This window comes from Adlercreutzia sp. St.1H8, from assembly GCF_059728655.1.
Map to the genome: position 1 here is coordinate 1 of NZ_AP039376.1, position 57,671 is coordinate 57,671.

A 57,671-nucleotide genomic window follows, 5' to 3' on the forward strand; every position below is an offset into this window, starting at 1 on the left:
TTATGAGCTCGGCGAGCCTTACTTATATACAATGGTACCCGCTCGCGGGTGAACCAGGCAGGAACAAGCGCCGCGGCGCTGCGCAGGAAGAGGAAGACCTATGGACAGCGTGAAACTCAACGAGAACTGGAATGAGGTCTGCAACCTCGTCTGCAGCTACGAGGGAGTGGAGCCCTCCCAGTTCAAGGCCTTCTTCTACCGCCTCCAGCCCCAGGCCCTGAGCGAGGGATTCCTCATGCTCACCTCAGATAACGACTTCATCAAATCCTGGGTTGAGCGCCATTACCTCGATGCCATCCGCCGCGCGCTCTCCCAGCTGCATGGCGGCATACCCTTCACCGTCATCATCGAAGTCGACCCGGGTTCTGCGGCCAGCGCCGCGGCCACCGGTCCCTCCGGCGTCTCCACGGCAGGCGCCGTCCAGACCGTGGCCAGCTCCTCGGCCACGCCGGGTCCCTCGGCCGCGCCAGTCATCGAGGCGCGCCCGGCCGATCCCCTTCCCACGCAGGCCTCCCCCGCGATCGTTCCTGGCATGGGCGCCTCCCTGCCCGACCAGGCTGCCACCTACTATCCACCCGCCGAGCGCGGCGAGGATGCGCGCGCCCTGCCGCCGCTCGACTTTCCCGCTCCCGGAGCCGCCCCCTGCGCGAACGCTGCGGGCGGCGCGGCCGAGGGACCCTCTTCCACCCTCACCTTCGAGAACTTCGTCATCGGTGACTCCAACCGCATGGCGTACTCTATGGCGCTCAACGTGGCTGAGCAGCCGGGACACGGCCCCCTTAACCCGCTGTTCATCTACGGTAAGAGCGGCTTGGGCAAGACCCACCTCATGTTCGCCATCCAAAACTACATCCGCGAGACCCAGCCGCAGCTGCGCACGGTCTACGTAGACTCGTCCGATATGCTCACCGACTACATGGAAGCCGGCGCGGCGCACGACAAGGAGAAATCGAGCTACAAGAACTTCAAGGCCCGTTACGAAGAGGCCGACGTACTCCTCATCGACGATATCCAGTACCTCCAGGGCAAGAAGCAGACGCTCGACATCGTGTTCCAGATCTTCAACAGCCTCATCAACCAGCGTAAGCAGATTATCCTCTCCGCCGATCGCGCGCCTAAGAACATCGACATCGACGAGCGCTATCACTCGCGCTTCAGCCAGGGGGGCACGGTCGACATCCAGCCGCCGGAGATCGAGACCAAGCTCGGCATCGTCAAATCGTTCATCGACGAGTACTGCCGCACCGAGGGCCTTGAGCACTTCTCCATCCCCCAAGATGTCCAGATGTACATCGCGGAGAACTCGAGCTCCAACATCCGCGAGCTCAAGGGCGCCGTCACCAAGGTCATCTACCAGATGACCGTCCTCCAGCAGCCCAACTTCTCCGTGGCCGATGTGCGCTCGCTCCTCGAGAACCACTTCTCAGGCGGCGCCTCCCGTAACCTCTCTATCGAGGATATTCAGAAGGAAGTCGAGGCCTTCTTCAAGGTCAAGCACTCCGACCTCGTGGGAAAGAGCCGCGCGCGCCAAATCACCTACCCGCGTCAGATTGCCATGTACCTGTGCCGCCAGATACTCGACGTGCCGTTCAACGCCATCGGGGAGAAGTTCAACCGCGACCACAGCACCGTCCTGCACGCGGTGAAGCAGGTCGAGGAAATGATGAAGCAGCGCGAGGTCCAGGAGGAGATCGAGACCCTCACCCAGATCATCCGCGAGATCTAGCCTCCTGTTATGAGCCGGATAACCTGAGGATATCCGGCTCATAAACCCCTTCCTTTTCCACAGCGCACGTTCACTGATAATCAAAGCGATAAATACCTGTGGAAAGCACCTACGTTTCCTCAACCGCCAAAACTAACCGTTTCTCTTCCCCCACCAGGCATTTCTTTGGTTTTCAACCATTCAACCGCCGTTATTATTATTGTTATTCCTCACCCTTCTCTTATTCTTGCTGCCATGATGAGGGCGGGAGCATTTCTTCCATCCCCACCGTCCCCCCTCCTCACAGCTCTCCCGATTTTTAGGCATTGAGAAGAAAGCGCCGTTGACAGCCTATTTCACCCGGTGTATAGTCTTGAGGCTATTCTTTTGAATATGAAAGGGAAAAGACGATGAAACGCACCTACCAGCCCAATACCCGTAAGCGCGCCAAGTGCCATGGCTTCCGTGCCCGTATGTCCACCAAGGCCGGCCGTGCCGTTCTCTCTGCTCGTCGCGCGAAGGGCCGCAAGCGCCTCTGCGTCTAGTCGGAGGAGTCCGTTGGATACCATCAAATCCAGCGCAGACATATCACACCTCTTCTCCACGGGGAGGCGCCTGAAGACTCCCTACCTCACGCTCATCATTGGCAAGGAGGGGGAATCCTCGAGGGCATCGCGACACGACCTCCAGGGTCGTGTCGCTTTTATTGCGGGGAAGAAGCTGGGCAACGCCGTGTGGCGCAACTCTTCCAAACGCCGTATGAGGGAAGTCTGTCGAGCGCTCGGCGGCCCGTGGCCCGGCTACGATGTGATATTTCTCGCGAAGTCATCACTTACCGATGCGTCTTATAGTAAAGTGCTAAAGGCGTGTGACAAGGCGGTTGCTCACTCATGCCTGGGTGCCGTGGAGGAGAAGCGTGGATAAGGTGCGCAGGGCGCTTGTGCAGGTGCCCTCGATGATCGCCATTGGTCTCATCTTGTTCTACCGGGCGGCCATATCGCCCCTCTTTCCCTCCTGCTGCCGCTTCGTTCCCACGTGCTCGGAGTACGGGTTGACGGCCTTCCGGCGCTACGGGTTCCGCAAGGGATTCGTGTTGACGGCCAAGAGGCTGCTGAGATGTCGTCCGGGAGGGCCGCATGGCTACGATCCCGTTCCCTAGGAGGGGACGGGGCCAGGGCACTCCTTCGTGCGCTATAGAAGGGAATGTTCATGTGGGAAGTATTTAAGGACTGGATATTCAACGTTATCGAGTTCTTCTTCAACTTCTGCGGTGACTGGGGCCTTGCCATCATCATCGTTACCGTCATCTTCCGTATCATCCTTGCTCCGCTCATGCACAAGCAGGCGAAGTCTAACTACCAGATGCAGAAGATCCAGCCGAAGATCGCGGCTATCCAGCAGAAGTACGCTGACGACCAGGTTCGCCAGTCTCAGGAGATGCAGAAGCTCTACGCCGACGCCAAGTTCAATCCCCTGGCTGGCTGCGTGCCCATGCTGCTGCAGATGCCTATCTTCATCGCGCTGTTCCAGACCCTGCGTGAGATGGGCGGACGCGCTGAGGTGGCGGGCAACTTCACCTTCTACAACATCGTTCCGAACCTCACTATGACGCCTTCTGATGCGTTTGCTTCGGGTTTTGGAACATTTGTTCCCTATCTGGTGTTGATGATTGTCTTTGCTGGAGCTACCTTCCTGCCCATGGTTCTCATGCAGATGAAGAGCGAGAACACCCAGCAGAAGAACCAGACCCTCATCATGGCGGGCGTTATGAGCCTGTTCATGCTGTGGATCTCTTGGACGTCCCCCGCAGGCGTGCTCTTGTTCTGGGGCACCTCGTCGCTCATCGGCATCGGCCAGCAGCAGGTGAGCCTGGCTATCTGCCGCCGTGCTGATCAGCGTGCCGCCGAGGAAGAGGTCATCGAGGTCAAGCCAGTTGAGGTTAACGTCACCCGCAAGGCCAAGAAGCCGCGCCCCACTAAGAAGCGCTAGATCAATCTTTTGTAGGACGGAGGAGTGTTTCACGTGAAACACTCCTTTTGTTTTATATGAAAGGAGACGCCATGGAAGAAGAGAACGTGGTTGCCGAGGTGACCGAGGAGAGCCAGGAACCGGAGATCACGGACGAGGTACTCGATAACATCGCCGACACGGCGATTGCCGCGCTTCAGGACATTCTGAAGTACTTTAACGTCGGCGAGGTCACCATTGACGAGTATGAGGGTGACGAGGGCGAGCTCATTCTGGACATCACCGGCGATGATCTGGCGGTGCTCATTGGTCGTCATGGTAAGACCCTTGATGCGCTGCAGTTCCTGGTGTCCGCCATTACCGTGCGCACCATTGGCTTCCGTTATCCGGTAGTCATCGATGTTGAGGGCTATAAGAGTCGTCAGCGCCAGAAGCTTGAGTCCATCGCCCGCACGAGCGCCAATCGCGCTGCCAGTCAGGGTCGCAGTATTAAGCTGCGCCCCATGACTCCCTATGAGCGACGCATCGTTCACATTGCTCTTCGCGACGACGATCGTGTCGAGACCGCCTCTGAGGGAGAGGGCAGCGCTCGTCATGTGGTAGTTATTCCTGTTTAGTTTGCTTTAGATGATCAGGAAAGGCCCGGGGAGATTGCTCCCCGGGCCTTTTTGTTTAGTAGAATGTTTCACGTGAAACATTCTCAAGCCAGGAAGTCAAAATGTTTCACGTGAAACATTTTGATTGAAGGAGTTGCTCGATGGGTGAAGCTGAACTCATAGATCGCTATCTCGATCTTATTCTTGAAGCGAATAAGACGACCAATCTCACGCGTATTGACTCAAAGGAGAAAGCCCAGCTTCTCCATGTGGAGGATTCACTCGTTGCCCTGCCAGAGATAAACGAAGCCCCTGAGGGGCTCTATGGTGACCTTGGCACTGGCGGGGGGTTTCCCGGAGTCCCCGTTGCCATCATGACGGGCCGAGAAGCTGTTCTCGTTGATTCAGTGAAAAAGAAGGTGGCCATTGTCGATAAAGCTGTTGAAAGTTTGGGGCTTAGTGATCAGATTTCCACTTTTAGTGGACGAATAGAGGATTTAGCCTGTGAACGCCCTCGTCAATTCTCGGTTCTAACCGCCCGCGCCCTCTCACAGCTCCCCTCACTCCTTGAACTTGCTTCCCCCTTACTCAAAGAGGGCGGAGCGCTCGTCTGCTATAAGGGTGAGGCAACGGCAGAGGAGCAGAAAAATGCGGAAAAGGTTGCACGGAAGGTGGGAATGGTCTTTGTGTCGAAGAGATCTCTAACGCTCAGCGATGGGGAAACTCATCGAGAGGTGTTTCTCTATCGGCGTGAGGGAAAGCCAAAGGTAAAGCTTCCGCGACGTATCGGACTCGCTCAGCATAAACCACTCATAGACTGAATACCTGCCCCCGCATCGCGGGGGCAAATTGTTTCACGTGAAACACTGCAGAAGGGCTGTCGACGTAAATGGAATGTTTCACGTGAAACAATTTGATGAGGCAGCGTTGTAGAGAGAATGTTTCACGTGAAACAATTTGAAGGGGCGTCGACTTGGTAGGAATGTTTCACGTGAAACACTCTGACAGGGCGTCGACGTGACCAGAATGTTTCACGTGAAACAATTTGCTGGGAACAGATGAGGAAATGTTTCACGTGAAACATTTCGTCGCGGGGCAGCGGCTCCCAGGGGGATGAGAGCAGACGCCCCTCCGTCCAAACGCTGCTCTGGCGTCGCCGGGGGCATTACTATCTCTCTTATCGTTACGATGAGAGGAGAGAAGCCATGGAAAAGACCCACAGACAAATTATGTCCGAACGGGCAAAGCGACTGCGAAAAGAAATGACTCGCCAGGAGCGGAAGCTGTGGTATCAGTTTCTCTGTTCCTATGAGTTTCCCTTTGTGACGCAGAAAGTCATGGGGAACTATATCCTTGACTTCTATTGCAGAAGACTTCACCTAAGCATTGAACTCGATGGCTCTCAGCATTACGAGCCTCACGGTCTAGCCTATGATCGTGTTCGTACTACCTATCTAGAGTGTCAGGGAATCAAGGAGTTGCGTTTCTCTAATCGTGAGGTTGACCAGGAATTTGAGGGAGTTTGCGAGGTCATCCACCGAGAGGCCCAAAGTCGTCGCCCTGATGTGATGCAATTCCAGCTAGACTTCAGTAAACTCATCAACAGGAGCTAGAAATGTTTCACGTGAAACATTTCTAGTCAGCTACTTCGCATTCCCAACTTCTAATAGGCACCCCAAAATGTTTCACGTGAAACATTTTGCTATACTCTGAGCGACTTGAGAAAGGGGTTAGACGTGGGCTTGTTAGACGGTCTAAAACGAGACAAGCCAGAGGAGGAAAAGTCCCCACTAAGTGAGGACTCTACTTCTGATGGCATCGATGTGGAGAATGCCGAGGTTGTAGTAAGAGAACCTGCTCCTACGGTTGTCGATCAGTCGGATAAGAAGCAGATCAAGTCCTATAAGGATAAGGCGCCAGTGCGTCATGTGGTGGGCCAAACTAAAATCGCCGCTATCATTAACCAGAAGGGCGGCGTGGGGAAGTCTACGACAGCCATCAACCTCTCTGCAGCCCTCGGTGAGATGGGAAAGCAGGTTCTGCTGGTTGATCTCGACCCTCAGGGTAACTCCTCAAGTGGCTTGGGCATTGAGAAGGCAAACCTGGAAAACTGCATCTACGACGTGCTTCTTAACGACGTGCCGCTTGAGGATGTCATCATTCCCGATGTGTGTCCTGGACTGGATGTTGCTCCCGCTACCATCAACTTGGCTGGCGCTGAGGTCGAGCTGGTATCCGAAATGGCTCGTGAGAACCGCCTGAAAGATGCTGTTGGCAGCATGCGGGGCAAGTATGACTTCATTTTTATCGATTGTCCCCCCTCTCTGGGTCTTCTGACGGTGAATGCCCTCGTGGCTGCCGACAAGCTGCTCATTCCCATTCAGTGCGAGTTTTATGCGCTGGAGGGTGTGACAAAACTTCTTGAATCAATGAAACGTGTCAAAACGCGCCTTAATCCAAGCCTGGATATCTACGGCGTGCTGCTGACTATGTTTGATAGCCGCACAAAGCTGTCGGTGGAGGTGGCGGACGAAGTTCGCGGTTATTTTGGTCGCGCGGTATTTGATACGCCTATTCCCCGCACCGTGAAGCTGTCTGAGGCTCCTAGCTTTGGGCAGCCCATTACACAGTACGAACCTCGGGGTAAGGGTTCTATCGCCTATATTGAGCTTGCGAAGGAAGTGATAAGCCGTGGCTAAAGCAACGAAAAGCGGCCTGGGACGTGGTTTGAATTCCCTGCTAGGGGATCCTTTTGAGGAGAGTTCCTCCACTCCTGCCCCCGTACCGTCTAATCCCGCTCGCCAGCGTGTCATGGTTGAGCCTGGCGAAATCCCTTCCTATGATCCTATTCTCGAGCCTCGAGATGTTTCACGTGAAACAATTGTGGCTCGTGATGAGGAAGTCGAGCAGCCTGCCCTGATGGAGGTCGAGGAAACGGCGCCTGAGCATATCACTATCAAGGGTATCGCGACGCGTAATGTAGATGAGGTGCCCATTGAATGGGTCACCCCCAATCCTGATCAGCCTCGTACTCATTTTAAGAGGGAAGAAATCGAGGAGCTTGCGGCCTCTATTGAGAAAGACGGTCTCCTTCAGCCTATTCTCGTGCGTACTCTTGGTCGCAACCGATATCAGATCATCGCCGGCGAACGTCGCTGGCAGGCATGCAGTCTCTTGAAGCTTGAGAAGATCCCCGTCCGCATCAAGGATGTGGATGACGATCGTGCCCTTGAGCTGGCTCTGGTTGAGAACGTGCAGCGTTCTGACCTCAATCCCATTGAAGAGGCCTACGGCTACCGGCGACTCATGGAGCGCAAGAACATGACCCAGTCGGATGTCGCCCAGGCTATGTCGAAGGGTCGTTCCACGGTCGCCAATGCGCTTCGCCTTCTCGATCTCCCTCAAGATGCCCAGCAGCTGCTGTTTGAGGAGAAGATTACGGCGGGTCATGCGCGCGCTATTCTCTCTATTCCCAATCAGGAGGGTCGTGAGAAGCTGACCAGCAAGCTTCTGGAGGAACGCCTCAACGTTCGTGAGACAGAGGCGCTTGCCCGCCTTCTTTCAGGACGTCCTAAAGGTGAGGAAATGCCAGTTCGCCAGCCTTTGCCTCCGACGTACAAGAAGGTGGCTAAAGCGCTCCGCGATGTGCTTAAGACCAACGTGCGCGTGAAATCCTCTAAGGGGCGGAATAAGATTGAGATTGAGTTCAAGGACGAGGAGGAGCTGAGCCGCTTGTTCGAGGAGTTGCTCGCGTCTATCTCATAAAAAATGTTTCACGTGAAACATTTTGAAACGCCTCGGAGCAATTCGGGGCGTTTTTTGTTTCACGTGAAACATTCTGGGAGTGATGAAAATGTTTCACGTGAAACATTTTCTAAAGGGAGTTCTTTAGTTGTCCGCAAGCCCCTGCGATGTCTGAACCACGAGAGCGCCTTAAAGTAGCCTCGATATGGTGTCGGCTCAGCGTATCGATCCAATGGTTGACCGTATTAAGAGGTGCTGGCTGGAATGGGGATCCTGCGATGTTATTCATCGGCAGCAGATTCACATGACACAGCAGGCCCTCACAGAAGTGAAGGAGCGCCTCAAGGTCTTCTTCCCTGTCATTTGCGTCTTTAATGAGCAGGTATTCAAGGGTAACGCGGCGATTAGTCTTCTCCACGTAGTTCATGAGGGCGGTTTTGAGGTCAGGGAGCCTTTGGGCGCTAACGCGTGGCATGAGCTTATCGCGCTTCGCCTGAATCGCTGAATGAAGAGAGATGGCGAGGGTGAATTGTTCAGGTTCGTTGGCCAACGCATCGATTCCCGTAATGATTCCGCAGGTAGAGACAGTGATGTGGCGTGCGCCGATGTTGAAGGAGTCGACGCTGTTCATCTTGCGAAACGCTTCAATCACGGCATCGTAGTTGAGGAAGGGTTCTCCTTGGCCCATGGCAACGATGTTGGTCACACGCCGGCCGAAGTCCTTCTCAACAAGGGAGACCTGGTCGATCATCTCCTCTGGCGAGAGGTTGCGGTGAAATCCCTCCCTACCTGTTGCGCAGAAAGCGCAGGCCATCGCGCATCCGACCTGCGTTGAGAGACAGACGGTGAGTCGCTCCCCCTGAGGCCCCGAGGGCATCCCCACAGCTTCGACCATCTGACCGTCGGCGAACTGGATGACATACTTTCGCGTTCCGTCTTTGGACTGCTGTCGATTGATCAGTCGTGCGCTCTTGAGAGGGTAAGCGCTCGCAAGCTGAGCGCGAAAGGCTTTGGGAAGGTTGGTCATCTCATCGAATGACGTGGCGTGGTGTAGGTGGAGCCATTCGTAGAGTTGCTTCGCCCGAAACCCTGGTTGGCCAAATTCTTTCGCAAGCTGCTCAAGGCGGTCGAGCGGGTATGTTCTGATGTCGTTTTCCATTGGGTCATTATACGAAATGTTTCACGTGAAACACTCAGTGCTATACTTTCGGCCACTGAATGCGGCAATTTGAGAGGTGTGGAACGAATGTTCGAATCACTTGATCCTATGAATTGCAAGGTCGCGCTTCTCGCTGGCGGGAAGAGCGGCGAACGTGAGATATCCCTATCCTCGGGAAAAGGCGCTCAATCAGCGCTTGAGGAGGCTGGCTTTGCTGTTACCGTTCTTGATCCAGCGAACAAGGCCGATCTGGAGCGCCTGATAGCGGAGGATTTTGACGTGGCCTTTCTCTGTCTGCACGGAAAAGGCGGGGAAGATGGCTCTATCCAGGGTTTTCTCGAGACCATTGGGCTTCCCTACACGGGTTCTGGTGTGTGGGCGAGTGCGCTCGCCATTGATAAGGAAAAGGCGAAGAAGTTCTATCGCGAAGCGGGGATTCCCACGCCGGAGTCCCTTTCCATCACGCGAGGTGAAGAATATTCCCTAGACGAGATAGCTCGGAAGATGGGCGGGAGCTGCGTCGTTAAGCCCAATAAGGAGGGAAGTTCTCTCGGAGTATTCATCGTGAAGTCAGGCGATGACCTGGGAGAAAGCATTGACCAGGCGTTCAAGGTGGGAGAGAGGCTCCTGATTGAGCGTTATGTCGAGGGTATGGAGCTGACGGTAGCTGTTGTGGGAGACAAAGAACCTGAGGCGCTCCCCATCATCGAGATTGTTCCTCAAAGTGATTCATATGACTTCGAGTCCAAGTACGCTCCGGGAGGATCGCAGCATATCTGCCCTGCGCGTCTGGACGAGGAGATTGCGCGCCGCGTAGGGGATCTGGCTGTCCGTGCGCACCAGGCTCTGGGATGCTCGGGTGTGTCGCGCTCTGATTTTCTGCTCGATGCCCATGGTGAGCCGTGGATTCTGGAGACCAATACCATTCCTGGTATGACAGAGACCTCGTTGCTACCTGATGCAGCCCGAGCTGCAGGAATCTCGTTCCCAGAGTTGTGCACCAGACTCGTGGGGTACGCTCTAGGGGGAGGGAAATAAAACCCCGGAATGTTTCACGTGAAACATTCCGGGGCATCTTCAGGGAACTAGAACAGCCCGCAGGACTTCATTGTGAATAAGGCGCCGGCCACTAAGGCCAAGAGGAACGCCCAGCTGACGAGGTAGCACCCCTTGTTCCCCTTCCGGCCCTGCTCGATGGCCCTTTCGCTTAGGGAGCGGCGGCTCTTCATGATGACCGTTCCCTTTTCTTTTTGAGGCAGGGGGATCGTCTTCTCGGGAATCCAGGTGCCGCGGCTCTCGACGATGCGGTTGACGCCGTCAGGCTCAAACGAGACGTTCGTTCGGATTCCATCCTGCATGCGCATGGCTACGTTCTGCACGAAAGTCTCGAAGTCGTCTGCCTGGGCGGGCTCGTACGCCACGACTGCCACCTCCCCCCAGTAATGCCCTGGTTCAGGGCTTTCCGTGAAGGCGATGAAGGACAGCACCGCCACGAGCGTGAGATCTCGGGCAGCCAAGATGCTGAGATCGCGGGAGAAGTCCTCGTCGAAGTAGCCGATGCGCTGGTCAAAGCGGCTGACGAGCCATGCCTTATGGGCGGTTCCCTCCATGGTGCAGTCGATATGATAGAGGTCGCCGACGAGGTTGTCGGCCCCGAGGAGCCGGCCAGCCTCCTTCTTAGAAGCCGTCTCGAAGCGATGATATGTACCGAAATACTGGTTCATGGGCCTCTCCGTTCCATGGACTCCGGCAGGGTTGATACAATAGCGGGACGCATAATCGCCGGAAGGCGCCCGTTGCCTTTGTCGGGCCATTTTCCCCTGTTTCGTCGCTTTTCGAAAGTCCTTTGCTGTGAAAGGAAGCATGAGAGCAGGGGAGTGCGCCCGTTCTGCTGATTGGGGAGAACAGATGAGTGATGAGCTCGTAGAGAAGAGGTCTGAGAAATCCGACGACAAGAATGTTTCACGTGAAACATTCTGCGTCGCGCGGGCTGATCGCGAAGAGGCGAGGCTCCCCGGCGAGCTAACGCGCTTTATCACCGACGGCACGCTTCCCGAGGTGGTGGAACGATATGCTCAGCTTCCGGCGCAGGCTGCGGCGGCGGACTATGGTGAACTAGATCGCAATATCGTCGTCATCGATACGGAGACTACGGGTTTTTCCCTCAGCCACGATGAGTTGACCCAGATTGCCGCAGCACGCATGGATCAGGGAGAGATAGTCGATTGGTTTATCACATTTGTTAACCCTGGTAAACCAATTCCCGATGAGGTGGCTCATCTGACGAATATCCACGATGAGGATGTGGCCGACGCGCCGTCCCCGGCGGAGGCTCTCGCCCAGCTGGTTGAATTCGTAGGCGATGCGAAGATCGTGGCTCATAACGCCGAGTTCGATCGTAACTTCACGACTAAGCACCCTGCAGGCTATCCTCTGCTGGAGAACCAGTGGCTGGATTCCCTCGATTTGGCGCGCATTGCCCTGCCGCGGCTGAAGTCGCATCGCCTGATAGATCTGGTACGCGCGTTCGGTGCGCCGCTTTCCACCCATCGTGCGGACGACGACGTGGCGTCTACCTGCGCACTCTTCCGCATCCTGCTGGCTGGGGTGGACGCGATGCCGGAGCCTCTCGTTCGCGAGATAGCGCGCATGGCGCCGGCTGAGAGTTGGCCGACCGTGGTGGTGTTCGACTATTTCGCGCGCCGCAAAGCACAGCGGGCGCTTGATAACGTGTTCGGGGATGAGGGGGACTCAGAAGGCGGTCAGAATGTTTCACGTGAAACATCTCCGGACAAAGCTGGTGCGATGGCGGGCGAAACCGGCACCGCACCTGCGGGGGAGGCCGCGTCGGTGCAGCTCTCCGCGTTTGGCGACGCGCCCCAGCGGTTCTCCATCCGCGCGTTGCGTCGTGATCGCCTGCGCGGGGACGAGCGCCGGCCTAAGGCAGATGCGGACGCCATCGCGCAGGACTCCTTCCGCGAGCTGGTTTTCCCCAGCCAGGACGAGGTGTCTGCCGCCTTCACTGCGGCGGGTTTGGTGGGCTCGCTCTACGATGATTACGAGCCGCGCGATGAGCAGCGCATCATGTCCGAGGCCGTGCGACAGGCATTCGCGTCGTCGCGCAATCTCATGGTGGAGGCGGGTACGGGCGTCGGCAAGTCGATGGCCTACCTCGTTCCCGCATCGATGACCTCGCTCATCAACGATGTGACGGTGGGCGTGGCCACTAAGACCAACGCCCTGCTTGACCAGCTTGTTCACCATGAGCTGCCCGCTCTGGCCGCAGCCCTCGAGAAACAGGGCAAGACGCTCACGTTCGCCTCGCTCAAGGGCTTCTCGCACTATCCGTGCCTACGTCGGATCGAGCGCATCGTGGAAGAGGGCCCGCGCCTGCGCGCCGTGGGAGGACAGGAAAAACCCCAGGCCCCCGCGCTCGCGGCCCTTCTCTCGTTCATCGAGCAGACCGACTACGACGACCTCGACGGCCTCAAGATCGACTACCGCGTGCTGCCGCGCCGAATCATCACCAACACGAGCCATGACTGCCTGCGTCGCAAGTGCCCGTTCTACGGCACGTCGTGCTTCGTACACGGGTCGCGCCGCCGTGCGGAGACGGCCAACGTGGTGGTGACCAACCACAGCCTGCTCTTCTGCGATCTAGCCGCCGATAACGGTCTGCTCCCGCCTATTCGCTATTGGGTGGTGGATGAGGCCCACGGGGCCGAGAACGAGGCCCGCCGCGCCTTCTCCCTTGAGCTGCCGGCCGACGAGATCCGCTTTCTCGCGCGCCGCGTGGCGGGTGATGAATCCGCGCGCAACGTGTTCTCTCGTGCTGAGCGCGTTGCCGTCATACCAGGCAAGGAGGAGGGTGCCACCCTCTTCTACGCGCTCACCAACAAGGCGCGCACGGCCGGCCGCTCGTTTGCCGAGGCCGCCGACGCATTCTGCGAATCGATGCGCGGCCTGCTGTTCTTCGACACCAACCATCGCGGTAAGGGCTACGAGATTGTCGAGCTGTGGGTGAACGGGGACATCCGCTCGTCAGCTACCTTCACGGACGTGGTGGAGAAGGGCCGCGCGATGGCGGATTGCGCCGAGAAGCTGGTCACGGCCTGCCAGGAGATAGTCGCGTACCTCGAGGACGCGGATGGGGCGGCGGTGATCCAGCGTGAGATAGCATCCATCGCCCTGGAGCTGAAGGATATCCTGAAAGCCGCCGAGGTCATCCTGTTCTCCGCGCCGGAATCCTACGTCTACGCCGCGACGCTCAGCCGCAAGGGCGACCGCCCGGTGGACAAGCTGGAGGCGCTGCTGTACAACGTGGGGGCCGCGCTCGACGAGACGCTCTACGCCAACACCCACGCGGTGGTATACGCGTCAGCCACGTTGACGGTGGGCGAGTCCTTCTCCTCCTTCGAGACGGCGCTGGGGTTGAACACGAGCGAGGCCTCGGCATGCGATACGCTGCTGCTCGCGTCGAGCTACGACTTTGACGGCCATATGCGCGTGTTCGTGGCCAGCGACATGCCCGAGCCGAACGACCCGCGCTACCTCGCCGAGCTCGAGCGCCTGCTCATCGGCACGCATCGCGCGCAGAGGGGGTCGATGCTCACCCTGTTCACCAACCGGCGGGAGATGGAGAAGAGCTTCGAGGCCGTCCAGCCGGCCCTCAAGGAAGATGATCTGCGACTCGTGTGCCAGAAGTGGGGCGTGTCGGTCAAGGGGCTGCGTGATGACTTCCTGGCCGACGAGCATCTGTCTCTCTTTGCGCTCAAGAGCTTCTGGGAGGGATTCGATGCCCCCGGTGCCACGCTTCGCGGCGTCATCATCCCCAAGCTTCCCTTTGCCAAGCCGACCGACCCGCTTTCCTGCGAGCGCGGCGCGCGCGATGACGCGGCATGGCGCCGCTATGTGCTGCCCGCCGCGGTCATGGAAACGAAGCAGGCAGCTGGCCGCCTCATCCGCAAGGCCGACGATCGTGGAGTGCTCATCCTGGCTGACAAGCGCCTGGTGACGAAGGGATATGGGAAGTCGTTCCTCAAATCCCTGCCCAGCCGCAACATCACGGTGTGCACCGTCGATGAGATTATCGCCGCGCTGGATGCGGCGGAGTAGGGGCGCAGGAGCCGGGGGATGGCAAGGCACGGTCGGAAGATAACGCACGCAGCGCATGTGAAGCGCTCGACGCAGGGAACCTCCAACGAGCTTTCCTTCAGCGTGCTCGACGCTGCGCGGGAGTCGCTCGAAGATGGCGGCCGGCGTGACGCCGGGCGGGGGCGGTCCCGCGGACGAACGCGCGTCAGCTCGGCTGGCCGTGGAGGAGGCGCTCTCTCCAAACTCGGGGCCATCCCGCTGTTCACGTTAGGCCGCCACCGCAAGACGATGGCGACCCCTGAGCGCGAGCGCGGACTCATGCTGCCGGGCGGCACGTTCGTCTCCACCGAGGGAGATCGGGACACGGCGCTCACCTCAGCACCGGTGCACTCCTCGGCGCGGGCGGCCCTCGGTCGCGCCACGGCGACGGGCCTTCCTGCATCTCGCACCGCCCGCGAGTCCTCGTGGCAGGCGCCGGCTGAGGAGGTCGCGCGTCGCAAGACGCTGCGCAAGCGTCGCCGACTCGCTGTGGTAGCGGCCGGAACGGCGGCCGTGCTGGCGGCTGCTGCCTTCCTGGGCACCATGGGATACTCGCTCATCCAAGCGCAGAAGGCCCTTCGGGGCGACCTTTCGGCGGCCCTCGGCGACATCCAGCGAGCCGACGAGGCCATTATTCCCATGGATGAGCTCATCGCCGCCCGCATCAACGATGGCGTGGACAAGGGGGACGCAGAAGCTATCGCGACGGACTGGGAAGCACTCCAGCCTCAGATAGACCAGGCCCTCGTCGATCTCGATGCGGCGCGCAGGGACGTGGAGGCAGTGCAGTCGAAGCTCGTGGACGCGCGCGACAAGGAAGCCGCCAACCGCGCGCTCGTGGCCGCGAACGCCCGCGTGAACATGATCGGAGCCGGACGAGAGCTCATGGCCGAGGCCGTCCCCGCGCGGCGCGCCCAGCAGGCGGCGCAGACCGCCTGGGAGAAGACGCTTGAGGGGGATGGCTTGGCGCGTGATGCCGCTGCCGCGCTCTCCTCCATGACGAAGGACACGGTCAACCAGTCCATGGCCTTGAGCGAGCAGGCCCTCGCGGCATTTACCGCGGCGCGAGACGGCTTGGAATCGGCTGCCGAAGTCTATCAGAACGCCGACTACACCGCCTTTGTCAGCTACCTCAATCTGCGCATAGACGCCCAATACGCGGCCATCGCCTCGGATAAGGCGTATCTCGCGCGCGACAAGACGGCCATGACGGAGCAGAACACGCGCTACAACGAGCTGGACGCCCAGGCAGCGGAGGCCGCCCGGGCCCTGGAGGGAGATCCGACGGGCATTGTGGGCCCGCTCTACGCCGCCGCGGCGAAGGGCAAGGCGGCTGCCTACTCCTCCGAGCGGCTCCAGGCGGGCGATGCGGATGCATTTCTGCGGGATTACTTGGGCAGCCTGGGCAAATAGCTTATACTGACGGTAATTATGCCTTGGCATTAGGAATGTAAACCGAAAGGCTCCCTACATGGCCGATATACACGAGCACGTCGCGTACCTCTCGCAGAGCATCGGCCCGCGTCCGGCGGGTACTGAGGAAGAGCAGCAGGCGGCGCTGTACATCACCGAGCAGCTTCAGACCGATGCTGGTCTGCCGGCTTCTATCGAGGACTTCAACTGCAACCCCGACGCCGATCTTCCCCGCGCCATCTGCAGCGCGCTCGTGATACTCGCCGGTGTGCTCGCTATCTTCGTCTCGATGGCCGTGATTCCCGCCCTTATCGTGGCGCTGCTGGCCACGGCCCTGTTTGCTGCCGAATCGCTCGGCAAGCCCGTGATCTCGCGCTTCTTCAATCGCGGCGTCAGCCAGAACGTCATCGCCAAGTACGAGCCCGATTTCTCGCCGGAGGCAGGCGGCGCGCGCCGCCGCAAGATAGTGCTGGTGTCCCATTACGACAGCGGCAAGGTTCAGCCGGAAACGAGTCAGCCCCTGCTCCGCGCGCTGCCCCTTCTGGCTTGGGCGTCTCTGGGCGGCATGGCCGTGAGCATTATCGTCCTGGTCATTCGCGTCATGGCGACCTTGGAGGGCCCGGCGGCCATCGCCCTGAACGTGGTGACCGTCCTCGCCCTTCTGTGTGCAGCCTGGCCGCTGCTGCTCGCCATCCTGCATCGCACCTCTTCTTATAACGAGGGCGCGAACTGCAACGCCGCCGGCGTGGCTGTGCTCTTGGACGTGGCGTCTCGCGTGGGTCGTGGCCGGGTGTCGGCGGCTGAGCTCGAGCGGATGCAGGAGGCCACCGTTCACGGCGAGGAGGCTGCCCGCGCCGCAGGTCTGGCGCCTGCCGGCGGCGAGCTCGTCTACGAGGCGGCCATGCCCCAGCAGGAGGAGTCCGCCGCAGACCGCCTGCTCTCTGCCAAGGCCGCCGTTGCCGCGCTCACGGGCATGCCGGTGAGTGAGACGATCAACATCGAGCTGCCGGAAGAGGAGCCCGCGCCCGCGCCGACGCCCGCTGATCCGCTTGCTGGCCTTGCCGTCGAGGGGGAGTCCGCCGTTTCTGTCGCGGGCGAGCCGCACGAGGTCGCTCCGTCGAGCGCTTCGGCCGAAGGACTCGCTTCAGAGGAGGCCTCCGAGGCCGACGCCATCGAGATCGAGCCAGAGGAGAAGGAGTCGTCGGTTCCGGATTGGTTCCGCTCCGCGCAGCAGAAGGCGAAGAAGGCTGAGGATCGCGAGGTGGCCGTGCAGCGCTCGCGCTACGCCGAGGCCCTAGACGCCGCCCAGCTCGAGCAGCGTCCCAACCGCTTCAGTGCGCCAGCCGAGACGGCTATCTCCGAGACGGAGCAGCGCCTTCAGCAGATGCGTGAGAGCATCATGGAGGTGAAGGCTCCCGGCTTCCGCCGCGCCGACGAGGCATCGGCTCCCGAGGGTGCTTCCGACTCCGCCCCCTCAGAGCCCACCGAGCCCAGCGTCGCCGGGGAATCCGAAGTTGCCGATGCCGCCGCGGGTGGCTCAACGGTGGCCTTTCGGCCCGTGCCGCTTGATATCCCCGCGGTCGCTGACGTGCTGGGCGCCGCCCCTAAGGAGACGCCGGCTGCCATCTTCGGTGACGCGGTGGAGGATCTTCGCGCTCAGGAGGGCGTGACGCTGCGCGAGCCGCGTCCGCTGACCGGCGCTCAGCCCGCTTCTGACTCGGCGCCCAATCGCGCGGCCATGGCCGAGTCGCTTGCCGCTGCCATCCCCTCCATCCAGACTCCTGCAGCTGCCTTGGCTGACAAGGTTCCCGCCGTAGCTGCCTCAGGCAAGAAGCCCACGCGTCGTAAGCAGCGCGCCATAACGCTGCCCTCCATCGGAGAGGCTGCGGATGGGCTCGCTCCCCTCGACGAGCTGAGCAAGCAGCCGGCGCCCCTGGCAGAGGAGCGCCCGGCGGCGACGGGCCGCGTGCGCGACCTGCGTGCCGTGCTGCCCTCCATCGGCGGCGCTGCGGCGGCAGGCGCTCGTCCTGTCCAGGCTGACGCCCTGCCCTCGCTTTCCGGGACGCTGGTGGCAGAGGAGGCGCCCGAGGAGCCTTCCGAGACGAGCGTCAGCGTCGCAGGGGCGTTTTCCGTGGCGGGTTCCACCGGAGCCTTCGCCCCAGTGGGCGACGAGCTGCTGGAGAACGTCGATCCTGACGACAGGTATGTCGAAGATGCCGATGACTCTGACTACGATGAGGTCATCACCGAGACGGGCGCGTTCTCTGGCCCCGGCTACGTGGACATGCCCAAGTCGCGCGCGTCGCGCCTCTTCGGAAAGTTCGGCTTCGGCCGCAAGAAGCGGCAGGAGGAGACGACGCCTCAGGAATGGCTCGACGTCGATGATGAGTTTGAGGCGCAGGCTGCCGGCGCGGCGCGCGGCGGTTGGGAGAGCTTCCGCGAGGATGACGACTACGATGACGCCGATGCCTACTATGACGATTACGAGGACGATGAGGAGGGCGAGGTTTACGAAGCCCTCTACGAGGAGGACGATTCCGCTCCTCGCGGCGCCCACGGCGCTCCTTCCCGCTGGAACGGCGGCAGCTTCTCCCGCGAGCAGCTCGGTCGTGTCTCCACGCTGTCCGAAGACGTGCGGCCTGAGCAACCGGCCGACCTTGAGCCCGACGCTGACGACCTCGATGGCATCTACCGCTTCCGCAACCCTGAGATCAACACGGAGGTCTGGTTCGTCGCCCTTGGCGCCGAGCTTGCCGGCAATGGTGGCATGAACGCCTTCCTCGACGAGCATGCGCAGGAACTGCGCGGCGCCATTTTCATCGACCTCGACGCCCTCGGCGCCGGTGAGCTCACCCTCATCGAACGCGAGGGAACCTATCTGCCGCGCCAGGCCTCATCGCGTATGCGCCGCCTGGTGAAGAAGGCTTCGTCGGCGGTGGGCTTGTCGGTGGGCACGGGCACCATGCTCTGGACGGACAGCGCGGCTGCCTGCGCCATGCGTCGAGGCTGTCAGACCATGCACCTGGCTGGCATGGAGAATGGCAAGCCGGCTCACTACGGCCAGAGCGATGATGTGGTGGAAAACGTCTCCGGCGAGATCATGCACGACAACGCGGACTTCATCATGGAGCTGCTCAAGAGCATCTAGCGAACCGTGACCCTATGACGAAGGACGCCCTCCGGCTGACGACGGAGGGCGTCCTTTTCCTTTTCGAGCGGTTTCCGGCGGCTCGGCTACTCCAAGTACGTGCGCAGGTTGCGCTCAAGCTCGGCCAGGTTGATGGGCTTTGCCATGAAGCCGTCCATGCCTGCTTCCAGCGCGCGCCGGCGATCCTCGTTGAAGGCGTTGGCCGTCATGGCGACGATGGGAACATGGGCGCGGCCCATCTGCTGCTCGTAGGCGATGATGGCGCGAGTCGCCTCAATGCCGTCAAGGCGCGGCATCTGCCAGTCCATGAAGATCAGCTGGTAGCGCCCCTCCTCCGCGTCGCGTGTCATGCTCACGGCCTCCTCGCCGTCGCAGGCGCACTCGACTTCCGCGCCCAGCTGCTCGATGAGCTCGGTGGTTATCTCGCGGTTGAGCTCGTTGTCCTCCACGAGCAGCACGCGACCTGAGAGAGGATGCTTGGACAGGCTGCCATGTGCGGCCTCTTCCACACCCCCGTCTACGCACACGGCGCGCAGCACATGGTAGAGCCGCGAGCGGAACAAGGGCTTCGAGACGAAGGCCGAGACGCCGGCTTGGGACGCCTCTTCCTCTATCTCAGTCCAGTCATAGGCGCTCACCAGCACGATAGGCGTGGCGTCTCCGACCTTGTCGCGTATCTGGCGGATGGTTTCCAGGCCGTCCATTCCCGGCATGATCCAGTCGACGATGATGGCCTCGTAGCCATCCCCGTTCTCAAAGGCCTGGGCGGTGAGGGACACGGCCTCGTTGCCTGTCGCGGAGCAGTCGCCGCGCATGCCGAATCCGTCGAGCACGTTCTTCGTGTTTTCCAGCACGTCACGGTCGTCATCCACCACCAGCACGCGGATTCCCTCAAGGCAGCTGACGTCCAGCTCCTCGGCGGCCTCGTCGTAGGGACGGAGCGGGATGACCACGGTGAAGGTGGAGCCTACGCCAGGCTGGCTTTCCACCGTGATGGTTCCCCCCATGAGATCGACGATGTTCTTCGTGATGGACATGCCGAGCCCCGTGCCCTCGATGAAGGGCGTCTTGTCGTTGCCCTCGCGCTCGAAGGGGTCGAAGATGCGCTCGAGGAACTCCGCGTCCATGCCGATGCCGGTGTCATGGACAACAAAGCGGTAGTTGTTGAAGCCGGGTTGCAGCGAGGGCTCCTCAGAAACGGAGATGCGCACGACGTCGCCTTCCTCGGTGTACTTCACCGCATTGCCCGCCAGGTTCATGAGCACCTGGTTGATGCGCATGGTATCGCCGATGACCATCTCGCGCTCGATATTGCCGATGACCACGTCGAAGCGCAGCTTCTTCGCGCGGGCCTGCGGCTGCACGATGGTGACAAACTCGCCGATGAGGTCGGGGAAGGAGAATGGCTCCTCGTTGAGCGACATCTTCCCGCTTTCGATCTTTCCCATATCGAGCACGTCGTTGATGAGCCCAAGCAGGTGCTTTGACGACGTGGTGATGCGCGAGAGGCACTCCTTCACGCGGATGGGGTCATCGAGGTGGGAGTGCGCGATGGCGGTAAGGCCTACGATCGCGTTCATGGGCGTGCGGATGTCGTGCGACATGTTGGAGAGGAACGTGGATTTGGCGGCGTTAGCGCTTTGGGCCAGGATGAGCGCCTCCTCAAGGCTTGCGCGCAACTGGTTCTCGCGGTCGGATTTACGGCGCAGGATGGTGAGGTACACGCTGAGGGAGAACACGACGGCGGCCATGAGCACGCAGGACACGATGAGCGTCTGGTGGCCGGCGGTGGTGACCGTGGTGTACATGGTGTCGGCCACCTCGGTGGATTCATCGAGGATCTCGATGTCTATGGAAAGCAGGTCGTCGATGAGGGGGTAGATGCTGCTTTCGGCGTATTCGCGAACGGCGGTGTCGGAGATGGCGGGGTTGGTGACCATGCCTATGTAGTAGCGCACGTTGGACGCCAGCTGGTCATAACCTGAGGCCAGCGATGCGGCGGCCTCAGGATCGCTGCTGTGGTTCTCGGCGATGAACGAGAGCTGGGTGGAGAGGCCCGCGTCGATTCCCTGGAACGAGGCGCGCAGGCTCTGGGACGCTTCCGGCGTGCGCACGTAGGCGGGTCGCTCGGAGATGGTGCGCAGCTGCACGAGCAGCGTCTCGACGCGCCCGGCGGCTACCGATACGGGGTACGCTCCCTCGCGCACCGCCTGAACCTGCCCGTTGATGGCGACGGTGTTGTTGAGCGTGACGCCGAAGAAGGCCAGCAAGAAGAGCGCGAGCACGATGGCCGTGAGGCGAGAGAGCAGGTCGGAGCGCGCGCTCGACCGGCGATTCAGGTCGTCAGAATGTGACATGGTAACCACTTCCCCCAATACTGCGTGTTGGAACAGGATACCGTTTCGCGAGGCCGTGCTGCGATGCGTCTCGGGAAATACCGCATCCGCGGGTAACGGTTTGGATACAAGAAAGTTAACCATAGGGAACTTTGCGCGCATGCGTGCTCACTGCATGGGGTGGGTGAGGGGTGGGGGGGAGTTGGTGGTTGGTGCGCGAGTGGGTGGTGGGGCGGCGAGGTTGTGGGGGAGGATGGCAGCTGGTGGGCTGGCGGAGCTGTGGCTTGCGTTCGGCAGTTGGTGGCGAGTCGGTGGGGCTGTGGCTGGCGGCTGACGGGGAGAGGACGACGGCGGGCGCTTGGCAGAGGGTAGGTGGAGGATGCCGAATGGCGGCTGGTGGGCGGCGGCAGCAGGGTTGTGGCTGGCGACTTGCGCCAGAGAGAGGGCTCAGGTGAGGGGGGGCGGGGTCGGGGGTGGAGTACGCGAAAGGTTGGCTCTGAGTCGGCGGGGCTGTGGAGAGTGGACGGCTGCGAGTGAGGGGGGCGTGTTGCGGGCGCGAGTGTTTCACGTGAAACATTCGTAAGCGGTTTTCGGGAGAAGGCGGCACCCAGGATGACTGCGAGGGGAGGTGGCTTGTGCCCGACGGCTCGCGGAGCTAGTTTCGCGAGCCGTCGGGAGCCTGCGTAGAGAGCGGGCGGCAGGGGTCAGTTGGCGAGACATTCAGTGACGGTGGGATTCTTCGCGATGATCTCTCGCAAGGCGGCAAGGTAGCGGACGAGAAGGTCGCTCGGCTTGCGCTCGTCATGCATGAGGTAGCCCACCTCCATCGATGCGTCGGTGTCGAGGGGAATGGAGGCGATTCCCGAGAGCATCTCCTCGGAGAGCACGCCGGTGGAAAGCGTGAATCCGTTGTGGTGCGTGAGCAGGTTAGTGAGCGTTCCGCGGTCGGATATGCGGATGATCTTCTTGTGAGGCAGGTAGCTGAACGGCTCCTCGGCGTAATAGAACGAGTTGGCCGTGCCCTGCTCGAAGGAGTAACGGGGGTAAGGCGCCAGGTCGTCGGGCGTCAACACGTCGCGGTCGGCCAGGGGGTGACGCTCGCTCACGAACACGTGGACGCCCGCACGGAAGAGCGGGTAGAACGACACGCTCGCCTCGGCGAAGGCTCGCTCCAGCACGCGCCGATTGAAGTCGTCGACATAGAGGATGCCGGCTTCGCTGCGGAAGGAACGCACGTCGTCGATGATCTGCCCGGTGGCGCACTCGCGGAGGATGAAGTCGTACTCGTCGCCTTGGAACTCGTCGGCCACTTGCATGAAGGCCTGGACGCTGAAGTAGTAGTGCTGCGTGGAGATGGCCAGCCGTGCCAGCTGAGCGTCGCCGCCAGCATAGCGGGCTTCAAGCATGTCGGCCTGCTCGACCACCTGGCGCGCATAGCCGAGCAGCTCGGTGCCGTCATTGGTGAGCGTGACGCCGCGATTGCTGCGCGTGAAGATGGTGATGCCCAGCTCGCGCTCCAGCTCCTTGACAGCCGTCGACAGATTCGATTGCGATGCGTACAGCTGCGTTGCCGCCGCATTGATTGATCCCTGCTCCGCAATGGCGATCAGGTAGCGAAGTTGCTGAAGAGTCATAGGTTCGTCCTTCCGTATTCACGCTATACCACGCGAGCGGCGGCCAGTGTTTGCCGCCCCGCCAGCGTCCCGCTACGTCTGCGTACTGCTACACCAGTCGCCTCGTCCCGCCAGCTGCCCGCGCCCGCGCCCAGCGCCAGCCGCCCGCATCCCGCCGCGCCCTCTGTCGGCGCCGTCTGCCCGGCGTGGCGGACAAATGTTTCACGTGAAACAGTATCCTTTTTCTATTCGAGATAATCCTAAACTAGGTTATCTGTTTTATCTATATCGTTCGATCAGAACATTGAATCATCGAATCGCTTGTACGCTTATGCGATCAGTGGTTTCATACAGCTTACTGTTTTCGAAGCATCAACGTGAAGGAGCCACCATGGCCAAGGACATCCCCTACGATCAGAAGTACTACGATCCGGAGATCGAGTGCATGCCGCGCCCGGAGCTGGAGGCGATGCAGCTCGAGCGCCTCAAGGACATGGTCTCCTATGCCTATGAGAACACCGTCTACTACAAGCGCAGCTTCGATGAGGCCGGCGTGCGTCCGGAGGACATCCAGACCCTCGCCGACATAGAGAAGTTTCCCTTCATCGACAAGAAGACCGAGCGCGATACCCAGCACGTCGGCAGCTTCTTCGGCGAGATGTGCTCCGTACCTGAGGAGGAGGTCGTCTTCATGGCCACCTCATCCGGATCGACCGGCGTCCCCACGGTGAGTCCGTTCACCCAGGAGGACTTCGACCTGTGGCAGGATACCGAGGCGCGTCTGTTCTGGCAGGCTGGCATGCGTCCGAACGACCGCTACGTCCACGGCCTCAACTTCGCGCTCTACGTGGGAGGCCCTGATGTCATCGGCGCGCAGCGCCTGGGTGCGCTGGCCATCTGGGTGGGCGCTGTCCCCTCCGATCGCCTGCTGTTCGTGCTCAAGCAGTACCAGCCCACCGTTATCTGGACGAGCCCGTCTTACGCGTGGCAGCTGGGCGAGAAAGCGAAGGAGAAGGGATTCGACCCGCGTACCGACTTCTCCATCCACACCATCATCGTGGCTGGCGAGCCGGGCGGCTCCATCAAGTCCACGCGCGAGGCCATCGAGAACCTGTGGGGCGCGAAGGTGGTCGACTTCTTCGGACTGTCTGACATCTACGGCGCCTGCGCGGCCATGTGCGAGGCGAAGGACGGCCTGCACATCGTGGAGGACCAGATCCTCGTGGAAACGGTCGATCCCAACACCGGCGAGGTGCTCGAGCCCGGCCAGCAGGGCGAGCTCGTGTACACGACGCTCATGAAGAAGGCACGCCCGATGATCCGCTTCCGCACGGGTGACATCGGCTACGTCTCCACCGAGAAGTGCGAGTGCGGTCGCACGCTGGCGCGCATTCACGTCACCGGCCGCAAGGACGAGATGTTCATCGTCGGCGCCGTTAACGTGTTCCCCACCGACATCGAGTACGTCGTCCGCGCGGAGAAGGGACTCACCGGCGAGTACTCCATTCGCGTCTACGACCAGGACTTCACCACCAAGTACGAGGTGTCCGTCGAGCGCGCCCAGGGTTCTGAGGAGCCCTATGACGAGGTGGCGCGCCGCGTTGAGAACGCGCTCAAGACGCACACCGGCGTGCGCCCGGCCAAGGTCATCGTGTATGATGCCGGCAGGCTCGGAACTTCGTCGGAGCACAAGGCATCGCGCTTCGTCGACGAGCGCACCTCCTCCAAGTAGTCGCGTCCGGCCGAAGGCGAGCGGCCCGCATCGCCTGAGCGAGCGCTCCCTCGGCCGGCTTTCGCCCGCAACGACCCGATCCCATGAAAGGGGCTCCCGTGAGCAAGACGTTCTCCATCTCCGGCCAGCACTACCTCTTTGATGTGCAGACCTTCGCCCAGGTGGTGCTCGCCGCTGGTGGCGATGAATTCCACTACGCGCTGTACGACCGCACGACCCAGGGTGTTATCGATGATGTGACCTCGGGAAAGAGCGACCTGGGCGTCATCTTCCAGACTTCTGAGACGGCTGAGGGCCTTGGCGCGGCGCTCGATGCCGCGGGTCTTGAGTTCCACGAGCTTATCCGCAGCACTCCGCGCGTGGCGCTGCCGGCGAGCCATCCTATGGTGAACGCCGACAAGCTGACGTTGGAGGCCATGGCGGATTATCCCTACCTCTACTTCGACCAGGGCGACGACGCGCCGGCCTTCTTCTTCGAGGAGGCCCTGGCCACAGTCCCGCGCGCTAAGACCATCGCCTGCACCGACCGCGCGTCGCTCTCCGAGCTGATTGTCGCGCTCAACGGCTATACGGTGACGAGCGGTATTCTGGTGGGCATCTCTGACGGCGCGTCGCTCAAGACCGTGCCGCTCGACACCGACGTGCAGCTGCGCCTGGGCTACGTCACCCGCAAGGACGCCGAGCTCTCCGACCTGGAGCAGCGCTTCGTCGAGAAGCTGGAGAAGAACCTGGAGAAGTACGCGCGCTTCTAGCATCGCCACATCTTCGGCGACCGTCGCGCTTTCCGCATCCCTCGCGCTTGCGGACGCCCGGCGCCGAGATGAGAGAACCTTTCGCAGGGCCTGTGTTTCACGGGAAACACAGGCCCTTCCTTTTGCGGGGGGGGGCGGGACGGCGGAGCGGTGAAGTTTACGCCGCGGCGATAGGCGATGGCGGCTGATGGCGCCGCGTGTGCTGGATGAGACTCGCGTTCGGAACCTGTGGGCGCCGGAGGAGGTTGCCGCGGCCAGGGCGCACGGGGGGGGGCGCCGTCTCCTGGTAGCAAGGGGAGGTGGCGCCCCCCTCCCGGCAGACAGGGCGTGCGCGGCAGCTGCTGTCCTCCGGCGAGCTAGGGCGGGGGCACTTGAATGTTTCACGTGAAACATTCAGCCGTGGCTAACTTTTGGTGGATTGATTCTCGGGGGGGGGGAGGGGTGTGTTTCACGTGAAACATCGGCTGTTTCCCTATACTGGATGGGAAAAGAGAAGGGACAGCCTATGATCGAAGTTCTGTGGCATGGTCGCGGCGGCCAGGGCGCGTTTACGGCGGCACGGCTGCTCGGTGCGGCGGCGTCGATGGCCGAAGGCACCTCTGCGCTGGCGTTTCCGTCGTTTGGGCCGGAGCGGCGCGGTGCTCCGATGCGCGCGTTCACCAAGGTGAGCGACCGCCCCATCGGCGACCGTAGCGCCATCACACGTGCCGACTACGTGATATACCTTGACGACACGCTGCTCGCCCCCGGCTGGGAATCCGAGCTAAAGCCTGGCGGCATTGCGCTCGTGAACAGCGTGAAGACGCCGGAGTCCCTTCTGAGTGCCATCGGCGCGCCGCTAGCTGCCGCTGTTGATGGATCTTCCGGAGGCGATCGGCTGCTGACCCTTGATGCCAACGGCATCTCGTCTGAGCTGCTGGGTCGTGCTATTCCCAACACGGTGTTCCTCGGCGCGCTCTCGCTGCTCTGCGACCAGGTTCCCTTCGACGCGGTGGGCGAGGCCGTGCGCCAGTACATGCCGCCCAAGCTGCATGAGAAGAACCTGGCCATCGTCGCCGAGGCGCGGCATGCGATGGCCCAGGCGCTGGCGGCTCGCGCTGTTTCGCGGCAGGCCCGGGATGAGGCTGCGGAAGGCGCGCCGGCCGATGTTTCACGTGAAACAGGGTTCTCTGCCATGCAGCCGCGCTCGGCCGAAGGCGCCGCGCCTGGCGAGCGCCGTATGCCAGAACCGTTGCCTGCGTCGGTCCTGCGCTCCCCCGCGATTGTCATTCCGCGCCTTCGCGACCACCTGACTGCCCCGCTTCCCAGCTTGGAGCCGCGCGACTTCGCTCAGTCTACCTGCTATCAGGCGGGTCACCTGGTCACCCGCAATGCCGGCTGGCGCAACGTGCGCCCCGTGCTGGCCGCGGATCTGTGCACGGGCTGCCTCCAGTGCTACCTGTACTGTCCCGATGGCACCATCGTGCGCACCTACGCGACCAAGGACCAGTTGTCTGCGGGGGATGCGTCCCTCGCGGCCGTCGCCATCGACTATGACTTCTGCAAGGGCTGTGGCATCTGCGCGAAGGCGTGTCGCTTCGATGCCATCGCCATGATCTCGGAGGAGGACGCCCTCGCCGCAGAGCGCCAGATCGCGGAAGATGACGCGGTCGCATCTGTCGGCGTCTCCGCTTCGGACGCCTCAGCGTCCCACGCCACGCGTTCGGGCGTCTCGGACGATGCCGCCTCCGGCGACTCGCTCGCCGACGCGTTCCTTTCCGATTACGAGAGCGAGGGTGGTGCCCGATGAAGCGCTTTCTTTCCGGCGACGAGGCATTGGCCGAGGGCGTGCGCCTCGCGCGGCCGCAGGTCATAGCGGCCTATCCCATCACGCCGCAGACCGTGGTGGTCGAGCGCCTCTCCGAGATGGTCGAGTCCGGCCAGCTCGCCGCTGAGTACGTGCACGTGGAATCCGAGCACTCGGCGCTTTCCTGCGCCATGGGCGCGTCGGCCACCGGCGCGCGGACCTTCACGGCCACGTCGAGCCAGGGGCTTCTCTATATGGCCGAGGTGCTGACCTACGCCGCAGGCGGGCGCTTTCCCATCGTCATGATGAACGCGAACCGCTCAACCGCGCTGCCGTGGAACATCTACGGCGATCAGCGCGATTCGCTGGCGCTGCTCGACCACGGCTGGATCCAGTCCTACGCCGAGAGCAACCAGGAGGCGCTTGATCTGGCGCTCATGGCCTACGCGGTGGCCGAGGATCCGCGCGTCAGCACGCCGTTCATGGTGAACCTCGACGGCTTCGCGCTCACGCACACCTACGAGAACGTGGACATTCCCGAGCCGGCGCAGGCCGATGCGTTCCTGCCGCCCTACCAGACGACGAATCGCTTCGACTTCGAGCATCCCGTGAACATGGGGTACTCGGCTGGCCCCGAGTTCAACCGCTACTTCAAGTACTGGGAGCACCGCGCCCTGGCCGGCGCCGCGGCGGTGATCGCTGAGGTGGAGGAGCGCTTTGCCCAGGTGATGGGTCGGCGCTACCCAGGGCTTATCGATGCCTATCGCATGGACGATGCCGATGTGGCGATGGTGACGCTCGGCTCGGTGTCGGGTCTGGTGCGGCAGGTGGTCGACCAGCTGCGTGCCGTCGGCCTGCGGGTCGGGCTCGTGCGCATCCGCTACGTGCGGCCGTTCCCCGCTGGCGATCTGGCGCGGGCTCTGAGTAGCGTCCGCGCTGCGGGTGTGCTGGAAAAGGACGTCTCCTTCGGGGCGGAAGGCACGGTGTTCACCAATGTGAACTCCGCTTTGCAGCAGGCGGGGACGGGTGTTCCCACGATGAACTTCATCGGCGGCCTGGGCGGCGATGACATAACGGAGCAGCAGGTAGAGGACGCGTTCTTCGACCTCATGGCGCTTGCTGAGCTGGCTGCGGAGAGCCCACGCGCCGCCAGCGCCGTGGATCGCGTGCGGTTTCTCGGGATAGACGAAGACGGCGTCGGCGCGTGTGGCGCGGACGGCCCTGCGGAAGGCGGTGAGTAGGATGGCTCAGGTGGAACGCTGGTCGGAGGTGCTGTTCGGCGCGGGGGTGGAGGCTCCCGAGGAGCCGCCCGCCGGTGCGCCTGGGGTGTCAGGCCGCCTGGCCGCCTCGGGTGCGTCGGCTGCTGGCGGGGATGGCGCGGCAGACCCGGGCGCGGGCTCGGGTGCCGTCGGGAGCGCTTCCGCTGTCCGGCTAGAGGGAGACCCCGATGATAGCGTGAGGCGCGCTGGGCGTGTTTCTCCCCGTCAGGCGTCCGGGACCTCGCGTCCGAGCGCGCGCACGCTTCCCGACGACGAGCTCTTCTTCGGCCATAAGGCCTGTGCTGGCTGCGGTGGCAGCCTAGCCGTCCGCGCGGCGCTCAAGGTGCTGGCCCCCCATGCCGTCTGCGCGCTGCCGGCCGGCTGCATGAGTGCCGTCGGCTTCAACTTTCCGCAGCTGTGCTTCGCCAACAATGCCATGATCACGCCCTTCGCGGCGACGGCTGCCGTGCTCACGGGAATAGAAGCCGGTCTGCGCGCGCAGGGTAAGAAGCCCGAGGACTGCACGGTGGTGGGCTTCGCCGGCGACGGCGGCACGGCCGACATCGGGCTCCAAGCGCTCTCAGGCGCCATCGACCGCAACGACGACATCCTCTACATCTGCTACGACAACGAGGCGTACATGAACACGGGCATCCAGAAGAGCTCGCTCACCCCGTTTGGCGCCAAGACCACCACCACGCCGGCAGGGCGCAACGCGCACGGTTGCCTGACGCAGAAGAAGAGCCTCTTCGAGGTGGTTGCCGCCCATGGCATCCCCTACGCGGCTACGGCATCCATCGGGTACTTGCCCGACTTCATGGCTAAGGTGCAGAAGGCGGCGTCCCTTCGCGGCACCAAGTACATCCACGTCATCGCCCCGTGCCCGACGGGTTGGGGCTGCGGTGTGGATGAGACGGTGGAGCTGGCAAAGGAAGTGGTTGACTGCGGGCTGTGGTACCTGGCGGAATACGAGGGGCCGGCGGTCAGCGGGCGGCCCGGCGGGGCGTTCGCGCTTACGCGGCATCCGCACGGCTTCTCCAGCGTTGAGGACTACCTGCGCCGCCAAGGGCGTTTCCGTGCGCTCACGGATGACGAGGTGGCCGCTGTGGTAGCTGGCCGTGACCAGAAATGGGAGGCCATCCGCCGCGACTGGGCGTAGGGCTTCCCTCGCGATAAGTGAGGAACGGGAGGACGAGGGCGACTGCCTCGAGGGGTCGCCCTCGTCCTCTTCTTCTGTCTGGGCGAGGTGAACGGTTGCTAATCATGGTTTAACGGTAAAATAGTTGACAAATACTCTGCAACTACTATTCATTCTTTATTCTGTCAGATAATCATTCATTTCATTCAAAATGGATATTTTCGCAGTTCAGCGCGGTGTTTTTTCATTCGCTGATTTTGAGGGAAAAGTGCGCTGAATCGTTCGTGAAGTAGAACGAGCGCGAAAAAAGACGTAAAAAGGCCGGAAAAGCTCAATTCTCAATACAGAAAAATCAATTAACCTGTACTAAGTAGTTAAAAAATGTAATGAACAAAGAATAGTGGGAATTTCATCCGGCGACGTTATTGAGAACGGTGATTTTTCTTGGCTAAGATAGGGCTGTCGACAACGACCTGGCGTCTTCTCGTGCAGGGGTCGCTCGATTTTGAAAACCTATCGGTCATCGAGTCACTGGCAAAAACGTGCGTCGCGCAGTTCGCAGGCAAGCGATCAGGCGGGCAGCGCGGTCTTGATGGCTGGAGATACCCGCACGGGATCTCCTGGCAGGCCTCCAGGAGAACCCCGGAGCGAAGAAGAGGGGAGGCGTCCGGGCAAAGCCGCCTCCCTCCTTGGATCTCTCGAAGCGGCGTCTTGAACGACGGCACTTGCCCCCGCGGTGCCGTCGTTCAAGACGCCGCTTTTTCTTTTGCCGGGGGTGAGCGCGTCGAGATGGGCGCTATCGGCCACGGCGCCGGAAGGGGCGGAATGTTTCACGTGAAACATTCCCATGTCGCTCGGGCACCCGCGGGATGCGGCTACTTGAGGTGAGTGGGCACCCGCGGGGTGGAAGAGGCGGAGTGTTTCACGTGAAACACTCGCACGCTGCGCGCCTGCTCGGGTTGCGCTCCTGCCCGCGTTGCGCGCTGCACGCTGCGCGCCTGCTCACGTTTCGCGTTGCACGTTGTGTGGTTTCTCGCGGCGTGCGGGCGCTTGCGGCGTGCGGGCGCCCGTAGGGCGCGGTTGTTCGCGGTGAGTGGGCACCCGAGGGGTGAAAAAGACGGAATGTTTCACGTGAAACATTCGCGCGTCGCGCGGGGCACTCGCGTCGCGCGGGTGCTCGCGGCGTGTAGTCGCCCTCGTCGCGCAGTAGCCCGCGTCGCGCGTGTGTCCGCGCCCGCGCAGTCGCCCGCGCCGTGCGGGCGCTAGGGGAGGACGCGCCAGAAGCCGGTCTTGGTGGAGCCGTGGCGGGCGATGAGGCGAAGCTGCGTCAGACGCTTGAGGGAGCGGCGAACGGTGCTGTCGCTCACGCCGAGGGCGGCGGCCAAGTCGGCCGCGTTGGGACGGTCGAGGTCGCGCAAAAGCTCGAGCAGGCGGCGGTCGACGGAGGAGAGGCGGAGATCCTCAAGCGGATCGACCGGCGGCGGAACGAGGGGTAGGGTGACGGAAGTCTCATCGGCCCCTAAGGCGAAGACGGGTGCGGAAAGGCCGGCCCGCGCGCAGGCGTCCGCCATGAGGTGCGTCCCCCGACCCCACGACCCGGTGGCGCCCAAGGCCGTCAAGGCGGCCGCCATAATGGGGTTGGCCGGTCGCGCGGAATGCGGCGAGGCGAGGTCATCCGCCGTCCACGTCGCCGGCGGGCGGCCGACGTTGGCAATAGTCACCCGATCGGGATAGACGCTTACCTGGACGGGAGCGCCAGCGGCGTAGTCCTTGTGGGCAAGCGCGTTCAAAAGCGCCTCGCGCAGCGTCGCAGCGGGCAGCTCGCCGTCCTTGGCGGCCGGCTCCGGTGGCGGCGCGTCCAGGGAGCGCTCCGTGCGAAAGACGCTGCGGACAGGAGAGGTCGCTCGCCGGGCCTCTGCTTCCCGTCCGTGCCGCGTGTCTGCGACGCCGGCTGCGGAGAGGATGACGCGGACGGCCTCGTTCGCCTGGCTCACGAGCGGTCCGCGCACCTCGACTCGCCGCGACGGCGCGCCGCCGCCCGCGCAGGGCGCGGCGGCGTCTTCGTCCTCGAAGAAGCCGATGACCGTGAAGGCGCCGGCTATCAGCTCGTCTGGCGCGCGGTGGGCGAGTGCCACGCAGGCGTTGTTCGCGAACCCCGTGGCCTCGTCAGCCAGGTTCAGCGCGGCCAGCCGCCGCAGCACGGCCGCCGCATGCCGGCCGTCGCCGCTGAGCTCCTCGCTCAGCAGGTCGTCCGCCGACCATCCGCCTGCTCCCGGCGTCTCCTCCTCGTCCCAGGGATTCTGGTCGACAGCGCGTCGGGCGCCATCGCCCCTGCGCAGAAGCCCCGCGATCCCTCCGCGCCCGCCCTCGGCCGCGCTCTCGCCTTGCGTGCCTTCCCCCTCGTCGCCCTCGGCCGGTCTCTCGTCGGCCGCGCCTGTGCGGGCGCGGCCTTCGGCAGCCACGAGGAGGGCGCGAAGCGTCGCAGGATCGAGGTCTTCCAGGCGCGCGGCCGAGACAGGGCGCCGCTCCCAGGTCGGCTCCTCCTCTTCGCCGCGGCTCCGTAGAAAGCGCACGAGGTCGGTGCCGACGAGCAGGGAGGTCTGCCCGTCACGGCGCTGGAAGAAGCGTCCCTCGTAGCTGACGGGCTGCGCACTCGGCAGCACCGCCGCCTCGACGCCCATGCGCCCGCCGACCATCACGAGGCTTACCTCGCAGGTGATTCCCAGCTCCTCGTAGAGCCGCACGGGCAGCCACTCAAGCGTCTCAAGCGGGGTCTTGCCTCGTCGCGTCTCGGGCACCTCCACGAGCAGCGAGCCCCCGCGGCCGTTGGCGAACGCGCACGCGGTCTCCAGCCACGCGCCATGGCGCAGGTCTGCTTGCTCGATTACTTCCTGGTCCACCGCTCCGCCTTCCGCTCTTCCCTGGCTGAATTCTAGCAAAGAAGGGCTGGGGAAGCCGTCCTGCCCTCCTCGCATCCGCCTCGCAGCCCCTCGCTCAGGGTTCGCGATGGTGTGGGGCAGTCTGCTAGAATGGGCGCGCTGCGCTCGGGCCTTGGGAAGTCTGGCCGCGCAGTCCCAGCATCTGAAAAGAAGAAGGAGGGACCATGGAAGACGCCTCGTCGCTCAACGACCTGCTCGTCTCCGTCACGGGTGAGATCGACGGCTTCATGTACACCTATATCCTGGTGTTTCTGCTGGTCGTCGTTGGTATCTGGTTCACCGTGCGCACCAAGTGCGTGCAGATCCGCTACCTCAAGGACATGTTCACCCAGCTGACGGAGAAGAAGCACGTGCCGGGCGAGCGCTCCATCTCGTCGTTCCAGGCGCTCATGGTGTCTACCGCCTCGCGCGTGGGCACGGGCAACATCGCCGGCATCGCCACGGCCATCGCCACAGGCGGTCCGGGCGCGGTGTTCTGGATGTGGATCATGTCCATCGTCGGCGCGGCCTCGGCCTTCATCGAGTCCACGCTGGCGCAGATCTGGAAGGTGCGCGGCGCCGACGGCGAGTTCCGCGGCGGCCCGGCCTACTACATCCAGCAAGGCCTTGGCAAGCGCTGGCTCGGCGTCGTGTTCGCCGTGGCGCTCATCCTGTGCTTCGCCTTCGGCTTCAACGGGCTGCAGGCCTACAACATGACCTCGGCGCTCGAATACTATATTCCCGACTACGCCACCAACGGCACCGCTATCGCCGTGGGTCTCGTGACCATCGTGTTCACGGCGTTCGTCATCTTCGGCGGCGCCAAGCGCATCTCCATCATCACGTCCATCGTGGTGCCCGTGATGGCCATCGCCTACATCGCCCTGGCCGTGTGGACGACGGTTTCCAACCTTGGCGAGATCCCGGCTGTGTTCGGGCTCATCTTCGCCTCGGCCTTCGACTTCCAGTCCATCTTCGGAGGATTCGCGGGGTCGGTGGTCATGCTCGGCATCAAGCGCGGCCTATTCTCCAATGAGGCCGGCATGGGCTCGGCTCCGAACGCCGCGGCCACTGCCAGCGTGTCGCACCCGGTGAAGCAGGGCCTCGTGCAGAGCCTCTCCGTGTACATCGACACGCTCGTCATCTGCACCTGCTCGGCCATGATGGTGCTCATCTTCTACGTGCAGAACCCCGATGCCGCCCAGGCGCTCAACGGCATGCCGCTCGTGCAGATGGCCGTGAACAACTCCGTGGGCGAGGCGGGCATCCACTTCATCACCTTCGCCATCTTCGCGTTTGCGTTCTCGAGCCTCATCGGAAACTACTTCTACGCCGAGAGCAACGTCCGCTTCATCGCCAACAACAAGTACGTGCTGCTGGTGTTTCGCGTGCTGTGCCTGGCGGCCATCATGTACGGATGCCTGAACAGCTTTGACCTGGCGTGGAACCTTGCCGACATCTTCATGGGCTTCATGGCCATCATCAACCTGGTGGCCATCCTGCTGCTGGGGAAGTGGGCGCTCAAGGCGCTCGACGACTACACGGCGCAGCGTCGCGCCGGCAAGGACCCGGTGTTCATGGCGTCGAGCATTGCCGGTTTGCCCGCTACCGAGTGCTGGCATGAGGACGAGCTGGAGGACTTCGGCGGCGCGCCCATCAAGGAGTACCTGGATGAGGCGCTCGACGCCGACGCGCCCGCGCTCAAATAGCGCACGGGCGTGCAGGGGCCTGGCGCGGCGGTCGGGCCGTGGACGGCTCCTGTGCGCCGGCGCCTCCCCGCCATGTGGAATCCCCCGGCTTCGAGGCCGGGGGATTTTTTTGCGCCGCCTTGCCCCCTTGGCCGCCCTGGCGCGCCGCCGCCTGGCTCCTCGCCGCTTTTCGTGGCACTGTGGCCGTCGTTCGTTCCCGTAGGGAGGTGCCTGGTTTCTCCTGGCGCTAGAATAAGTCGTTCGGTTCCTGAGAGGAGCAGCCAGCCGGTTGGCAAGCCGGCGTCGGCGTGGGGGCCCGGGAGCGAAGAGACCGACACGACGGGAAGGAAGCAGCCCATGACCGTGTTCCATCGACTCTCAAGAGGCGCAGACGGCGCGATGAGCGAGGAGGTCGTCAACGCCGAGGTCTCCCGCGAGTTTCTCGAGCGCATCCCCGGAGGCCTGTTCCGCTACCGCGCCGAGGGCGAGCGCGCCGGTCAGATCGACTACGTCAGCAAGGACCTGCTGACGATGTTCGGCTGCGACACCTACGACAAGTTTGCCAAGTTGACCGGATGCCTCTTCATCGGCTTAGTGCATCCCGACGACCGCGAGCGCGTCGAACGGGAGATAGACGCGCAGATAGCCGTGGGCGACGTTGACCAGGTGACCTACCGTCTGAACCGCGCCGACGGCAAGACCGTGTGGGTGGACGATCGCGGGCGCTTCGTGCGTGATTCCGATGGTACGGCTTGGTTCTACGTGACCCTCGTCGACATCACCGAGAAGGTAGGCTACCAGCGCCAGATGGAGCGTGGGAACGAGCGCCTGGAGATCCTCACCGCGCTCAGCAACGACGTCGTGTTCGACGTGGACTGCCCGTCGGGCGCCACCGAGGTGTTCGGCGACTTCGAGGGCCGCTTCGGCCGCAAGCCCCAGATGTCCGACATCGTGTTGCGCCGCCGCTGCCAGGGCGAGTGCTGCCTCGACATCTCCTGCTTCGACATCGAGCCCATGATGCAGCGCGTCGCCCAGGGAAGCTTCGTGGAATGCGAGACCTCCATCCTCGATTCTGACGAGCAGCCCATCTGGTTCCGCTACCAGTCGTTCGTTCAGTTCGACGAAGAGGGCAACCCCGTGCGTCATGTGGGACGTCTGCTCGACACCCACGAGATGGTCCTGCGCGAGAACCAGTTCCGGCGCAAGGCCGAGCACGACAGCCTCACCCAGCTCTACAACCGCGAGGCGGCTACGACGCGCATCGAGGAGTTCCTGGCCGACGATGAGGGGCCGTGCAGCTTCCTCATCATCGACGTGGACGACTTCAAGCATATCAACGATCGCTTCGGGCATCCCGAGGGAGACCGCGTGCTGCGCGAGATCGGATCGTTTTTGGGGAAGGTCATGCGCAAGGAGGACGTGGTGGCGCGCTTCGGCGGCGATGAGTTCACCATCTTCGCGAAGGGCCTGGGGCCGGGGCCTGCCATCGAGAACATCCTCGCGCGTATTGCGCAGGGGCCCTCGACCGGCAGCGCGGACGATGAGCCCTGCGGCTTTGTGATGCCCACGCTCTCCATCGGCGCCGTGACGTGCGTCAGCACGGGGCGCACCTTCGAGGAGATCTACCAGGCCGCCGACGAGACGCTCTACGAGGCCAAGCGCGCTGGCAAGGCCCAGGCGAAGCTCCGCGTGCTGGAGTAGCGCCCGGCAGCCCGCCGCTCGCGCCTGTGTGGGCGGCCCGCGCCCGCGTGATCGGCCCGGCGTCCCGCGGCGTCCGCGTGGCCTGCGCCCGACGCCCGGCGGCCCGCCACTCGCGCCTGTGTGGGCGGCCCGACGCCCGGCGGCCCGGCGGCCCACGCGGACGCCGTCGTCGCTGTCGCCCGGCGCCACCGTTGCCCGCATGGTGATGGTTCGCGCGCGGCCCCCGCTTGGTCGCGCATCACGCGAGCCCGATCAGTCGAGCAGGATGTTTCACGTGAAACATCCTGCTCTTTTTATGTAGGCGAACCTACCTCAGCTAGCTCCCCCAGGCGCCCGGTAATGTGCCCCGATGCCCTGGCTAACTTCTATGGACGCTTTGTGAGGAAATGGGGAGCCGCCTGAGTCGACGCCGGCTTTCTCTTGAATTGATGTACCGATTTTGGTACAACTGTGCCCACAAAACCTAGTAGTTAGCTAGACTTTACGAAAAGCGTCAACGGGCCACTACGGCTGTTCGGCGCTCCCAACGAGAGAAACCAATGGATGGAGGCATCCCCTTGAACAAGAAGACCAACGCGCGCGCTGCCGGCCCGCTGCCCGGAGTGAGGGGCAAGCTCGCTATCGCCGCCATGGCCCTCGCCTTGGCACTGGCCCCCCTGGGCTCCTACGCGAGTGCCGCCGCCATGCCCGCCGAGGCTGGCCCCGTCGCGTCTGACGCCCCCGCATCCGATGCCGTCAGCACCGTGACGCAGCCGCGCTTCGTCGACGGCGAGACGCGCCCGGAGCCGCCCGTCGACGGGGATGATGCGGCCGACCACACCATGACGTTCTACTACTGCGAGCCCATGGGCTACGAGGACCCGGACTACAGCCACCCGAGCGGCATCCGCCTGCTGAAGAAGCGCGTGGTCACCGGTCTCAAGGCAGGCCAGGTGCTTGACACCCGCGACTACGTCGAGGATATCGAGGGTCATGTCTTCTTCGACGCCTACCCCGTCAAGCCGGTCGTGTCCTCCGACGAGTCCCAGAACTACGTGGAGCTGGTCTACTTCAAGACCATGGACAATGCCTGCACGGTGAACTACTACAAGGTGAAGGGCCAGCCAGACGCCATGGTGGGTTCCGACGACATCGCCATCGAGAAGATGGGGTCGTTCACCATTGACAACCAGCGCTTCGATCAGAAGATCGAGGGAAGTCAGGTGGCTGCTCCGCTCGAGGAGATGATCTACCTGGATACCTATCCGGAGTCCATCCGCCTGAAGGACAACCCCGAGGACAACGTGATCAACGTCTTCTACACGCCCGCGTTGACGACACTGCCCGGCAACACGATCGTGCCCGACTACACGAATCCTCCCGCGGATGGATCGACTGATCCGGATGCGCCCGAGGTCGTTCCACCGGCGGAGGACGCCGTGCCCCCTGCGTCCGGTGATGCCGACAAGCCGTCAGCAGGCGGCGACGCCGAGGCCACGCCTCCTGCCGGCTCTGACCAGGCGAAGCCCGAGGGCGATTCGGACGGCTCCGGCACGGACGGCTCCGACGGCGCCGATGGCGCTGAGTCCGGCCAGCTCCAGCCGACCCCGGCTCCGGCTCCCGAGCAGCAGGACCCGGCCCCGGCGCAGCCGACCCCGGACGCCAACGCCGACGCCTCCGGCAGCGCCGGCGGCGCTGAGGCCGCCGCTGACCGCGACCGCGACCCCAAGACTGCGTCCGAGCTTCCCCAGACCGGCGACGCGCTGCCGGCGGCCCTTGTCTCCGTCGCCGTTGTGGTCGCTGCTTCTGCCGGCGCGCTCCTGGTCGCCTCGCGCCGTCTCCACGTGACGCGCCGCTAGTCACCTAACACACAGAACTGTCCCCTGTGCTCTGAGGGCCCTTCCTCCTGGAAGGGCCCTTTGTGCGTTTGCCGCTCCGTTTCCCCTGATCTGCTGGCTCATCAATTACGCCTTTGCAACGTATGACCCTGATAAAGGTAACGCATGCCACCCCGAGCGGGCGCAATTCGCTGGAGGCGGTACCTTTTAGGCGTCGTATCGATTGTGTTGGGACGTGTGCCGCGGGCATGCCTCCTCGCACCAGGCAATGAAAGGAGAGCGAGTATGAGCGCATCTCAGAAAGCGCCTGTGGCGAGCGCGTCGTCAGCCGGCTCCGCGTCGCCGCTCAAGACGCTCGGGTTCTTCGGCTTCTTCGCCATCACCGCGTCCATGGTGATGACGGTGTACGCCTACCCGAATTTTGCGTCCTCCGGCATGCACCTCATCTTCTTCCTCATTCTCGGAGGCGTATTCTGGTTCCTCCCGGTCGCGCTGTGTGCGGCCGAGATGGCCACCGTGAAGGGGTGGGAGTCTGGCGGCATCTTCGCCTGGGTGGGCAACACCCTGGGCAAGCGCTGGGGATTCGCGGCGTTGTTCTACCAGTGGTTCCAGATCACCGTCGGGTTCGTGACCATGGCGTTCTTCGTCTTGGCCGCCATCTCGTTCATCGTGGGCTGGGACGCCTTGTATGACAATCCGCTCGTCATGTTCATCGGCGTTGCCATCATCGTGTGGGGCCTGACCCTCACCCAGCTCGGCGGCACGAAGCTCACGGCGCGCATCGCCAAGATCGGCTTCTTCGGCGGCGTGCTGATTCCCGCGGTCGTTTTGCTCGTCGGCTTGGTGGCCTACCTGGCTACGGGCGGCATCTCCCAGATCGATCTGGCCACGGCCAGCTACGTGCCCGACTTCACCAAGACCGGTACGCTCGTCATCTTCGCGTCGTTTATCCTGGCCTTCGCCGGCGTGGAGGCCTCGGCCTCGCATGTCAACGAGCTCAAGAACCCCGGCAAGATCTATCCGCTCGTGATGATCGTGCTGTGCGTGCTCACCATCGTGCTCGACACCCTGGGCGGCATGGCCGTGGCTCTGACCATCCCGCTCGAGCAGCTCGAGGGCAACATGAGCGACGGCGTCATCGCGGCGTTCGCGGCCATCTTCGACGCGCACTTCCACGCAGGCTGGCTCGTGTACGTCATCGCGTTCCTCTTGGCAGCCGGCGTGCTCGCCGAGATCTCGTCCTGGATCGTCGGCCCGTCGCGCGCCCTGCTCGCCACGGCTGACGAGGGCATCCTGCCCAAGACGTTCGCCAAGACCAACAAGCACGGCGTGAGCGTGAAGACCGTCGTCATCCAGGGCATCATCGTTACCATCTGGGATGCGGTGCTCTGCGGCTCGATGGCACTCTCCGGCGGCTCCAGCTCCTCGGTGGCCTACCTCACCGCTGTGGGCCTGACCGTCGTTATCTACCTGGTGGGCTACGTGCTCTTCTTCCTCGGCTACTTCAACCTGGCCCTCAAGAAGAAGGATCTGCCCCGTGTGTTCAACGTGTTCGGCAAGAGCACGGTGGGCAAGTGCCTCATGGCGGGCGTCGGCCTTGCGGTGACCCTGTTCGCCCTCATCATCTCGTTCTTCCCGTCGAGCGAGCTTTCCGCGCAGGCCAACATCGTCTACGTGATAACGCTCATCGTGTGCTGGGCTGTCTCCGTCGCCATCCCGTTCGTCATCTACGGGCTGCGCCACCATTGGGATGGCACCAAGAAGCCGGCGGGCACGTCGACGCCTAAGACCACGCATCGCGGCGGAACCCACGCGCCGCATCCCGCGGGCTAGCCCCCGCGTCCTGCGCCCGGGCCGCCGGCAGTGTCCGGCCCGGGCGCCTCAAGGAGCCTCTGCGACGAGCTTGCGCACGTCGCTGGCCATAACTGTTCCCCGTCAACGCAGTGCCGCCTCGATCCGCGACGCCGCAACCAAGGTAAGGAGACCCTTTCATGACTAAGAAAGACGTTAAGCTCGTCTCGACCGAGGAGCTTGCCGAGATGGACGCCCAGACCGGCACCACCAGCCCGATTTTCGGCTCCTACGCGTCCGACGTGGAGATGCCCTCCACCAAGCTGAACCATGACCCCATCGAGCCGCGCATCGCGAGCGAGGTCATCCGCGAGTATCTGGGCACTGAGGGCAACGCGCACCAGAACCTCTGCACCTTCGTGCAGACCTACATGGAGCCCGAGGCGACTGAGCTGATGAAGGACACGCTCGAGAAGAACGCCATCGACAAGGACGAGTACCCGATGACGGCCGACCTGGAGAACCGCTGCGTGCGTATCATCCAGGATCTGTGGCATGCCGACCAGAACGAGCAGCCCATGGGCACCTCCACGGTGGGCTCGTCTGAGGCCTGCATGCTGGGCGGCCTGGCCGCGCTGTTCCGCTGGAAGGCGCTTGCGAAGGCCGCGGGCATCGACATCTACTCGTCGCACCGCCCGAACCTCGTCATCACGAGCGGCTACCAGATCTGCTGGGAGAAGTTCTGCCGCTACTGGGACATCGAGATGCGCGAGGTCCCCATGGACGCCGATCACCTGTACATGACGCCTGACCAGTGCATGAAGTACGTCGACGACCACACCATCGCCGTGGTCTGCATCCTGGGCATCACCTACACCGGCTGCTACGACGACGTGAAGGGCATCGACGCTGCCCTGACCGAGTACAACAAGACCACCAACATGCCTGTCCGCATCCATGTGGACGCTGCTTCCGGCGGCATGGTGGCCCCGTTCATCGAGCCCGACCTCGAGTGGGACTTCCGTCTGCCCAACGTCTGGTCCATCTCCACGTCCGGCCATAAGTACGGCCTGGTGTACCCCGGCATCGGCTGGATCGAGTGGCGTTCCAAGGAGGCCCTGCCCGAGGATCTGATCTTCTGGGTGAGCTACCTCGGCGGCCAGGAAGCCACCATGGCCATCAACTTCAGCCGCTCCGCGTCGCAGATCGTGGGCCAGTACTACGTCTTCATGCGCAACGGCTTCGAGGGCACCAAGGAGATCCAGCAGCGCACGATGGACGTGGCGCATCACCTGGTGGAGGGCATCAAGAAGATGGGCATCTTCATCATGTACGAAGAGGCCACCGAGATCCCGATCCTCTGCTGGAGCCTTGATCCTGCGGCCGGCAAGAGCTGGACGCTGTACGACCTGGATGACCGTCTGCGTATGCACGGCTGGCAGATCCCGGCCTACCCGCTGCCGGCGAACATGGAGGACGTCACCTGCCAGCGCATCGTGACCCGCGCCGACCTGTCGATGACCATGGCCGACAAGTTCCTGAAGGACATGGCCGCCGAGATCAAGAACCTGGACAACGCCACCGTCATCGGCGCCCAGGACAGCAACATCTCGAACAAGGCATTCGATCACAGCGGCCGCTAAGGGCTGCTGAACCGGAAGGCCGCGCGCAGGCGCCCCTTCCAGCGCACGAGAGCGCGCCCCGCAGCCTCTGGCTGCGGGGCGCTTCTTTTTTGGGTGCGGCGGGGAAGTGGGGCGGCGGTTGGGCAGAGGGGGCGGCGGGGAAGTGGGGCGGGTGCTGGCGGCGGTCGGAGGCGGGGCGGGGGCGGTGGGGGCGTGTTTCACGTGAAACACGCGTATGCGCGCCAGCGCGCGGGGCCCTCCCGGCTGGCGGGGCCGGCCCGCAGCCGCTCGCGCGGCGAGCGAAGCCCCGGCCGGACGGGAGGCGGCTGCCGGACGCGGGGCTGGCGAGGATGTTGGGGCACTGGCGGTGCCCACCCGCGCAGCAGGGCGGCGGCCCCGGCCGCAGGCGAAGCGGGGGGCGGCTGGACGCGTGGCGCTGGCGAAGGGTGGGCTGGTAGCGCCTCAGCTGAAAGGGATCGGGGCGGCAAAGAGAGAGGGGAGCCGCCGCCGGTCATCCGCGCGGCGGGGCGGCCGATGTTTCACGTGAAACATCGACCCGCGTGCTGGCGCGCAACGGTCTTCCGGCTAAGGAGAGCACGGCCCGCAGGGCGGCCCGCCCGCCACGCCGAAGCCCCAATGCTCGCATGACGGGGGGGCGGCGCGCAGGAGCCGCATGATGGGCGCCCCACGCCGTCGGGGCCTCGTTGCGCAGGCACCGCATGACGGGAAGCCTGCGCCCGGGGATCCCACGCCGTCGGAGCTTCGTTGCTCGGATGCCGCCCTGAGGGGCGTCGTCCTCGGTGCGTGGTTTTCGCAGAGGTGCTCCGGGGCCGAGGGGGAAAGAAGTTAGCAAAGGTAAATAAAAGGGCGTAACATCGTACTCCATTTCGCCGTTTAGCGCGCTTTCGGCGAACCGCCGACGGCCCCTGGGGGGCACACCCGTGCGAGCTTTCGCGTAGCGGCGCGTTGACAACCCCCTCCCCGGTACGATGCCCGGCCCCCTCGCTGCTTTCCTCGCCTTCTCCACCCTCATCGCCTTACCCGCTTGCCCGCTAACCTCGCGGCGCCTGCGCTGCCCTTCCGCACGTTCTGCCGCGCATTCCGGCGGTGCCGCGCGACGAGAGCGAAGACGATTGCAGCCACGAGTAGGGTTGCGGCGATGCCGAGCTCGATGAGCAGGGTGTGTGAGAACCCGGCCGCGTAGGCATCGGCCTTCGAGGCGCCGTTCGCCAGCAGCCGGGTTGCATCAGACGACATGACGCCGACGAACAGCGCCGAGGCGAACGACGTCACCACTTGGGAAAACGTCGAGTGAATGGCCGATGCGTTCGAGATCAGCCGCGCGGGCACCGCTTCCAGGTCGTAGGATTTGAGCGGCGCGTAGGCCAGCCCCACGCCCGCATAAGCGGCGCCGGCGCCCACGAGCACGCCGATCGTCATGAGGCGGGACGCGGCCAGTCCCGTGACGATCAGGCCGGCAACCAGTAGCACGAACCCCGTGGGAACGAGCGGCCAGATGCCCCGGGCGTCCTCGATGCGCCCTCCCAGGTAGGTGGCCGCCACGTAGGCAAAGATGGGTGTCACCAGGTAGCAGCCGGCAACAAACGGGGTGCAGCCCGCCGTCCCCTCCAGGTACAGCGGCACGAGCAGGCTCATATAGAGCGATCCCATGAACCCGAGCAGCGCTATCAGCTCGCCGATGGTGAAGGTCGCATGGCGCAGCGGCGCCAGGTCGAGCAGCGGCTCCTTCAGACGCAGCTGCCGCAGGGCGAAGGCGGCCAGCACCACGCCGCCTGCGGCCATCAGCGCGAGGGCGGGGAGCAGATCCTTGCCGAGGACGTTCACCCCGTAGATGAACAGGGTCAGTCCGGCGAAGCTCAGCAGGATGCTGAGCAGGTCTATCTTGCGGAAGGCGCGGGGCTCGATGTCGTGGATCGCGCGCGACCCGACCGCCAGCAGCACCGCAGCGAGCACGGCAGGCAGCAGGAACGCGGCGCGCAGGCTGACGTAGGTGATGAGCATTCCGGACAGGAGCGGCGCGAAGGCCAGTCCCGCGCCGATGACCGCGCTGTTGAGCGAGAGCAGGGTGGCGGATTTCCCCTTGGGCGCGATGGCAAGGATGGCGGCCGACACCACGGGGAAGAACAGCCCGGCGGTGACCGCCTGGAGGAGGCGCGCCGCCAGCATCGACGGGAAGTCCCACGAGAAGAAGCCCAGCAGCCCGCCGGTTAGCGACAGGGCGTACCCCGCCACCATCACCCGGCGCAGCCCCACGCGCGCGAGCACCGAGGCTGCGGTAGTGATGGTGGCGCCCGCCACGATGGCGAATCCGAGCACCATCCAGTTGGCCAGAGCCAGCTCGATGCGGAAGGCGCCGGCAACCGTGTCGAGCGCGACGTTCATCATCGACTGGTCGAGTGAGGCCAGCAGGTTGCTGGCCAGAAGCACGACGAGCATGACGCGGCTAGACGCAGGTTGCGGCGAAGTGGCAGAAGCGGTGTTCATGGGGCACCTCGACGGTAGTGGGCGACGAAGGGGCCTGACAGGCAGAGGAACGAAAGGCCCTGGTCGATCGTAGCGCCCGCGCATGTCGTCGGCACTCCGTTGCTTAACTCGTAAGGCCCGTGAGAACAAGGCGACACGCCCGCGATGCGGAGAGGTCGGGCTGAGATTCGAAATGCCCCCGAAAACACACGGACGTCGTCTTGCCGACGGCGTCCGACTGAGAGCTCGTGGAGCGGGCGACGGGAATCGAACCCGCGTTAGAAGCTTGGGAAGCTCCTGTTCTACCATTGAACTACGCCCGCACGCGCATCGGAGATTATACCCCTTCCTCCCTTCACGTCAGCCGGCATTTCAGGGAATCATCACGACTTGCGGAGGCAGCACGGGGGACAGCAGGCAGGCAGCACGGGGGATGCCGATGCGGCATCCCTGCATCTCCCCGCGGCCGGGGAGCTTGCGAATCTCCTGACCCGTTGTGCTCGTGAATGCTGCCACGTTGTCAGGGGTCATCATGTAAGGATACTGCTCAAGCATGAACAGGTAGAGTCCGTCCGGGTCGGCCGCCTTGAGCTGTGCCTCGTCTATCTCCATCTTGCCATAGGTTTCCTTCATAGTCGCCTCCTCTCGAAAGTGAGGCGGCCAGCGTCGCTGACCGCGATGATGGGGTGTTTGGATAAACGCCACAACGCTGCGAAAGCCCCGATCGCATGCTTGCGCAGAGCGCGCAGTTGTGACGCAACTCGAAATGAGTGTTCGATGCGGTTATCAAGGTGCCTGCATTCCGTATGTAGCACCGATAGTTCCGGGGATGCACATTTCACGAGCAAGGCTAAAACTCTGCGATTCATCCGAGAGAAAGATGTCCCAAATTGAGAAGAAGGTGTCCCGTTTCGATTTGCTCTGCCGTGAAACTTTGCAAAGACTTTGCAGTCCTCTGACAAGGCGCACATACAGCTTGGTCATGCTTGAGCAGAGCCTCCTCTTAGGCTCCCTCCCGTAAGAGGAGGCGTCTTTCAGAGAAAGGAATCGACATGACCAAAAACATGACAAGAAAAGCACTCACTATCGTCGCTACGGCGATTCTCACGCTCGGAATGATGAGCGCCCTCGGCTGTTCTTCACCCGAAACCCAATCGGGGAACTCCAGCGCATCCGAGGCGCAGACGAGCAATCAGATATCGGTGTATTCACGTGAAGATGGTTCGGGCACGCGCGGTGCGTTCATCGAACTGTTCGGCTTGGAAGAGAAGGACGCGAGCGGCAACAAGATTGACATGACGACGGATGCAGCCGCCATCACCAACTCTACTTCCGTGATGATGACGTCGGTAGCGAGCGACCCCGACGGTATCGGATACGTTTCTCTCGGCTCGCTCAACGATACTGTCAAGGCCGTCAAGATCGACGGCATCGAGGCAACGGCGCAGAACGTGAAGAGCGGCGACTACAAGGTGTCCAGGCCATTCAACATCGTGTTCGCCGAGAACCTCAGCGCACCGGCACAGGACTTCGTGGACTTCATCATGAGCTCCGATGGTCAGGCGATCATCGAGGATAACGGCTACATAGGCGTTGACGAGAATGCGGCTCCCTTTACCGCTACTGGCGCAAGTGGCAAAGTCGTGATCGCGGGATCCTCCTCGGTCACCCCCATCATGGAGAAGCTCGCCGAAGCGTATAAGGCCGTGAATCCTGACGTAGCCATCGAGGTTCAGCAATCCGACTCCACCACCGGCGTCAACATGGCTATCGAGGGCACGTGCGACATCGGTATGGCATCGCGTGACCTGAAGGATTCGGAGGCTTCGTCCGGGGTCAGCGCCACGGCTATCGCCAAGGACGGAATCGCTGTGATCGTCGCCCCCGCATCCATCGTCGACAGCCTCACCAGCGACCAAGTGAAGGCGATCTTTTCCGGCGAAGCGCTCACGTGGGCAGAAGTGATCGGCTAGCTATATGTCGAAGTCTGCACGGAAAGAAGGCTTTGCGAGGGTGCTGTTCACCCTCGCTGCCGCGATTTCGATCTTGGCAGTTGCCCTGATATGCGTGTTCCTCTTCGCCAACGGGCTTCCGGCGATGTTCCAGATCGGCATCCCCGAGTTCCTGCTGGGCACCACCTGGAAGCCGGGAAGCGACATGTACGGCATCTTTCCCATGATCGTGGGGAGCATCTACGTGACCGCCGGTGCCATCCTCGTCGGTGTTCCGGCGGGCATCCTGACGGCGATATACCTGTCGTGCTTTGCGGGCAGCAGGGTCGCATCCGTTCTGCGGCCGGGCATCGAGTTGCTCGCCGGCATCCCCTCTGTCGTGTATGGCTTCTTCGGGTTGATGGTGCTCGTCCCCTTCATCAGGATGACGATGCCTGGCAGGGGCCTTTCGCTTCTGGCAGCATCCCTGCTGCTGGGGATCATGATCCTTCCCACCATCATCACCGTGGCGAAGAACGCCCTCGATGCCGTTCCGAGAAGCTACTACGAGGGGGCCCTTGCCCTGGGCGCAACCCATGAGCGGGCCGTGTTCCGCATCCTCGTGCCTGCTGCGTTCTCGGGAATCATGGCGGCTGTCGTGCTGGGAGTCGGGCGTGCGATCGGCGAGACCATGGCGGTCGTTATGGTCGCGGGAAACCAGCCCGTCATACCGAACTCCATCTTCGACGGCGTTCGCACGATGACCGCGAATATTGTTCTGGAGATGGGCTATGCCGCCGACCTCCACAGGGGCGCTCTCTTAGCAACCGGTGTCGTGCTGTTCGTCTTCATCATGCTCATCAGCCTCCTGTTCAGCGCCATCAAGAAGCGGGGTGAGGAGCGATGACGTCGAAGATTCTGCGCGCTCTCGTGTACGTGGGAGCCATCCTCACGGCTCTGGTCCTGGCGGGGATCGTGGGATACATCCTTGTAAACGGCATTCCTCATCTCAAGCCCTCCCTGTTCGAGTGGACCTACACTTCCGAGAACGTCTCGCTCATGCCCGCTCTCATCGATACCATCCTGATGGCCCTGCTCGCTTTGGCGCTATCTGTGCCGACGGGCGTTGGCGCGGCAATCTACCTGGTGGAGTACGCGCGCTCATCGAGCCGCTTCGTGAGGGCAGTCCGCATGACAGCAGAGACGCTCCAGGGCATCCCCTCAATCATCTACGGTCTGTTCGGCTTGCTCTTCTTCACGACCATGCTCGGGTGGGGGCTTTCCCTCATTTCCGGCGCATGCACGCTCGCCATCATGGTGCTCCCCGTCGTGATGCGCACTACCGAAGAGGCGCTTCTCGCTGTCCCCGAATCCTACAAGCAGGGCGGCTTCGCATTGGGGGCGGGCCATGTCAGGACGATCTTTCGCTGTGTGCTGCCAAGCGCGCTTCCTGGCATCGTGGGCGGCGTGCTGCTTGCCCTTGGCCGCTGCGTTGGAGAGGTGGCCGCGCTCCTCTTCACCGCTGGCACCGTGGCGCAGATCCCCGATTTCGGCGGACAGGGCATCTTCGCAATCTTCGATTCGTGCAGGACGCTTGCCGTCCATATGTACGTGCTCGCAAGCGAGGGCCTTCACATGGACGAGACCTATGCAACAGCCGTCGTGCTCCTGATCCTCATCGTGATTCTGAACATGGGAGCGAACTTCGCGGCAAAGAGACTTAAGAGAGGAATGTAGATGATGGACGCAGTCACAGCACCCGAAAAGAGAATCATGGAACCTGAGAAGGAGCAAAGCGTGCAGAGCGCACGGGCGGAAGCCGCCGTCGCTGAAGCGAAGATGGGCGTTGAGGGACTCGACCTTTACTACGGAGAGTTCCATGCTCTCAAAGACGTCACGCTCGATTTTCCGAAGAACGAGGTGACGGCCCTGATCGGGCCTTCGGGATGCGGCAAGTCGTCGTTGCTCAAGACCTTGAACCGGATGAATGACCTGATGGACGGCTGCCGCGTGGACGGGTGCGTCTCCTTGGATGGCGACGACATCTATGGTGGCCTGCCGGTCAATGACCTCCGCCGCCGCGTGGGCATGGTGTTCCAGCAGCCCAATCCCTTCCCCATGAGTATCTACGACAACATCGCCTTCGGCCCGCGTACTCACGGGATCAAGGGCAAAGAAGTGCTCGACGTGATTGTGGAGCAGTCGCTCCGTGATGCCGCCATCTGGGATGAGGTCAAGGATCGCCTGAAGAAGAGCGCCCTTGGGCTCTCGGGTGGCCAGCAGCAGCGCCTGTGTATCGCACGTGCGCTTGCCGTTCAGCCTGAAGTGTTGCTGCTTGACGAGTCCACGAGCGCACTCGACCCGATATCCACGGCGAAGATCGAGGATCTGGTCATCGAGCTCGCATCGAAATACACCGTGATCATGGTTACGCACAATATGCTGCAAGCCATTCGCGTATCTACCAAGACCGCGTTCTTTCTCCTAGGCGAAATGGTTGAGGCAGGTGACACGGATGCGTTGTTCACGCATCCGAAAGACAGCCGAACAGCCGACTATGTGTCAGGTCGCTTCGGCTGAGATCCTTTACATGAATTTGACATTCGCACAGATGCCAGTCCCTTCGCGTGGAACTAAAATAGAGACATGATCTACTATGTTGAGGATGGCAAGAATATCCGGGATCTAGCCACCTATGCCCTGAACCAAGCGGGGTTCGAGGTGGTCGGGTTTTCTTGCGCCGAAGACTTCGAGAATGCTTGCTCGTCGCAGATGCCTGACCTGGTGCTCTTGGACATCATGCTGCCCGGCAAGGATGGCCTTGAGATTTTGGAGTCAATGAGGCTGAACCCCTCCACGCGGCATATCCCTGTTATGATGCTCACGGCGAAGGGCTCGGAAATAGACAAGGTGCAGGGCCTTGATCTGGGGGCGGACGACTACCTGGCAAAGCCCTTCGGCATGATGGAGCTCGTCTCGCGCGTTCGCGCTCTCTACCGTCGGGCCGAGTCGCCTGCGATAGCTGTCGGCGGCAAATGCAAATGTGGTGAGATCACACTCGACGGCGAAGCGAGAACCGTCCGCGTCTGCGGTGAGCCCATCTCCCTCACGCTCAAGGAGTTCGACCTCCTTCAAATGCTCATGAACAATTGCGGCCATGTGCTCACGCGAGACCATTTACTGGAAAGCGTATGGAGATGGGACTTCGCGGGAAATACGAGGACAGTCGATGCCCATGTCCAGACGCTTCGGCAGAAAATCGCAAGCGCTTCTGCTGAGGCGGCGTCGATGGTGGAAACGGTCCGCGGCGTCGGATACGTCATAAGGCCGTGATCCGATATGGCCCACAAAGAGAAGAAGCTGGCTTCGACGCTCCTGCGTTCCGTCCTTGTCTACTCGCTCGTAATCCTTCTTTGCTTCGCATGCGTCTTCTCGGCATTCTTCTACTTCGTCTACGAGCGGGACGAGGAAGCGAGAATCGAGGCTGTCGCCCAAGCCGCGGCCCGCTCCCTTGATGGCGGAAGCGAGCAGGACGACATCCATGTGTTGGAGAGCCAGCTGCAAGCAGACATTCGTTATACCCTCATCGACGCCGATGGTGACGTGATCTTCGACAGCAACGGCAGCGTGAATGCGAATCACGCGGACCGACCTGAGATCATAGAGGCTCGCGCATCGGGATCTAGTTCCGTCATTCGATACTCCGCGACGCTCGGCGAAGACACCTTCTATGCGGCCGTTCTCCTGCAGTCGGGGAACGTGCTTCGTCTGTCGGAGCAGAGGGCATCGTTTCTTGCCGTCTTCGAGTCCACGGCCCCTGCGCTCGGCGTTGCTCTCTTGGTGGCACTCTTGCTGTCAATCATGCTGTCCAGGCTGCTTTCTCGGCGCGCTGTGGCACCTTTCGGGAAAATTGATGTCGCTCATCCGCTCGAAAACGATGCCTACGTAGAAATGCGCCCGCTTCTGGAGCGAATCGAACGGCAGCGCCGACAGCTTATAGGCCAGAATGACGAGCTCGCCCGCGCGGAGAACATGCGCAGGGAGTTCTCCGCAAACGTCTCTCACGAGATGAAGACGCCTCTCCAGGTCATCTCGGGATACGCCGAACTGCTTTCGAACGGTGGTATTCCGGAAGAGGACGCCAAAAAGTTCGCCTCGCTAATCCTGACCGAATCGGAGAATATGGCGACTTTGATCGACGACGTGCTCGTTCTATCGCGCCTCGATGACCCGTTGCTGGAAAATGCGGGGAAAGAGAGCGTGGAACTGCTCGCGCTCGCCCATGAGGTGGCAACCCGGTTGATGCCCCTTGCGGACAAGCGCAACGTGAGCCTGCGCTGCTTAGGCTCGACGGTGATAGTCGAGGGCAACCGAAGCCTCTTGGATCAAATCATATCCAATCTCATAACCAATGCGGTGAAGTACAGCGATGCAGGCGGAGAGGTCGTGGTCTCCGTCGGCAAGAACTTGAACGCGCTCGACCCCGATGGAGTCGCGGAGGCCTACGTGCGCGTTAAAGACAACGGATGCGGCATCCCTGCCGAAGAGACCAGCAAGATATTCGAGCGCTTCTATCGGATTGACAAAAGCCGCTCAAAAGAAAGCGGAGGGACCGGTCTCGGGCTGGCGATAGCCAAGCACGCGGCCGCGTTTCACAACGCAACGATATCCGTTGAAAGCAGTCTTGGAAAAGGTTCTGTCTTCACGGTGCATATTCCAGCCGATCGCTAAAGAGGACAAGCCATCATGCATGTTCCCATATTGAGGACAGGCATCACTAATTTACCAACGACATGAAGGAAGAGCTCGCCTATCGCCGCCAGAAGGTCATCGAGGACTACGGCGCGATCAAAGGTGTCATCGAGAACAGGCTCGCCACGCACGACGTCGGCTCGGCCTGGTTCCCCGACCCGGAAACCGGCAAGGAATAGCACAGGGGACAGTTCTAGCACAGGGGACAGTTCTGTGTGTTAGAACTAACACACAGAACTGTCCCCTGTGCTACCCTCTACGCGCATCTCGCGCTGACCGTGCAAGACGTACCAGAGCCGCTTCCCGTCCACGCCGATGCGACGTGCGAGCTCGGCGCACGAGATGCCTCTCAGCTGTCTTGCGCTATCCATGATGCAAGCAACGCCGCTTTCGTCGATCACGCAAGAAACACCAACATGCCGGCGCTAGCGGCTCATCAATTTCACTCCGAGACTGACCAGAGCCGGCAAGCCGGGGACTTGAAGGCGGCGCTTCACCGATGTCAGCTCGCTGGGGATCCGAATATGCTGGGGGCACTTCTCAAGGCAAGCTCCGCACTTGACGCAATCGCTCGCGAAGCGCGCCTCACCCACCATGGCCCCCGATGCCGTGATGTACTGGTGCATACCTTGGTACCAGCCATGAGCGAAAGACGTGTTGTAGGCAGCGAAGCACATGGGGATGTTGATTCCTTTGGGACACGGCATGCAGTACCCGCACCCCGTGCAAGGAATCCGGTAGTTTCGCGCGATGTGCTCACGAGCCTTCTTGATCGCGGTCTCCTCAGCAGCTTCGAGTGAGCCGGGAAACGCCGAGTCAGCCGTCTCGGCATTTTGCGACAGCTGATCAAGCGTATTCATGCCTGACAGCACCACCGTCGCTTCCGGGTGGTTCCACACCCAGCGAAGGGCGAGCCGCGCCGGATCGTCGCTCAGGCCGGCATCGGAAAGGGCGCGCCGCGCGTCCGCCGGCAATTCGCTTGCCAGCTTGCCTCCGAGAAGCGGCTCCATGACGATGACGGGCAGACCACGCTCTGCCGCTGCCATGAGGCCCGCCGTTCCCGCCTGATAGTCCTCGTTCATGTAGTTGTACTGGATCTGGCAGAAATCCCAGCCGAAGGAATCGAGCAGCGCAGGAAAATCTGCCTTGGGGCCATGGTATGAGAAGCCTATGTTGGTGATCCGCCCCGACCTCTTCTGCTCCGCTACCCAATCCTCGAAACCCAGGGAGCTCAAGCGATCCCATGCCGAAGCGCTCGTCACGTTGTGGACAAGATAATAATCAACATGGTCGGTGCGCAGCCTCTCAAGGGAGCGCTCCAGATACGTATCGAAATCGGTCGTCGCTTCGCATCGCGCGATCGGCAGCTTGGTGGCGATATGGACCCTCTCCCTCAGGCCGGGGTTGCGGGTGAATATCTCGCCGAGGGCCGCCTCGTTCCCGTTGTACAGATAAGCCGTGTCGAGGTAGTTGATGCCGCGCTCGACGGCTTCCACGATGAGTCGCTCAGACGCGTCAATATCGATGCGTCCTCCAGAAGAAGGGAACCTCATGCAACCGAAGCCGAGCGCCGACAACTCGTTGCCATTCTTGGGATCGGTCCTGAATTGCATCGCGAGCACTCCTTGCGTAAAATTAGTTGCACAATGCAATTAACTATAAGTTGCGGTATGCAACTTGTCAAGGAGGCGGCAGAGCTACGGTGATCGAAGAAGACCGGACGTACCAACGCGCGCGGACGCGTGAGCAGAAGAACCAAAGGCTCGATGGCATCCTGGACGCCACACGATCGATACTGGATGAAGGCTCGTACCACGATGTCACCTTGAGCGCCATAGCTGAAAGGGTCGGGTGCTCGCGCGCCAATCTCTCGCATTATGTCGGTTCTAAAGAGGAGATACTCCTGCTCCTGTACATCCGGTCATTGCGGGAGATCTTGGAAGCTATGAAAGAGATCGATCCCGGTTCTTTGGACGCGTCCTCCATAACAGGTCTCGAGGCCGCTTCGGACACTCTAGCGGCGATGCTTGCCTCACACAGGGACTTCGGAAGACTTGGGGCGCTTTTGACGAGCATCATAGAGACCAATGTGCGCCTGGAATGCCTCGTCGAATGCAAGCGCGAGATCATCGGCATGATGGCAGAGGGATCGAGTCTGCTCGTTGAGCGCGGCCTCTTCGACGAGCTGGCTGACTCCACCAGGTTTCTCATGGATCTGTCGGACTATGTCGCTGGGCTCTATCCTGCGACCCATCCGCTCCCCATTCAGCGAGCCGCCTGCAAGGAGACGGGGTATCCGATCCTGTCTTATGAGAAGTCATTGCGTGACTTTCTGACTGTTCAGCTCGTCGGCTATAAAGTGTTGAAGGAGAAGCGGGACGACTCGTGACCCCGCAGGCGGAAGGCCCGCCGACCCGAAGGCCGACGGGCTTGCGAGCTGCTCTGCGGCGACCTGTTGGTCGCGCGGCTTGATGCGCGCCGTGTCGCCGTGGACGTAGTTGTTGCAGTTCCACGAGAAGTCGCCGTCGTGGTCGCACTTGGCGACGTATGGCAGGTCAGGGTACGTGACCTCCTGCCGTTCGGGGCGTCGACCTCCACCGCGATGCGGTTGAACTCGGGCTGCCCGAAGCCGACGACCGGGAGCGACTCCCACTTGCCGTAGACGCCATCGCAGAGCCACACCTCGTCGCCGGGCCTCACGTCCGAGAGGGGACCTCCACCGAGGTCTCCGCGACCTCCTCCGGCGTGGGCTGGTAGACGCGGGACTCATCGTCGCAGTAGAAGGTGATGTCCGCCCCCTCGCCCCAGGCCTGGGGCCTCACGACGGCCACGAGGCCGGGGTGCCCGCAGTCGCCGCCGCATCCGTGGTAGCCATCCCCGAGGGAGTCCCTGTCGACCACTTCGATGCCGAGGGATCCGATCCGCGCAACGAGACCATGATGAAGATGTTCACGCTCATCAGTGTCGGTGAGCGTGCCGGAGGCGGTATCCCCGACATGGTGAAGAAGTGGACATCTTCAGGCTATGGAGCCCCCGTGCTCAGCGAACGGGTGAACCCGGAGCGATCTACGATTCTTTTGCCCCTGGTCAAAGAGTCAGTTGGCAACGATGTCGGTAATGTCGGTAATGATGTCGGTAATGTCAACAGCGAGGCCGTGACGACCGCAGAGCGAGTGCTGCGCCTCATCGCAGGCAATCCGAAAATTAGTGCACAGAGTATCGCGGCTGGCTTAGGAATGAGCAAGCGACATATCGAAAGAGTGATGGCGGGTCTTCGTGATGAAGGCATCCTGATTCGCGAGGGGGGTACCCGCGGCAGTTGGGTAATAGCTAAGAACCGATAGGGCGCTACTGCGAAAATGTTTTCGGAGTAGGCTATGGATTGCCGCGTGCCATGTGTGCAGAAAGCCGATTGACTCGATGGGCGACATTTGAGAATATAATCGTACATGTCAAAGCCTTCGAGGCTTTGCAAGGTTGCTCGGCGGAACGGATGTAGTCGATGCACCTTCCCCCATGCCCATGACCGTGTTCGGGGCGTATCCTGTATAGCGGCCGAGCGTGTACGACGGGTTCTCGTGCCTCATGAGCACCGAGGCAGCAGGCCTCGCAGCCGGTTAACACCTGGAAAGCTGCACTACAGTTTTGAAGCCGCCTTCGACGGGAGCCGCAAAGGAGAGATTTCCCTGGTGCGCCCTTATCACCCGAGACGCGATTTGCAAGCCGAGCCCGTGGCGAAGGTCGAGGTTTTCGTCGGTGCTGCTCGCGGGTTCCTGAGATTTAAGAAGGGCAAGCAGGCCTTCTCCGGCCGCCCCCGCCCCGTCATCTTCAATGGTGATGAGCACATGCTCATCGGTCGCATTCAGCCCTATGCGTATGCGGCAGCCTTGCGGGTTGTGCGTGATGCTGTTCTGCAGGATATTCCCTATCGCCCGCCCGAGCAGGCGCTCATCGCACTCAACGGCCGCCTTTTCGGCCTCCTGCTCGATTTCCATCTCGTAGGAATACCTCGTTTCCGGGCATGCGTTGATCGCATCTGCCGCTGCCTTGCGGACGATCTTCGAGGGCTTCGCTTTCGCCTTATGCAAGGGCTGCATGTCGTACTCCAGCTGGGAGGCAAGATTCAGGTCGTTGATCAGGTTGCCGATCTTGGCGCTCTGCGCGCTGATAAGGGCAGCGCGGCCAGACGCATCCGATGGGACAGAGGGGTCGCTGGCGATGCGCTCCGCATTTCCCATGATGAGGGTGAGCGGGGTGCGAATGTCATGGGATATGCCGGCAATCCAGTTCGCGCGCGCCTCATTCTGCTTGGCGATGAGGTCGGACGCGCGAGTCACGCTCTCCGAAAGGTTCGCAAGCGTCCCCTTCGGCAGGGAATCCGTCGTCTTGCCCGTTCCCAGTGCCTCGATGGCATCCTCGATGGGCTCCAATCCAGACAGAGTGCGCCTCTTTGAGAGCCAATAGGCTAGAAAGAGGCAGCCGACATCGAGGAACGCCATCACCACGAGGAAAGACGGGAGAGCTTGCACCGCCCGCATGGGGATGTAGTTGCCCGTGATCTTCATGTAGCTGTCCTTGGGATAGCCCAAGACCAGCAGGCCGGCGTCAGTGACGCGGGTGAAAACAGGATAGTCGGAGATATATCCCTTCGAGAAGCGCGCGACGTCCTGCAGAGTGTAGTGGAGGGGAACGCCCTCGGGAGCGTCAACCGACCACGAGCAGTCCCCATCCGGCTTTACGAACAGCGCCCATAGGCCGTTTTCCCGTAGTTTGCTCCTCGCCTCTGGAGACGCCTCCGATGCGCTTGTTGTGTCCTCAATGGCATGAAGCATGGCCGCGGGCGAGGCATCTCCGGCCTCATGGGCGACTGCTCCGGAGAAGAAGATGCCGAACGCCGCCGCATTGAACGCCAGCAAAGCGACCATCAGGGCGGCGAAGAACGCGAGGTTTCTCGCGATATAGGGGCGCAGGGACTTCACGGCATCACCTGCAAACCATCAGCTTGTACCCGAGCCCCTTGCAGGTGATGAGCGACACGGGATGAGAGGGATCGCGCTCGATCTTCTCCCGCACGCGCCTGATGTGGGCATTGAGGGGATTCTCGTACCCGAATGCGTCCCCGCCCCACAAGGCATTGCAAATGGCGTCGGTTGTGACCACCTTGCCCTGATTGCGGGAAAGGATCTCCAGCAGCGCGAACTCCTTTGCCGTGAGCGAGACCGGGCCGTCTTCGCGCACGGCTTCGGCCCTGTCGAAATCGATCACGCAATAATCAAGTTGGACCTTTGGCTCAACCGCGGGGTATGACCTCCTGAGTACTGCATAGACGCGCAGCAAGAGCTCCTGGGGAAGGAATGGCTTGGGAATGTAGTCGTCGGCTCCCAGGCCCAGGCCCGATATCCTGTCGATGGGCTCGTCTTTCGCCGTGAGGAATATCACGGGGATGTCGGACGACTTGCGCACCTGCCGCATGAGCGAGAACCCGTCGCCATCGGGAAGCATCACGTCCAAGATTGCCAGCTCCGGATTAACTTCATCGAAGCGCTCAAGCGCGTCCTTTGCATTTGCTGCGGTGAATATCTCCCCGAACCCCGCGTCGGTCAGGATATCTGACACGAGGGCAAGAAGCTCCGGCTCGTCGTCCACGAGCAAGATCCTTTTGCCGTGCAAGAGAGCGTAATCCACGAGGTGCCTTTCTCAAGCCTATCCGCTGTACAGAATACAGTCCCGCGCCGGGGCCGTACGCGAAAGTAAGGAAAAAGTCAGGTGCGCAATCGAGGAATGTCAGGCGGGGCGAATACCTTGATCTCCGTCGAAAGGAGCAACGATGAAACATGCGCAACCAGGGCGTTCGGGGCGCCATCCTCTCATCATCGAGACCCGCAATCTGACGAAGTGCTACAAGGACTTCGTCGCCGTCAACGATGTCTCAATGCATGTGCGGAAGGGGAGCATCTACGGGTTCCTCGGGCCCAACGGAGCGGGAAAGTCAACGACCATGAAGATGCTGCTCGGCCTCACGGCGCCCACATCGGGCGCCTTCGAGGTCGACGGCATGCGCTTTCCGGACAGCCGGGTGGCGATCCTCAAGGAGGTCGGCTCCTTCATCGAGGCCCCCTCTTACTACGCCAACCTCACCGGAAGGGAGAACCTCGATATCATCCGGAGGATACTGGGCTTGCCTGCGAGCTCCGTGGACGAGGCCCTGGAACTCGTGGGCCTGTCGGAGTTTGGCGGCCGTCTCGCGAAGAAGTACTCGCTTGGCATGAAGCAGCGGCTGGGGCTTGCCGAGGCCCTTCTTGGAAGGCCTCCGATCCTCATCCTCGATGAGCCGACGAACGGCCTGGACCCTGCCGGGATACACGAGATCAGAAACCTCATCAAATCGCTGCCGGAGGCCTTCGATTGCACGGTGCTCGTATCGTCCCACATGCTGTCGGAGATCGAGCTTGTGGCTGACGATATCGGCATCTTGAACCATGGGACGATGCTCTACGAGGGAAGCCTCGACAACCTGCGTGCCCAGGCGCTTGCCTCGGGCTACGCCGCCGAGAACCTGGAAGAGCTGTTCTTGGCGATGATAGAGCAGGACAACCTCTTGCGGAAGCAGAGGGCCGTCCTATGAGCGCGCTGTCGATCGAGCTGCGCAAAGAGCGCAGGACGGGCATCGTTTTCGTGCTCTTGGCGATTGGCGTCTTGGGAGCCCTTTACGCATGCGCGAACTTCCTCGTCCGCGGGGAGACGCTGCTCGGCATGCCGCTCGATCCGATGGACATCCTGCTCACGCAGCTCTACGGGATGATCGTCGTCATCAACATGTTCGGAATCATCGTGGCAGCGTGCATGATCTACGGCATGGAGTTCAGGGGCGATGCCATCAAGAAGATGCTCGTGATGCCCATGAAGACGCCGTCAATGTACGTGAGCAAGCTCCTCGTCCTCGCTGTTGGGCTGCTCATCGCCGTCGCGATGCAGAACGGGGCGCTCGCCCTGATTGGAGCGAGCAGCCTGCCCGAAGGGGCGTACGATCCTGGCGCTGTGATCGCCTTCGCCGGCTACTCGCTCATCACCAGCATGCCCGTTCTCACCCTCATGCTGCTCGTGTCGTCGCGCATCGAGAACATGTGGATACCCCTCGGCATCGGCGTGGCGGGCTTCTTGAGCGCCATGGCGCTCGCCAGCGTCGACTCGCCCCTCGTCCTGGCCCACCCCTTCGTCCTGATGCTGAAGCCGGCGATCGCCATGAGCGCCCAGCCGGACTTCCTGGCCATCGCGGTTTCGGCGGCGCAGACGGTCATCTTCCTTGCGGCCGGGCTCTGGCTTTCCGGCCGCAGGCGCTACGAGTAGGAGGCAGTTATGGGATTTGCAAGCCTTATCGGAATCGAGTTCATGAAGGTGCGCAGGTCGAAGATCGTCCCGCTCATCTTCATTGCGCCCATCCTCGTGGTCGTATCGGGGGTGGCGAACTTGAGCCGCTACTTCACC

47 protein-coding genes and 1 tRNA gene (1 of these 48 running past the window's edge) are annotated in these 57,671 nt (G+C 62.2%); 36 read left to right on the top strand and 12 right to left on the bottom strand.

The features are described from left to right. Positions 1–100: 100 nt before the first annotated feature. The 10 genes from dnaA to AC6I0Y_RS00050 all read left to right on the top strand — a co-directional run bounded on the left by dnaA (position 101) and on the right by AC6I0Y_RS00050 (position 8,034). A complete protein-coding gene (dnaA, locus tag AC6I0Y_RS00005) occupies positions 101–1,726 on the top strand; it encodes a chromosomal replication initiator protein DnaA (RefSeq protein ID WP_160707662.1) in 1,626 nt (541 codons plus the stop codon). Between the two features lie 389 nt (positions 1,727–2,115). After that, positions 2,116–2,250 carry a 50S ribosomal protein L34 gene (gene rpmH, locus AC6I0Y_RS00010; protein ID WP_160707660.1) on the top strand — a complete coding sequence of 45 codons (135 nt, stop codon included), beginning with the start codon at positions 2,116–2,118 and terminating at the stop codon, positions 2,248–2,250. A 13-nt stretch (positions 2,251–2,263) separates the two neighbouring features. After that, positions 2,264–2,629 (top strand): ribonuclease P protein component, encoded by a 366-nt coding sequence (gene rnpA, locus AC6I0Y_RS00015; RefSeq protein WP_497731983.1) that lies wholly within the window; start codon positions 2,264–2,266, stop codon positions 2,627–2,629. Between the two features lie 31 nt (positions 2,630–2,660). Next, positions 2,661–2,864 carry a membrane protein insertion efficiency factor YidD gene (gene yidD / locus AC6I0Y_RS00020; protein WP_497733677.1) on the top strand — a complete coding sequence of 68 codons (204 nt, stop codon included), beginning with the start codon at positions 2,661–2,663 and terminating at the stop codon, positions 2,862–2,864. A gap of 50 nt (positions 2,865–2,914) precedes the next feature. Beyond that, positions 2,915–3,694: a YidC/Oxa1 family membrane protein insertase gene (locus AC6I0Y_RS00025; RefSeq protein ID WP_497731985.1), complete on the top strand. Its 780-nt coding sequence runs from the start codon at positions 2,915–2,917 to the stop codon at positions 3,692–3,694. A gap of 71 nt (positions 3,695–3,765) precedes the next feature. Continuing rightward, complete coding sequence (locus AC6I0Y_RS00030; RefSeq protein ID WP_497731988.1) at positions 3,766–4,290, top strand: Jag family protein; 525 nt, start codon at positions 3,766–3,768, stop codon at positions 4,288–4,290. 140 nt (positions 4,291–4,430) lie between these two features. Beyond that, on the top strand, positions 4,431–5,090 hold the full coding sequence (rsmG, locus tag AC6I0Y_RS00035) for a 16S rRNA (guanine(527)-N(7))-methyltransferase RsmG (RefSeq protein ID WP_497731991.1): 660 nt from the start codon (positions 4,431–4,433) through the stop codon (positions 5,088–5,090). Between the two features lie 384 nt (positions 5,091–5,474). After that, a complete protein-coding gene (locus tag AC6I0Y_RS00040) occupies positions 5,475–5,882 on the top strand; it encodes an endonuclease domain-containing protein (RefSeq protein ID WP_497731994.1) in 408 nt (135 codons plus the stop codon). A gap of 123 nt (positions 5,883–6,005) precedes the next feature. Further along, on the top strand, positions 6,006–6,968 hold the full coding sequence (locus AC6I0Y_RS00045) for a ParA family protein (RefSeq protein ID WP_370520234.1): 963 nt from the start codon (positions 6,006–6,008) through the stop codon (positions 6,966–6,968). Next, a complete protein-coding gene (locus AC6I0Y_RS00050; protein WP_370520233.1) occupies positions 6,961–8,034 on the top strand; it encodes a ParB/RepB/Spo0J family partition protein in 1,074 nt (357 codons plus the stop codon). The genes AC6I0Y_RS00045 and AC6I0Y_RS00050 overlap by 8 nt, the downstream gene beginning before the upstream one ends. A 109-nt stretch (positions 8,035–8,143) precedes the next feature. Here the strand turns inward: AC6I0Y_RS00050 and rlmN are convergent, their stop codons facing one another. Beyond that, on the bottom strand, positions 8,144–9,172 hold the full coding sequence (gene rlmN, locus AC6I0Y_RS00055) for a dual-specificity RNA methyltransferase RlmN (RefSeq protein WP_497731997.1): 1,029 nt from the start codon (positions 9,170–9,172) through the stop codon (positions 8,144–8,146). An 87-nt stretch (positions 9,173–9,259) separates the two neighbouring features. On the opposite strand from rlmN, the gene AC6I0Y_RS00060 reads away from it, so the two are divergent. Next, a complete protein-coding gene (locus AC6I0Y_RS00060; RefSeq protein ID WP_497732000.1) occupies positions 9,260–10,210 on the top strand; it encodes a D-alanine--D-alanine ligase family protein in 951 nt (316 codons plus the stop codon). Between the two features lie 47 nt (positions 10,211–10,257). Here AC6I0Y_RS00060 and AC6I0Y_RS00065 read toward each other — a convergent pair whose 3' ends face one another. Further along, positions 10,258–10,896 (bottom strand): hypothetical protein, encoded by a 639-nt coding sequence (locus AC6I0Y_RS00065; RefSeq protein ID WP_160708210.1) that lies wholly within the window; start codon positions 10,894–10,896, stop codon positions 10,258–10,260. A gap of 184 nt (positions 10,897–11,080) precedes the next feature. On the opposite strand from AC6I0Y_RS00065, the gene AC6I0Y_RS00070 reads away from it, so the two are divergent. From AC6I0Y_RS00070 to AC6I0Y_RS00080, 3 genes are all read left to right on the top strand, one after another. Continuing rightward, positions 11,081–14,287 carry a helicase C-terminal domain-containing protein gene (locus AC6I0Y_RS00070; RefSeq protein WP_497732003.1) on the top strand — a complete coding sequence of 1,069 codons (3,207 nt, stop codon included), beginning with the start codon at positions 11,081–11,083 and terminating at the stop codon, positions 14,285–14,287. 267 nt (positions 14,288–14,554) lie between these two features. Next, positions 14,555–15,718, top strand: coding sequence for a hypothetical protein (locus AC6I0Y_RS00075; protein ID WP_497732006.1), 1,164 nt, complete (start codon positions 14,555–14,557; stop codon positions 15,716–15,718). A gap of 58 nt (positions 15,719–15,776) precedes the next feature. Further along, positions 15,777–18,866, top strand: a complete 3,090-nt coding sequence (locus AC6I0Y_RS00080; protein ID WP_497732009.1) for an aminopeptidase — start codon at positions 15,777–15,779, stop codon at positions 18,864–18,866. An 86-nt stretch (positions 18,867–18,952) separates the two neighbouring features. Here AC6I0Y_RS00080 and AC6I0Y_RS00085 read toward each other — a convergent pair whose 3' ends face one another. Continuing rightward, positions 18,953–21,223, bottom strand: coding sequence for a response regulator (locus AC6I0Y_RS00085; RefSeq protein WP_497732012.1), 2,271 nt, complete (start codon positions 21,221–21,223; stop codon positions 18,953–18,955). 683 nt (positions 21,224–21,906) lie between these two features. Next, positions 21,907–22,836: a LysR family transcriptional regulator gene (locus tag AC6I0Y_RS00090; protein ID WP_160708200.1), complete on the bottom strand. Its 930-nt coding sequence runs from the start codon at positions 22,834–22,836 to the stop codon at positions 21,907–21,909. A 370-nt stretch (positions 22,837–23,206) separates the two neighbouring features. On the opposite strand from AC6I0Y_RS00090, the gene AC6I0Y_RS00095 reads away from it, so the two are divergent. The 5 genes from AC6I0Y_RS00095 to AC6I0Y_RS00115 all read left to right on the top strand — a co-directional run bounded on the left by AC6I0Y_RS00095 (position 23,207) and on the right by AC6I0Y_RS00115 (position 29,503). Further along, positions 23,207–24,547, top strand: coding sequence for a phenylacetate--CoA ligase family protein (locus AC6I0Y_RS00095; RefSeq protein WP_497732015.1), 1,341 nt, complete (start codon positions 23,207–23,209; stop codon positions 24,545–24,547). Between the two features lie 98 nt (positions 24,548–24,645). Beyond that, positions 24,646–25,299: a LysR family transcriptional regulator substrate-binding protein gene (locus AC6I0Y_RS00100; RefSeq protein ID WP_370520265.1), complete on the top strand. Its 654-nt coding sequence runs from the start codon at positions 24,646–24,648 to the stop codon at positions 25,297–25,299. Positions 25,300–25,804: 505 nt separating this feature from the next. After that, positions 25,805–27,088, top strand: a complete 1,284-nt coding sequence (locus AC6I0Y_RS00105; protein ID WP_497732018.1) for a 2-oxoacid:acceptor oxidoreductase family protein — start codon at positions 25,805–25,807, stop codon at positions 27,086–27,088. Then, entirely contained in the window at positions 27,085–28,326 is a 1,242-nt protein-coding gene (gene porA, locus AC6I0Y_RS00110; protein WP_497732020.1) for a pyruvate ferredoxin oxidoreductase, read from the top strand. Before AC6I0Y_RS00105 ends, porA begins: the two co-directional genes overlap by 4 nt. Before the next feature lies 1 nt (position 28,327). Next, positions 28,328–29,503 (top strand): thiamine pyrophosphate-dependent enzyme, encoded by a 1,176-nt coding sequence (locus AC6I0Y_RS00115; protein ID WP_497732023.1) that lies wholly within the window; start codon positions 28,328–28,330, stop codon positions 29,501–29,503. A 1,241-nt stretch (positions 29,504–30,744) separates the two neighbouring features. On the opposite strand, the gene AC6I0Y_RS00120 is transcribed toward AC6I0Y_RS00115, so the two are convergent. Next, positions 30,745–32,382 (bottom strand): ATP-binding protein, encoded by a 1,638-nt coding sequence (locus AC6I0Y_RS00120; protein WP_497732026.1) that lies wholly within the window; start codon positions 32,380–32,382, stop codon positions 30,745–30,747. A 203-nt stretch (positions 32,383–32,585) separates the two neighbouring features. Here AC6I0Y_RS00120 and AC6I0Y_RS00125 point away from each other — a divergent pair, with 203 nt between their 5' ends. The 5 genes from AC6I0Y_RS00125 (at position 32,586) to gad (ending at position 41,040) form a co-directional block, all read left to right on the top strand. Then, the gene (locus AC6I0Y_RS00125; protein WP_160708188.1) at positions 32,586–34,109 is read left to right on the top strand and encodes an alanine/glycine:cation symporter family protein; all 1,524 of its coding nucleotides are present in this window, start codon (positions 32,586–32,588) and stop codon (positions 34,107–34,109) included. 336 nt (positions 34,110–34,445) lie between these two features. Then, positions 34,446–35,789 carry a sensor domain-containing diguanylate cyclase gene (locus tag AC6I0Y_RS00130; protein WP_497732029.1) on the top strand — a complete coding sequence of 448 codons (1,344 nt, stop codon included), beginning with the start codon at positions 34,446–34,448 and terminating at the stop codon, positions 35,787–35,789. A gap of 557 nt (positions 35,790–36,346) precedes the next feature. Further along, positions 36,347–37,627 (top strand): hypothetical protein, encoded by a 1,281-nt coding sequence (locus tag AC6I0Y_RS00135; RefSeq protein WP_497732031.1) that lies wholly within the window; start codon positions 36,347–36,349, stop codon positions 37,625–37,627. A 264-nt stretch (positions 37,628–37,891) separates the two neighbouring features. Further along, a complete protein-coding gene (locus AC6I0Y_RS00140; protein WP_497732034.1) occupies positions 37,892–39,439 on the top strand; it encodes an amino acid permease in 1,548 nt (515 codons plus the stop codon). Between the two features lie 158 nt (positions 39,440–39,597). After that, positions 39,598–41,040 carry a glutamate decarboxylase gene (gene gad / locus AC6I0Y_RS00145; RefSeq protein ID WP_160708180.1) on the top strand — a complete coding sequence of 481 codons (1,443 nt, stop codon included), beginning with the start codon at positions 39,598–39,600 and terminating at the stop codon, positions 41,038–41,040. Between the two features lie 1,008 nt (positions 41,041–42,048). On the opposite strand, the gene AC6I0Y_RS00150 is transcribed toward gad, so the two are convergent. The 3 genes from AC6I0Y_RS00150 to AC6I0Y_RS00160 all read right to left on the bottom strand — a co-directional run bounded on the left by AC6I0Y_RS00150 (position 42,049) and on the right by AC6I0Y_RS00160 (position 44,136). Further along, positions 42,049–43,524, bottom strand: a complete 1,476-nt coding sequence (locus tag AC6I0Y_RS00150; protein ID WP_497732037.1) for an MFS transporter — start codon at positions 43,522–43,524, stop codon at positions 42,049–42,051. 228 nt (positions 43,525–43,752) lie between these two features. Then, a tRNA-Gly gene (locus AC6I0Y_RS00155) sits at positions 43,753–43,826 on the bottom strand. A gap of 49 nt (positions 43,827–43,875) precedes the next feature. Further along, on the bottom strand, positions 43,876–44,136 hold the full coding sequence (locus AC6I0Y_RS00160; RefSeq protein WP_497732040.1) for a helix-turn-helix domain-containing protein: 261 nt from the start codon (positions 44,134–44,136) through the stop codon (positions 43,876–43,878). A 419-nt stretch (positions 44,137–44,555) separates the two neighbouring features. Here AC6I0Y_RS00160 and AC6I0Y_RS00165 point away from each other — a divergent pair, with 419 nt between their 5' ends. From AC6I0Y_RS00165 to AC6I0Y_RS00195, 7 genes are all read left to right on the top strand, one after another. Then, positions 44,556–45,476: a substrate-binding domain-containing protein gene (locus AC6I0Y_RS00165; RefSeq protein ID WP_497732043.1), complete on the top strand. Its 921-nt coding sequence runs from the start codon at positions 44,556–44,558 to the stop codon at positions 45,474–45,476. 40 nt (positions 45,477–45,516) lie between these two features. Then, complete coding sequence (gene pstC / locus AC6I0Y_RS00170; protein ID WP_370520264.1) at positions 45,517–46,341, top strand: phosphate ABC transporter permease subunit PstC; 825 nt, start codon at positions 45,517–45,519, stop codon at positions 46,339–46,341. Continuing rightward, positions 46,338–47,171 (top strand): phosphate ABC transporter permease PstA, encoded by an 834-nt coding sequence (pstA, locus tag AC6I0Y_RS00175; protein WP_160708168.1) that lies wholly within the window; start codon positions 46,338–46,340, stop codon positions 47,169–47,171. Before pstC ends, pstA begins: the two co-directional genes overlap by 4 nt. A 36-nt stretch (positions 47,172–47,207) precedes the next feature. Further along, entirely contained in the window at positions 47,208–48,014 is an 807-nt protein-coding gene (gene pstB / locus AC6I0Y_RS00180; protein WP_160708166.1) for a phosphate ABC transporter ATP-binding protein PstB, read from the top strand. Between the two features lie 66 nt (positions 48,015–48,080). Further along, positions 48,081–48,767 carry a response regulator transcription factor gene (locus tag AC6I0Y_RS00185; RefSeq protein WP_497732048.1) on the top strand — a complete coding sequence of 229 codons (687 nt, stop codon included), beginning with the start codon at positions 48,081–48,083 and terminating at the stop codon, positions 48,765–48,767. Between the two features lie 6 nt (positions 48,768–48,773). Continuing rightward, positions 48,774–50,165 (top strand): sensor histidine kinase, encoded by a 1,392-nt coding sequence (locus tag AC6I0Y_RS00190; RefSeq protein ID WP_497732051.1) that lies wholly within the window; start codon positions 48,774–48,776, stop codon positions 50,163–50,165. Positions 50,166–50,227: 62 nt separating this feature from the next. Then, positions 50,228–50,365, top strand: a complete 138-nt coding sequence (locus AC6I0Y_RS00195) for a hypothetical protein (RefSeq protein WP_497732053.1) — start codon at positions 50,228–50,230, stop codon at positions 50,363–50,365. A 246-nt stretch (positions 50,366–50,611) separates the two neighbouring features. Here AC6I0Y_RS00195 and AC6I0Y_RS00200 read toward each other — a convergent pair whose 3' ends face one another. Beyond that, a complete protein-coding gene (locus tag AC6I0Y_RS00200) occupies positions 50,612–51,799 on the bottom strand; it encodes an aldo/keto reductase (RefSeq protein WP_497732056.1) in 1,188 nt (395 codons plus the stop codon). 89 nt (positions 51,800–51,888) lie between these two features. Between AC6I0Y_RS00200 and AC6I0Y_RS00205 the strand changes: the two genes are divergently transcribed. Further along, a complete protein-coding gene (locus AC6I0Y_RS00205) occupies positions 51,889–52,575 on the top strand; it encodes a TetR/AcrR family transcriptional regulator (protein ID WP_497732059.1) in 687 nt (228 codons plus the stop codon). Positions 52,576–52,882: 307 nt separating this feature from the next. Here the strand turns inward: AC6I0Y_RS00205 and AC6I0Y_RS00210 are convergent, their stop codons facing one another. Beyond that, entirely contained in the window at positions 52,883–53,086 is a 204-nt protein-coding gene (locus AC6I0Y_RS00210) for a hypothetical protein (protein WP_497732062.1), read from the bottom strand. Positions 53,087–53,122: 36 nt separating this feature from the next. On the opposite strand from AC6I0Y_RS00210, the gene AC6I0Y_RS00215 reads away from it, so the two are divergent. Beyond that, positions 53,123–53,530, top strand: coding sequence for a hypothetical protein (locus AC6I0Y_RS00215; protein WP_497732064.1), 408 nt, complete (start codon positions 53,123–53,125; stop codon positions 53,528–53,530). Between the two features lie 273 nt (positions 53,531–53,803). Here AC6I0Y_RS00215 and AC6I0Y_RS00220 read toward each other — a convergent pair whose 3' ends face one another. Beyond that, positions 53,804–55,165: a sensor histidine kinase gene (locus AC6I0Y_RS00220; protein WP_497732066.1), complete on the bottom strand. Its 1,362-nt coding sequence runs from the start codon at positions 55,163–55,165 to the stop codon at positions 53,804–53,806. Positions 55,166–55,169: 4 nt separating this feature from the next. Beyond that, positions 55,170–55,832, bottom strand: coding sequence for a response regulator transcription factor (locus tag AC6I0Y_RS00225; RefSeq protein WP_235715564.1), 663 nt, complete (start codon positions 55,830–55,832; stop codon positions 55,170–55,172). Between the two features lie 181 nt (positions 55,833–56,013). Here AC6I0Y_RS00225 and AC6I0Y_RS00230 point away from each other — a divergent pair, with 181 nt between their 5' ends. The 3 genes in view from AC6I0Y_RS00230 to AC6I0Y_RS00240 are tightly spaced (at most 9 nt apart) and all read left to right on the top strand, a layout consistent with a single transcriptional unit that may run on beyond the window. Beyond that, positions 56,014–56,811 carry an ABC transporter ATP-binding protein gene (locus AC6I0Y_RS00230; RefSeq protein WP_497732071.1) on the top strand — a complete coding sequence of 266 codons (798 nt, stop codon included), beginning with the start codon at positions 56,014–56,016 and terminating at the stop codon, positions 56,809–56,811. Continuing rightward, the gene (locus AC6I0Y_RS00235; RefSeq protein ID WP_497732073.1) at positions 56,808–57,533 is read left to right on the top strand and encodes an ABC transporter permease; all 726 of its coding nucleotides are present in this window, start codon (positions 56,808–56,810) and stop codon (positions 57,531–57,533) included. Before AC6I0Y_RS00230 ends, AC6I0Y_RS00235 begins: the two co-directional genes overlap by 4 nt. Positions 57,534–57,542: 9 nt before the next feature. Further along, positions 57,543–57,671, top strand: the 5' portion of a protein-coding gene (locus AC6I0Y_RS00240; RefSeq protein ID WP_497732074.1) for an ABC transporter permease. Its footprint extends 636 nt past the window's final position; the window shows 129 of its 765 coding nt (coding positions 1–129); it begins with the start codon at positions 57,543–57,545; its stop codon lies beyond the right edge, outside the window.

What these genes read in the sequence shown, in the direction of transcription:
- AC6I0Y_RS00115 (WP_497732023.1), top strand. Translation starts at nt 28,328, where the DNA reads ATGGCTCAGGTGGAACGCTGGTCGGAGGTGCTGTTCGGCGCGGGGGTG.
- AC6I0Y_RS00160 (WP_497732040.1), bottom strand. Translation starts at nt 44,136, where the DNA reads ATGAAGGAAACCTATGGCAAGATGGAGATAGACGAGGCACAGCTCAAG.
- AC6I0Y_RS00095 (WP_497732015.1), top strand. Translation starts at nt 23,207, where the DNA reads ATGGCCAAGGACATCCCCTACGATCAGAAGTACTACGATCCGGAGATC.
- AC6I0Y_RS00090 (WP_160708200.1), bottom strand. Translation starts at nt 22,836, where the DNA reads ATGACTCTTCAGCAACTTCGCTACCTGATCGCCATTGCGGAGCAGGGA.
- AC6I0Y_RS00085 (WP_497732012.1), bottom strand. Translation starts at nt 21,223, where the DNA reads ATGTCACATTCTGACGACCTGAATCGCCGGTCGAGCGCGCGCTCCGAC.
- dnaA (WP_160707662.1), top strand. Translation starts at nt 101, where the DNA reads ATGGACAGCGTGAAACTCAACGAGAACTGGAATGAGGTCTGCAACCTC.
- AC6I0Y_RS00025 (WP_497731985.1), top strand. Translation starts at nt 2,915, where the DNA reads ATGTGGGAAGTATTTAAGGACTGGATATTCAACGTTATCGAGTTCTTC.
- AC6I0Y_RS00165 (WP_497732043.1), top strand. Translation starts at nt 44,556, where the DNA reads ATGACCAAAAACATGACAAGAAAAGCACTCACTATCGTCGCTACGGCG.
- AC6I0Y_RS00060 (WP_497732000.1), top strand. Translation starts at nt 9,260, where the DNA reads ATGTTCGAATCACTTGATCCTATGAATTGCAAGGTCGCGCTTCTCGCT.
- AC6I0Y_RS00040 (WP_497731994.1), top strand. Translation starts at nt 5,475, where the DNA reads ATGGAAAAGACCCACAGACAAATTATGTCCGAACGGGCAAAGCGACTG.
- AC6I0Y_RS00140 (WP_497732034.1), top strand. Translation starts at nt 37,892, where the DNA reads ATGAGCGCATCTCAGAAAGCGCCTGTGGCGAGCGCGTCGTCAGCCGGC.
- rpmH (WP_160707660.1), top strand. Translation starts at nt 2,116, where the DNA reads ATGAAACGCACCTACCAGCCCAATACCCGTAAGCGCGCCAAGTGCCAT.
- rlmN (WP_497731997.1), bottom strand. Translation starts at nt 9,172, where the DNA reads ATGGAAAACGACATCAGAACATACCCGCTCGACCGCCTTGAGCAGCTT.
- AC6I0Y_RS00190 (WP_497732051.1), top strand. Translation starts at nt 48,774, where the DNA reads ATGGCCCACAAAGAGAAGAAGCTGGCTTCGACGCTCCTGCGTTCCGTC.
- pstB (WP_160708166.1), top strand. Translation starts at nt 47,208, where the DNA reads ATGGAACCTGAGAAGGAGCAAAGCGTGCAGAGCGCACGGGCGGAAGCC.
- AC6I0Y_RS00185 (WP_497732048.1), top strand. Translation starts at nt 48,081, where the DNA reads ATGATCTACTATGTTGAGGATGGCAAGAATATCCGGGATCTAGCCACC.
- AC6I0Y_RS00230 (WP_497732071.1), top strand. Translation starts at nt 56,014, where the DNA reads ATGAAACATGCGCAACCAGGGCGTTCGGGGCGCCATCCTCTCATCATC.
- AC6I0Y_RS00065 (WP_160708210.1), bottom strand. Translation starts at nt 10,896, where the DNA reads ATGAACCAGTATTTCGGTACATATCATCGCTTCGAGACGGCTTCTAAG.
- AC6I0Y_RS00105 (WP_497732018.1), top strand. Translation starts at nt 25,805, where the DNA reads ATGATCGAAGTTCTGTGGCATGGTCGCGGCGGCCAGGGCGCGTTTACG.
- AC6I0Y_RS00070 (WP_497732003.1), top strand. Translation starts at nt 11,081, where the DNA reads ATGAGTGATGAGCTCGTAGAGAAGAGGTCTGAGAAATCCGACGACAAG.
- yidD (WP_497733677.1), top strand. Translation starts at nt 2,661, where the DNA reads ATGATCGCCATTGGTCTCATCTTGTTCTACCGGGCGGCCATATCGCCC.
- rsmG (WP_497731991.1), top strand. Translation starts at nt 4,431, where the DNA reads ATGGGTGAAGCTGAACTCATAGATCGCTATCTCGATCTTATTCTTGAA.
- AC6I0Y_RS00200 (WP_497732056.1), bottom strand. Translation starts at nt 51,799, where the DNA reads ATGCAATTCAGGACCGATCCCAAGAATGGCAACGAGTTGTCGGCGCTC.
- AC6I0Y_RS00075 (WP_497732006.1), top strand. Translation starts at nt 14,555, where the DNA reads ATGGCGACCCCTGAGCGCGAGCGCGGACTCATGCTGCCGGGCGGCACG.
- pstA (WP_160708168.1), top strand. Translation starts at nt 46,338, where the DNA reads ATGACGTCGAAGATTCTGCGCGCTCTCGTGTACGTGGGAGCCATCCTC.
- gad (WP_160708180.1), top strand. Translation starts at nt 39,598, where the DNA reads ATGACTAAGAAAGACGTTAAGCTCGTCTCGACCGAGGAGCTTGCCGAG.
- AC6I0Y_RS00215 (WP_497732064.1), top strand. Translation starts at nt 53,123, where the DNA reads ATGATGAAGATGTTCACGCTCATCAGTGTCGGTGAGCGTGCCGGAGGC.
- AC6I0Y_RS00080 (WP_497732009.1), top strand. Translation starts at nt 15,777, where the DNA reads ATGGCCGATATACACGAGCACGTCGCGTACCTCTCGCAGAGCATCGGC.
- AC6I0Y_RS00030 (WP_497731988.1), top strand. Translation starts at nt 3,766, where the DNA reads ATGGAAGAAGAGAACGTGGTTGCCGAGGTGACCGAGGAGAGCCAGGAA.
- AC6I0Y_RS00195 (WP_497732053.1), top strand. Translation starts at nt 50,228, where the DNA reads ATGAAGGAAGAGCTCGCCTATCGCCGCCAGAAGGTCATCGAGGACTAC.
- AC6I0Y_RS00125 (WP_160708188.1), top strand. Translation starts at nt 32,586, where the DNA reads ATGGAAGACGCCTCGTCGCTCAACGACCTGCTCGTCTCCGTCACGGGT.
- AC6I0Y_RS00150 (WP_497732037.1), bottom strand. Translation starts at nt 43,524, where the DNA reads ATGAACACCGCTTCTGCCACTTCGCCGCAACCTGCGTCTAGCCGCGTC.
- AC6I0Y_RS00130 (WP_497732029.1), top strand. Translation starts at nt 34,446, where the DNA reads ATGACCGTGTTCCATCGACTCTCAAGAGGCGCAGACGGCGCGATGAGC.
- AC6I0Y_RS00235 (WP_497732073.1), top strand. Translation starts at nt 56,808, where the DNA reads ATGAGCGCGCTGTCGATCGAGCTGCGCAAAGAGCGCAGGACGGGCATC.
- porA (WP_497732020.1), top strand. Translation starts at nt 27,085, where the DNA reads ATGAAGCGCTTTCTTTCCGGCGACGAGGCATTGGCCGAGGGCGTGCGC.